The 56,125-nt window shown below is 64.1% G+C and carries 55 protein-coding genes (2 of these 55 only partly in view); 20 read left to right on the top strand and 35 right to left on the bottom strand.

Features of this window, described 5'->3' with window-relative positions:
* The 9 genes from lpdA to H0S73_RS00260 all read right to left on the bottom strand — a co-directional run.
* Window positions 1-812, bottom strand: the 5' portion of a protein-coding gene (gene lpdA, locus H0S73_RS00220) for a dihydrolipoyl dehydrogenase (protein ID WP_181050249.1). It extends 586 nt beyond the left edge of the window; only the first 812 of its 1,398 coding nucleotides appear in the window; its start codon is at window positions 810-812; the stop codon falls past the left edge of the window.
* 5 nt (window positions 813-817) lie between these two features.
* Window positions 818-2,143 (bottom strand): dihydrolipoamide acetyltransferase family protein, encoded by a 1,326-nt coding sequence (locus tag H0S73_RS00225; RefSeq protein ID WP_181050250.1) that lies wholly within the window; start codon window positions 2,141-2,143, stop codon window positions 818-820.
* 1 nt (window position 2,144) lies between these two features.
* Window positions 2,145-3,158, bottom strand: coding sequence for an alpha-ketoacid dehydrogenase subunit beta (locus H0S73_RS00230; RefSeq protein ID WP_181050251.1), 1,014 nt, complete (start codon window positions 3,156-3,158; stop codon window positions 2,145-2,147).
* Between the two features lie 4 nt (window positions 3,159-3,162).
* Window positions 3,163-4,395, bottom strand: a complete 1,233-nt coding sequence (locus tag H0S73_RS00235) for a 3-methyl-2-oxobutanoate dehydrogenase (2-methylpropanoyl-transferring) subunit alpha (protein WP_181050252.1) — start codon at window positions 4,393-4,395, stop codon at window positions 3,163-3,165.
* A 128-nt stretch (window positions 4,396-4,523) separates the two neighbouring features.
* Entirely contained in the window at window positions 4,524-4,814 is a 291-nt protein-coding gene (locus tag H0S73_RS00240; protein ID WP_181050253.1) for a hypothetical protein, read from the bottom strand.
* 90 nt (window positions 4,815-4,904) lie between these two features.
* Complete coding sequence (locus H0S73_RS00245) at window positions 4,905-5,738, bottom strand: universal stress protein (RefSeq protein ID WP_181050254.1); 834 nt, start codon at window positions 5,736-5,738, stop codon at window positions 4,905-4,907.
* Between the two features lie 92 nt (window positions 5,739-5,830).
* On the bottom strand, window positions 5,831-6,556 hold the full coding sequence (locus H0S73_RS00250) for a DUF2270 domain-containing protein (RefSeq protein WP_181050255.1): 726 nt from the start codon (window positions 6,554-6,556) through the stop codon (window positions 5,831-5,833).
* A 307-nt stretch (window positions 6,557-6,863) separates the two neighbouring features.
* Entirely contained in the window at window positions 6,864-7,784 is a 921-nt protein-coding gene (locus H0S73_RS00255; RefSeq protein WP_181050256.1) for an MBL fold metallo-hydrolase, read from the bottom strand.
* A gap of 268 nt (window positions 7,785-8,052) precedes the next feature.
* Window positions 8,053-8,769, bottom strand: coding sequence for a GntR family transcriptional regulator (locus tag H0S73_RS00260; RefSeq protein ID WP_181050257.1), 717 nt, complete (start codon window positions 8,767-8,769; stop codon window positions 8,053-8,055).
* A gap of 124 nt (window positions 8,770-8,893) precedes the next feature.
* On the opposite strand from H0S73_RS00260, the gene H0S73_RS00265 reads away from it, so the two are divergent.
* The 9 genes from H0S73_RS00265 to H0S73_RS00305 all read left to right on the top strand — a co-directional run bounded on the left by H0S73_RS00265 (window position 8,894) and on the right by H0S73_RS00305 (window position 18,504).
* Window positions 8,894-9,889 (top strand): sialic acid TRAP transporter substrate-binding protein SiaP, encoded by a 996-nt coding sequence (locus tag H0S73_RS00265; protein ID WP_181050258.1) that lies wholly within the window; start codon window positions 8,894-8,896, stop codon window positions 9,887-9,889.
* 115 nt (window positions 9,890-10,004) lie between these two features.
* On the top strand, window positions 10,005-10,589 hold the full coding sequence (locus H0S73_RS00270; RefSeq protein WP_181050259.1) for a TRAP transporter small permease: 585 nt from the start codon (window positions 10,005-10,007) through the stop codon (window positions 10,587-10,589).
* Entirely contained in the window at window positions 10,589-11,995 is a 1,407-nt protein-coding gene (locus tag H0S73_RS00275; protein WP_181050260.1) for a TRAP transporter large permease, read from the top strand. Before H0S73_RS00270 ends, H0S73_RS00275 begins: the two co-directional genes overlap by 1 nt.
* A 127-nt stretch (window positions 11,996-12,122) precedes the next feature.
* Complete coding sequence (locus H0S73_RS00280) at window positions 12,123-13,640, top strand: UxaA family hydrolase (protein ID WP_181050261.1); 1,518 nt, start codon at window positions 12,123-12,125, stop codon at window positions 13,638-13,640.
* 831 nt (window positions 13,641-14,471) lie between these two features.
* Entirely contained in the window at window positions 14,472-15,125 is a 654-nt protein-coding gene (locus H0S73_RS00285) for a MotA/TolQ/ExbB proton channel family protein (RefSeq protein ID WP_181054185.1), read from the top strand.
* Entirely contained in the window at window positions 15,125-15,571 is a 447-nt protein-coding gene (locus H0S73_RS00290) for an ExbD/TolR family protein (RefSeq protein ID WP_181050262.1), read from the top strand. Before H0S73_RS00285 ends, H0S73_RS00290 begins: the two co-directional genes overlap by 1 nt.
* A gap of 32 nt (window positions 15,572-15,603) precedes the next feature.
* Window positions 15,604-16,458, top strand: a complete 855-nt coding sequence (locus H0S73_RS00295; RefSeq protein ID WP_181050263.1) for an energy transducer TonB family protein — start codon at window positions 15,604-15,606, stop codon at window positions 16,456-16,458.
* Window positions 16,459-16,684: 226 nt separating this feature from the next.
* Window positions 16,685-18,289 carry an FAD-dependent oxidoreductase gene (locus H0S73_RS00300; protein ID WP_181050264.1) on the top strand — a complete coding sequence of 535 codons (1,605 nt, stop codon included), beginning with the start codon at window positions 16,685-16,687 and terminating at the stop codon, window positions 18,287-18,289.
* Window positions 18,286-18,504 carry a DUF2783 domain-containing protein gene (locus H0S73_RS00305; protein ID WP_181050265.1) on the top strand — a complete coding sequence of 73 codons (219 nt, stop codon included), beginning with the start codon at window positions 18,286-18,288 and terminating at the stop codon, window positions 18,502-18,504. The genes H0S73_RS00300 and H0S73_RS00305 overlap by 4 nt, the downstream gene beginning before the upstream one ends.
* Window positions 18,505-18,513: 9 nt before the next feature.
* Here H0S73_RS00305 and H0S73_RS00310 read toward each other — a convergent pair whose 3' ends face one another.
* Window positions 18,514-19,386 carry an SIS domain-containing protein gene (locus H0S73_RS00310; RefSeq protein ID WP_181050266.1) on the bottom strand — a complete coding sequence of 291 codons (873 nt, stop codon included), beginning with the start codon at window positions 19,384-19,386 and terminating at the stop codon, window positions 18,514-18,516.
* A 103-nt stretch (window positions 19,387-19,489) separates the two neighbouring features.
* Here H0S73_RS00310 and H0S73_RS00315 point away from each other — a divergent pair, with 103 nt between their 5' ends.
* From H0S73_RS00315 to H0S73_RS00345, 7 genes are read left to right on the top strand one after another with little or no spacing between them, the layout of a single operon-like run.
* Window positions 19,490-21,100 (top strand): ABC transporter substrate-binding protein, encoded by a 1,611-nt coding sequence (locus tag H0S73_RS00315; RefSeq protein ID WP_181050267.1) that lies wholly within the window; start codon window positions 19,490-19,492, stop codon window positions 21,098-21,100.
* 42 nt (window positions 21,101-21,142) lie between these two features.
* Window positions 21,143-22,120: an ABC transporter permease gene (locus H0S73_RS00320; RefSeq protein WP_181050268.1), complete on the top strand. Its 978-nt coding sequence runs from the start codon at window positions 21,143-21,145 to the stop codon at window positions 22,118-22,120.
* The gene (locus H0S73_RS00325) at window positions 22,117-23,019 is read left to right on the top strand and encodes an ABC transporter permease (RefSeq protein ID WP_181050269.1); all 903 of its coding nucleotides are present in this window, start codon (window positions 22,117-22,119) and stop codon (window positions 23,017-23,019) included. The genes H0S73_RS00320 and H0S73_RS00325 overlap by 4 nt, the downstream gene beginning before the upstream one ends.
* On the top strand, window positions 23,016-23,999 hold the full coding sequence (locus tag H0S73_RS00330) for an ABC transporter ATP-binding protein (protein WP_181050270.1): 984 nt from the start codon (window positions 23,016-23,018) through the stop codon (window positions 23,997-23,999). The genes H0S73_RS00325 and H0S73_RS00330 overlap by 4 nt, the downstream gene beginning before the upstream one ends.
* Entirely contained in the window at window positions 23,996-25,000 is a 1,005-nt protein-coding gene (locus tag H0S73_RS00335) for an ABC transporter ATP-binding protein (RefSeq protein WP_181050271.1), read from the top strand. The genes H0S73_RS00330 and H0S73_RS00335 overlap by 4 nt, the downstream gene beginning before the upstream one ends.
* Complete coding sequence (locus H0S73_RS00340; protein ID WP_181050272.1) at window positions 24,997-25,869, top strand: alpha/beta hydrolase family protein; 873 nt, start codon at window positions 24,997-24,999, stop codon at window positions 25,867-25,869. The genes H0S73_RS00335 and H0S73_RS00340 overlap by 4 nt, the downstream gene beginning before the upstream one ends.
* Window positions 25,870-25,916: 47 nt before the next feature.
* Window positions 25,917-27,335, top strand: a complete 1,419-nt coding sequence (locus H0S73_RS00345) for a M20 family metallopeptidase (RefSeq protein ID WP_181050273.1) — start codon at window positions 25,917-25,919, stop codon at window positions 27,333-27,335.
* Between the two features lie 101 nt (window positions 27,336-27,436).
* Here the strand turns inward: H0S73_RS00345 and H0S73_RS00350 are convergent, their stop codons facing one another.
* The 5 genes from H0S73_RS00350 to H0S73_RS00370 form a co-directional block, all read right to left on the bottom strand.
* The gene (locus H0S73_RS00350) at window positions 27,437-27,901 is read right to left on the bottom strand and encodes a response regulator (RefSeq protein WP_202049754.1); all 465 of its coding nucleotides are present in this window, start codon (window positions 27,899-27,901) and stop codon (window positions 27,437-27,439) included.
* Between the two features lie 120 nt (window positions 27,902-28,021).
* Window positions 28,022-28,183, bottom strand: coding sequence for a hypothetical protein (locus tag H0S73_RS00355; protein ID WP_181050274.1), 162 nt, complete (start codon window positions 28,181-28,183; stop codon window positions 28,022-28,024).
* Between the two features lie 63 nt (window positions 28,184-28,246).
* A complete protein-coding gene (locus H0S73_RS00360) occupies window positions 28,247-28,657 on the bottom strand; it encodes a hypothetical protein (protein WP_181050275.1) in 411 nt (136 codons plus the stop codon).
* Between the two features lie 217 nt (window positions 28,658-28,874).
* Complete coding sequence (locus tag H0S73_RS00365; protein ID WP_181050276.1) at window positions 28,875-29,513, bottom strand: response regulator; 639 nt, start codon at window positions 29,511-29,513, stop codon at window positions 28,875-28,877.
* A gap of 70 nt (window positions 29,514-29,583) precedes the next feature.
* Window positions 29,584-31,362, bottom strand: a complete 1,779-nt coding sequence (locus H0S73_RS00370) for an ATP-binding protein (RefSeq protein ID WP_181050277.1) — start codon at window positions 31,360-31,362, stop codon at window positions 29,584-29,586.
* A gap of 241 nt (window positions 31,363-31,603) precedes the next feature.
* Here H0S73_RS00370 and H0S73_RS00375 point away from each other — a divergent pair, with 241 nt between their 5' ends.
* Window positions 31,604-33,964, top strand: a complete 2,361-nt coding sequence (locus H0S73_RS00375) for a putative bifunctional diguanylate cyclase/phosphodiesterase (protein WP_181050278.1) — start codon at window positions 31,604-31,606, stop codon at window positions 33,962-33,964.
* Between the two features lie 20 nt (window positions 33,965-33,984).
* Here the strand turns inward: H0S73_RS00375 and H0S73_RS00380 are convergent, their stop codons facing one another.
* From H0S73_RS00380 to H0S73_RS00420, 9 genes are all read right to left on the bottom strand, one after another.
* Window positions 33,985-35,211, bottom strand: coding sequence for a glycosyltransferase (locus H0S73_RS00380; RefSeq protein WP_181050279.1), 1,227 nt, complete (start codon window positions 35,209-35,211; stop codon window positions 33,985-33,987).
* A gap of 157 nt (window positions 35,212-35,368) precedes the next feature.
* The gene (locus H0S73_RS00385; RefSeq protein ID WP_181050280.1) at window positions 35,369-36,208 is read right to left on the bottom strand and encodes a nucleotidyltransferase domain-containing protein; all 840 of its coding nucleotides are present in this window, start codon (window positions 36,206-36,208) and stop codon (window positions 35,369-35,371) included.
* A gap of 295 nt (window positions 36,209-36,503) precedes the next feature.
* A complete protein-coding gene (locus H0S73_RS00390) occupies window positions 36,504-38,210 on the bottom strand; it encodes an FAD-dependent oxidoreductase (RefSeq protein WP_181050281.1) in 1,707 nt (568 codons plus the stop codon).
* Entirely contained in the window at window positions 38,200-38,988 is a 789-nt protein-coding gene (locus H0S73_RS00395) for an SDR family NAD(P)-dependent oxidoreductase (protein WP_181050282.1), read from the bottom strand. The genes H0S73_RS00390 and H0S73_RS00395 overlap by 11 nt, the downstream gene beginning before the upstream one ends.
* A gap of 10 nt (window positions 38,989-38,998) precedes the next feature.
* Complete coding sequence (locus H0S73_RS00400; RefSeq protein ID WP_246388668.1) at window positions 38,999-39,754, bottom strand: SDR family NAD(P)-dependent oxidoreductase; 756 nt, start codon at window positions 39,752-39,754, stop codon at window positions 38,999-39,001.
* Window positions 39,755-39,802: 48 nt separating this feature from the next.
* Complete coding sequence (locus H0S73_RS00405; protein ID WP_181050283.1) at window positions 39,803-40,921, bottom strand: C4-dicarboxylate TRAP transporter substrate-binding protein; 1,119 nt, start codon at window positions 40,919-40,921, stop codon at window positions 39,803-39,805.
* A gap of 67 nt (window positions 40,922-40,988) precedes the next feature.
* Entirely contained in the window at window positions 40,989-42,293 is a 1,305-nt protein-coding gene (locus tag H0S73_RS00410; RefSeq protein WP_181050284.1) for a TRAP transporter large permease, read from the bottom strand.
* A gap of 10 nt (window positions 42,294-42,303) precedes the next feature.
* Window positions 42,304-42,831: a TRAP transporter small permease subunit gene (locus H0S73_RS00415; protein WP_246388672.1), complete on the bottom strand. Its 528-nt coding sequence runs from the start codon at window positions 42,829-42,831 to the stop codon at window positions 42,304-42,306.
* Between the two features lie 5 nt (window positions 42,832-42,836).
* The gene (locus H0S73_RS00420) at window positions 42,837-43,595 is read right to left on the bottom strand and encodes an SDR family NAD(P)-dependent oxidoreductase (protein ID WP_181050285.1); all 759 of its coding nucleotides are present in this window, start codon (window positions 43,593-43,595) and stop codon (window positions 42,837-42,839) included.
* 158 nt (window positions 43,596-43,753) lie between these two features.
* Here H0S73_RS00420 and H0S73_RS00425 point away from each other — a divergent pair, with 158 nt between their 5' ends.
* Both H0S73_RS00425 and H0S73_RS00430 read left to right on the top strand, forming a co-directional pair.
* Window positions 43,754-44,509 (top strand): GntR family transcriptional regulator, encoded by a 756-nt coding sequence (locus H0S73_RS00425; RefSeq protein WP_181050286.1) that lies wholly within the window; start codon window positions 43,754-43,756, stop codon window positions 44,507-44,509.
* Between the two features lie 5 nt (window positions 44,510-44,514).
* Entirely contained in the window at window positions 44,515-45,138 is a 624-nt protein-coding gene (locus tag H0S73_RS00430; RefSeq protein WP_181050287.1) for a glutathione S-transferase, read from the top strand.
* Window positions 45,139-45,424: 286 nt separating this feature from the next.
* Here the strand turns inward: H0S73_RS00430 and H0S73_RS00435 are convergent, their stop codons facing one another.
* From H0S73_RS00435 to H0S73_RS00480, 10 genes are all read right to left on the bottom strand, one after another.
* On the bottom strand, window positions 45,425-45,886 hold the full coding sequence (locus H0S73_RS00435) for a RidA family protein (protein WP_181050288.1): 462 nt from the start codon (window positions 45,884-45,886) through the stop codon (window positions 45,425-45,427).
* A 46-nt stretch (window positions 45,887-45,932) separates the two neighbouring features.
* A complete protein-coding gene (locus H0S73_RS00440; protein ID WP_343058166.1) occupies window positions 45,933-46,913 on the bottom strand; it encodes a LacI family DNA-binding transcriptional regulator in 981 nt (326 codons plus the stop codon).
* A 101-nt stretch (window positions 46,914-47,014) separates the two neighbouring features.
* Entirely contained in the window at window positions 47,015-48,049 is a 1,035-nt protein-coding gene (locus tag H0S73_RS00445; protein ID WP_181050290.1) for a M14 family metallopeptidase, read from the bottom strand.
* 63 nt (window positions 48,050-48,112) lie between these two features.
* A complete protein-coding gene (locus tag H0S73_RS00450; protein WP_181050291.1) occupies window positions 48,113-48,901 on the bottom strand; it encodes a transporter substrate-binding domain-containing protein in 789 nt (262 codons plus the stop codon).
* Window positions 48,902-48,952: 51 nt separating this feature from the next.
* Window positions 48,953-49,681 (bottom strand): amino acid ABC transporter ATP-binding protein, encoded by a 729-nt coding sequence (locus H0S73_RS00455; RefSeq protein WP_181050292.1) that lies wholly within the window; start codon window positions 49,679-49,681, stop codon window positions 48,953-48,955.
* Window positions 49,668-50,318, bottom strand: a complete 651-nt coding sequence (locus tag H0S73_RS00460; protein ID WP_181050293.1) for an amino acid ABC transporter permease — start codon at window positions 50,316-50,318, stop codon at window positions 49,668-49,670. The genes H0S73_RS00455 and H0S73_RS00460 overlap by 14 nt, the downstream gene beginning before the upstream one ends.
* 11 nt (window positions 50,319-50,329) lie before the next feature.
* The gene (locus H0S73_RS00465) at window positions 50,330-50,989 is read right to left on the bottom strand and encodes an ABC transporter permease subunit (protein ID WP_181054190.1); all 660 of its coding nucleotides are present in this window, start codon (window positions 50,987-50,989) and stop codon (window positions 50,330-50,332) included.
* Window positions 50,990-51,001: 12 nt separating this feature from the next.
* Window positions 51,002-52,291, bottom strand: a complete 1,290-nt coding sequence (locus H0S73_RS00470) for an alanine racemase (RefSeq protein WP_181050294.1) — start codon at window positions 52,289-52,291, stop codon at window positions 51,002-51,004.
* Between the two features lie 259 nt (window positions 52,292-52,550).
* Entirely contained in the window at window positions 52,551-52,967 is a 417-nt protein-coding gene (locus H0S73_RS00475; RefSeq protein ID WP_181050295.1) for a hypothetical protein, read from the bottom strand.
* Between the two features lie 16 nt (window positions 52,968-52,983).
* Window positions 52,984-54,303: a tetratricopeptide repeat protein gene (locus tag H0S73_RS00480; RefSeq protein WP_181050296.1), complete on the bottom strand. Its 1,320-nt coding sequence runs from the start codon at window positions 54,301-54,303 to the stop codon at window positions 52,984-52,986.
* Between the two features lie 129 nt (window positions 54,304-54,432).
* Here H0S73_RS00480 and H0S73_RS00485 point away from each other — a divergent pair, with 129 nt between their 5' ends.
* Entirely contained in the window at window positions 54,433-55,278 is an 846-nt protein-coding gene (locus tag H0S73_RS00485) for an AraC family transcriptional regulator (protein WP_181050297.1), read from the top strand.
* Window positions 55,279-55,367: 89 nt separating this feature from the next.
* Here H0S73_RS00485 and H0S73_RS00490 read toward each other — a convergent pair whose 3' ends face one another.
* On the bottom strand, window positions 55,368-56,125 hold the 3' portion of the coding sequence (locus H0S73_RS00490) for an MBL fold metallo-hydrolase (RefSeq protein ID WP_181050298.1). 127 nt of this gene lie beyond the right edge of the window; only the last 758 of its 885 coding nucleotides appear in the window; its start codon lies off the right edge, out of view — the gene reads right to left on this strand; it ends in the stop codon at window positions 55,368-55,370.

Consider the following 56,125-nt stretch of genomic DNA (forward strand, 5'->3'; position numbering starts at 1 on the left):
ACGGTGACAAGGATCTTGTCCGTCTCAAGTGCCTTCTCCGAGCCGTCCTCCGCCTCGACCAGCAAGGATCCGCCCGCTTTCGCCAGGCCTTTCGCCTTGGCACCGGTCACCACCGCGATGCCGAGGGCCTGGAGCCTCTTGGCGACGGGACGCGTCAGTTCCGCATCGTATTGCGGAAGAATGCGCCCCTGAGCCTCGACGACCGTCACTGTCGCGCCCAGCTTCGCGAAAGCCGTGCCGAGCTCCAGGCCGATATAGCCGCCGCCGACCACGACGAGCCGCTCCGGCACGGTTGTCAATGAAAGCGCCTCGGTCGACGAGATCACGGGACCGCCGAAGGGCAGGTTCGGCAGTTCGACGGGAGTCGATCCCGTGGCGATGACGACGTTCTCGGCCCGAATGATCTGGAGGCCCGTTTCCGTCTCGACCTCGACCGTCTTGCCGTCACGGAAGCGCGCATGGCCCTGGACGGTCTTCACCTTCGCCTTCTTGAGCAGGCCCGACACGCCGCTATTGAGGCGCCCGACGATGCCGTCCTTCCAGGCGACCGTCTGGGAGAGATCGATCTCAGGCTTCGTCACGCCAATCCCGAGAGGGTTCCGGCCGTTCGCCAGATGAGCGATCCGGTCGTATTCCTCGGCCGCATGAATGAGCGCCTTGGAGGGAATGCAGCCGACATTGAGGCAGGTCCCGCCGGGCTTTCCGGAATCGACGATCACCGTATCGAGCCCGAGCTGGCCAGCGCGGATGGCGCAGACATAGCCGCCCGGCCCGGCTCCGATGACAAGGAGCTTGCAGGAAATATCCTTCATCGGGTTCAAGCCTCCACGAAGATCATGGCGGGTGTCTCCAGCAGCGTCTTGATGCGCTGCACGAAGACCGCCGCGTCCCAGCCGTCGATGATGCGGTGATCGAAGCTCGACGACAGGTTCATCATTTTGCGGGGAATGAAGGTCGATCCGTCCCAGACCGGCCGCACCATCATCTTGTTGACGCCCACGATGGCGACCTCCGGATAATTGATCACAGGCGTGGTGACGATGCCGCCCATGGCGCCGAGCGACGTGATGGTGATCGTCGAACCGCTCAGCTCATCGCGGGTGGCAAGACCGGCTTTCGCCGCCTCCGCGAGCCGGTTCAGCTCGGCTGCGCATTCCCATAAGTCACGTGCCTCCGTGTGCCTTACCACCGGCACCATGAGGCCCGATCCCGTCTGCGTCGCGATGCCGATATGGACGCCGCCATGCTGGTGCACCACACCTGCGTCATCGTCGTAGATGGAGTTGAGGTGGGGCTGCTCGGCGATGGCCCTCACCATGGCGCGCATGAGGAATGGCAGCAGCGTCAGTTTCGGCTTGTCAGCCCGCTTGTTCGCATTGAGCGCCGCCCGCAGATCCTCGAGTGCCGTTACGTCCACTTCTTCCACGTAGGTGATGTGTGGAATGTGTGACTTCGCGATCGCCATCTTCTCCGCGATCTTGCGGCGCAGGCCGACGACCTTGATGTGCTCGACGGACGTGTTCTGGCCAAGTCCTGGCGTTTTGGCGACCTGGCGCCCGTGAGTGAAGAAGGCATCCAGATCCTCATGGGTGATCCGCCCCGCGGGGCCGGAGCCCGGAACCTGCCGCAGATCGACCCCGGCTTCCCGCGCCCTCAACCGAACGGCCGGGGAGGCAACGGGCCTCTCGCCCTCGGCCCGCGTCACGGATGCGCGATGCATCCTCGCGGCAGGAGCTTTCGGCTTCTCGACCGGCTGCGGCGGCGCGCTCCTCGCCTGCCGTTCGACGATGGCGTCCGGGACCTTGACCGCGCCGTCGGCCTGGGCCTCGATCTCTGCGGCGCGGGCGGGGGGCCCGGCCACCTTCTCGGCTGAACTGCTCTCGGAAGATGCACCATCCTCCCCTTCGACCTTCAAACGGATCAGAGGCGAGCCGATGGCCACCACATCGCCGATATCGGCCCCGAGCCACAGGACCTCGCCATCGACGGGCGAGGGAATTTCCACGGTCGCCTTGTCGGTCATGACGGCGGCCAGCACCGCATCCTCGCGGACGAGGTCGCCGACCTTCACATGCCACTCGACCAGTTCGGCCTCGGCGATGCCTTCCCCGACATCGGGCATTTTGATCAGGTGCTCGCCCATGTCAGGCCTCCATCGTCTCGACAAGGGCGCGGCCGACGCGGGCCGGTCCCGGGAAGTAGTCCCATTCCTGAGCATGCGGATAGGGCGTGTCCCAGCCCGTCACGCGGGCAACAGGCGCTTCCAGGTGGAAGAAGCAGTTTTCCTGGACGAGGGTCGCGAGCTCCGCCCCGAAACCCGACGTGAGAGTGGCTTCGTGCACGACGACGCAGCGACCCGTCTTCCTGACGGAAGCGGCAATGGTCTCCAGGTCGAGGGGGATCAGGGTGCGCAGGTCGATGATCTCCGCGTCGACTCCTGTCTCAGCCGCAGCCGCCTGCGCCACGTAGACCATGGTGCCATAGGCCAGCACGGTCACGGCGGCGCCTTCCCGCACGATGGACGCCTTACCGAGCGGCAGGTTGAAATGACCGGTCGGCACTTCGCTCAGGTCATGCTTCGACCACGGCGTCACCGGGCGGTCGTGATGCCCGTCGAACGGACCATTGTAGAGGCGCTTCGGCTCCAGGAAGATCACGGGATCGGGATCCTCGATGGCTGCGATCAGGAGGCCCTTGGCGTCGCGGGGATTGGACGGCACGACCGTCTTGAGGCCCGACACGTGCGTGAACAAAGCCTCGGGACTCTGGCTGTGGGTCTGCCCGCCGAAGATGCCGCCGCCGGTCGGCATTCGAATAACCATGGGGCAGGTGAATTCGCCGTTCGAGCGATAGCGCAACCGGGCCGCCTCGGACACGATCTGGTCGTAGGCCGGGTACATGTAATCGGCGAACTGAATCTCGATGCAGGGCAGCAGGCCATAGCTTGCCATGCCGATAGCCGTGCCGACGATGCCGGCTTCGCTGATCGGCGCATCGAAACAACGCGTCTTGCCGTATTTCTGCTGGAGGCCGGCCGTGCAACGGAAGACGCCGCCGAAATAGCCCACGTCCTCGCCGAAGACCACGACGCGCTCGTCGCGGGCCATCATCACGTCCATGGCGTCGCGGATGGCTTCAATCATCGTCATGCGCGCCATGGCTTCACACTCCTGCCTGCTGGCGCTGACGGCGCAGATGCGGCGGCATCTCGGCATAGACGCCATCGAAGATTTCCCGGGCGGACGGCTTGGCGCCCGCATGGAGCGTGCCGTAGCTCTCCGCCTCCTTCTGGGCCGCGATGACCGTATCGAGGATCTCCGCCTCCGCCTGCTTGTGCCGCTCCTCCGACCAGGCGCCGCGCAGGATGAGATGGTTCTTCAGCCGCATGATGGGATCGCCCAAGGGCCAGGCATCGGATTCGGTCTTAGGGCGATAGGCCGAGGGATCATCCGACGTCGAATGCGCGCCGACCCGGTAGGTGACGTATTCGACGAGCGTCGGGCCGAGATTGCGCCGGGCCCGCTCGGCCGCCCATTTCGCCACTGCATGGACGGCGAGATAATCGTTGCCGTCGACCCGCAGCGAGGGAATGCCGAAGCCCAGGCCGCGCGCGGCGAAGGTTCCCGCCCCGCCCCGGGCGATGCCCTGGAACGTGGAGATCGCCCATTGGTTGTTGACGATGTTGAGGATGACCGGCGCCTTGTAGGTGGACGCGAAGACGAGCGCCGCGTGGAAATCCGATTCCGCCGTCGATCCGTCGCCGATCCAAGCCGCCGCGATCTTGGTGTCGTTGCGGATCGCCGAGGCCATGGCCCAGCCGACCGCCTGGACATATTGGGTCGCGAGATTGCCCGAGATGGTGAAGAAGCCATGCTCCTTGGAGGAGTACATGACGGGCAATTGCCGCCCCTTCAGGGGATCCCGGGAATTCGAATAGACCTGGCACATCATGTCGACCATGGAATAGCCGCCGGCGATCAGGAGGCCCGCCTGCCGGTAGGTCGGGAAGTTCATGTCCCCCGGCGAGAGCGCCTTTCGGAAGGCGCAGCTGATCGCCTCCTCGCCCAAATGCTGCATGTAGAAGGAGGTCTTGCCCTGCCGCTGCGCGATCAGCATGCGCGCATCGAAGGTGCGCAGGGTCATCATGTTGCGCATGCCCTCGATGAGCTCCTCGTCGCTCAGAAGCCCGGCCCAGGGACCCACCGCCTCCCCGGCACGGTTGAGCACGCGGATGATGGAGAAGGCGAGGTCGCGGATGGTTTCCGGTTCCACGTCCACGTCCGGACGCGGGATGGCTCCGGCCTTGGGGATTCTCACATTCGAGAAGTCGGGAGTTCCCCCCGGTCGAACGGCGGGTTCGGGCACATGGAGGGTCAGCGGTCCATAGTCTGTCATGGTCTTTCGTTCTCCTCCCGAGGAAACTAGGAACGAAACACCATTCGGCCATAGGCTGGGCCGTTTCTAAAGGGCCAAATGCCGGTTATCGACAGGCTCTGATAGAGCACACGAATCTGCGGGCGCCATCAAGGCTTCACTGTCGCCAGAATTTCGCCGGCGGTGATTTCCGGCTCTCCCTGAATCAGGTCGGCCAGGCTGGCGCGGATCCAGGCCAAGGCCTTCTCGTTGGCCGCGAGAGCAGCCTCGCGGCTGTCGAACAGGGTGATGGAGCCGCCGGCGCCGTTGCCGCAATCGAAGACATGATACCCCTGAAACCCGGGAGATTGCCGCAGGATCTGGCCGATTCCGCTCTCCGCCCGCCGCGCAGCCTCGGGCACCGAACGCATCTTGCTGAATTTGCGAATGACGACATACATGGATGCCTCCACCTGCTGAAGAAGCCGCAACCCGAATACTCAAAAGGCTGACGCAAGACCTCGCGGGCGCAGCGTTTGCCGTACGACGCGCTAATGAGCCATCAGGACCGGCAGGCCCGCATGGGCGATGATGTGGCTCGTGGCGCCGCCGAAGATCATCTGCCTCAGACGGCTCTGGGTATAGGCTCCCTTGACGAGAAGATCCGCATGGAACGAGGCGGCATCCTCCAGAATCGCCTCGCCCGGAGAACGCGTGTTCAGCCTGCGGACCGCCGTCTCGGCCCTGACGCCGTTTCGCTCGAGGCGAAAAGCCAGATCCACGCCGCTCGGACCGTCCCCTCCCCAGCCATCCAGCGACAGGACGACGACCCGGCCGGCCTTCCTCAGGATGGGCATCGCGAGCGCCACGGTCCGGGCCGTTTCCGTACTGCCGTTCCAGGCGATCACGACGGTCTCGCCGATCGACGCCGGAGACGCGGGCGGAACCATGAGGACGGGCCGTCCGCCCTCGAACAGGGCGGCCTCCAGGGTGGCCAGCCGCGGCGGCTCATCCTGCGCTCCGGGGCGTCCGAGCACGATCAGGTCGAACACCCGGCCGAAGCTGCCGATATAGCTGTCTGCGAACAGCTGCTGCCCGAGGAAATCGCAGGTGACCTCATTCGGCGCCTCCGTCTTCCGCGGCACCGCACAGGAGAGCATGAACTCCTCGAAGAGGCGCTGCGATCGCGACAGGTGCTCGCGCTGCTCCTTCTCGCTCAGGATGGTCCAGCCGACCGGAACGTCGAAGGCGATGACCTCCGGGATATCGGGACCCAGCGCCAGCCCTTCCACATGGCTCCCGAACCGCCCCGCGACCAGCAGGGCGGCGTCCAAGACGGAGCGGATGAAACTATGGGGCTCAACCGGAACCAGAATGGCTTTCATGGCACCCACCTCGGCCAGCATGCGGGCCGATGCCTCGAAAAGCATCATACTCCCAAAGTTGGCGTCCAGCACAGTTTATCTTCACGACCGCGTCAGACATGCACGTTGCCGAAAGCCAGCTCTCCCACGCCCTTGGGCTTGCGCAGGGTGGCGTAGAGAATCCAGCCATAGAAGACGCCCAGCCCGGCGATCACGGCCCATCCGGGGATCGGCCCGATGGCTACGTTGCGGACCCATTCCCCGACCGAGCCGACGAGGTGGGCATCGACGGCATTCTCCTGCATCCTGATGAAGGTGGTCTTCACCAGCCAGGCGAAGAGCAGGATCAGGAACATCCAGCAATAATTGCGCCTGAGCCGCCGCGTGATGGCCTCGCTGGTGCTGGTCAGGAACAGGGGGCGCCGGAGGTCCTCGCCCAGCTTCTGGACCCAATCGTCCGTCGTCCCCTCTTCGGGAGCGAAGATCTGGGCGAAGTAGTTGCGCTCCATCCGGCGAACCCGGTTGCGGTAAACGTCGAAGAAGCGGTAGCGCCGCGCCTCGATCACCAGCAGCAGGAGCACAAGAACCATGGCGAAGATCAACACGCCGTGATGGGCGGTCGAGGTGGACAGGGAGACCGACAGCATGGCGGCCACCACCGTGATGGCCCAGTTGGTCGTCCGGTCGATCCGGTCGCGCCAGCCCGCCATCCGGGCGATCTCGGCGCGGTAATAATGGGCCATGAGGTTGATGAATTCGGTGGAATTGCTGGGAAAGACCGGCGCCTTTACGGCAGGCCGCAGGGGCTGCACAAGGCCTGGCTCGTTCTTCGGCAGCATGATCCGGCTCCCTCTGCCCCGGCGGCGTCTTTGTTTTTAGGGTTTCACCGGGACAAAATCATCAGCGCCAGGGAGGTTCCGGCCCACGACGGAAGATGTGTGGAAGGAGATTCCAGACAGCCGCCCGTCGCACGGCGTCCCGCCCTGGCGGTCCGGAGCGGGATAATCCTTGAGCGCCAACGGTTCGGCGCGACGATAGGCGATTGGCAGCGCGTACCAGATGAGCTGAGAGACGGAGCCATCGGCGGATGCCGATTGGACGCGAAGGCGTCCCCGCCCGGAATGCCCCTGGGGAAGCGGAGCGCCGTCAGTCCCAGACCGCGTGGGGAAGTGCATCGAGCGGGATCTTGAGATAGCGGGTTCCGTTGCCCTCCGGTTCCGGAAGGCGACCGCCCGCCATGTTCACCTGGAGGGCGTGCAGGATCAGCTTCGGCATCGGCAGCTTGGCGTCCCGCGCTTGGCGCATGGCGACGAATTCGTCCTCGGTGCGCGCCTGGGCGAGATGCACGTTGTGGGCCTTCTGCCCGGCGACGCTGCTCTCCCAGGCCGGAGGCCGCCCGCCGGGCATGTAGTCGTGGCCGGAGAACAGGCGCGTGTCCCCGGGCAGGGCGAGGATGCGCTGGATGGTCCGCCACAGGGCCCTGGCGTCCCCGCCGGGAAAGTCGCACCGGGCCGTGCCGAAATCGGGCATGAAGAGCGTGTCGTGGATGAAGGCGGCATCGCCGACCACGTACGTAATGGAGGCGAGCGTATGGCCCGGCGAGAAGATGACCCGCGCGTCCATCTCGCCGATCCGGAATTCGTCCCCATCGGCGAACAGGCGATCCCATTGCGAGCCGTCCGGTTTGAAATCCGCGAGGTTGTAGATGTCCTTCCAGAGTCGCTGCACATCGACGACGCGCTCGCCGATGGCCGTCTTCGCGCCCGTGCGATCCTTGAGGTATGAGGCCGCCGACAGATGGTCCGCATGCGGATGCGTATCGAGGATCCACTCGACGGTCAGATCTTTGTCCTTCACGCAGGCGAGCAGGGCATCGGCCGATGCGGTCGCGACGGAGCCGGACTTCTCGTCGTAATCGAGAACCGGATCGACGAGAGCGCAGCGCCGCGTCGCGGGATCGGACACCACATACTGGACGCTGCAGGTGCGTTTGTCGAAGAACGCGTCGACGTGCGGCTTTGCGGGAGAACGGCCCGGTGCCTTTCGAGGGATCGCTTCAGTGCTCATGGCTTCTCCTCCTTCACACGCGTCCTTCACACGCGGATGCGCGAAACCGTTCATGCGTCTCGACCCGACGCGCCGATCGGGAGCGTCATCGAAACCGCCTTCCGCACGATGGGCTCTTCAAAACGTGAAGCATCGGAAACGGTCCCGAGAAGGACACATCCCTCTCAGGGCAGATGCGCGAATACGCCTCTTGGCCTGCCGCCATGTATAGACCGCGCGACGGCACCGGTGAAGGGGCGCCCGGATGTCCTGGGCCGTCCTCGCCCGCTCAGGCCTGCACGAAAACCTCGGCATGCTCGACGGAGAAGCGTTCCAGCTCCTCGACGACCGCCTCCAGGTGAGCCTCCATGGCCTGGCGGGCCGCGGCGGCGTCGTGCGTCTCGAGGGCGCGGAAGAGTTCCCGATGCTCGGCGAGGGTCACGGCATGGCGCCGGGGCGAGGACAGGAGACGGCGCACCCGGTCGATATTGGCCCGCGAGGCGTCGATCACGGCCGCGACCCGGGGCATCCCCAGCCCCTCGACCAGGATCGTGTGGAATTCCAGGTCCAGGGCGTGGAAGCCGGGACGGTCCCCGCGCGAGACGGCCTCTTCCTGCGCCTCCAGGTTGCCGCGAAGCGCCTCAATGGCCTCGGGGGGCAGGTGCTGGGCGGCCGCCTCCGCCACCATGCCCTCCAGGGCCCGCCGAATCAGCATCGATTCCCGGATCTCCGGCAGGCGGATACGGGCCGCCCGGGATCCGCGCTGAGGCAGGATCTCGACCAGCCCCTCGGCGGCCAGGCGCGTCAACGCCTCGGAAACCGGGAAACGGGAGACCCCGAGGACCGCGCAGACGGCCCCCTTGTCGATGAATTCCCCAGGGGCGAAATCGAGAGCCACGATGGCGGCCCGCAGCGACGCTTCCACCTTCTCGGTCGTATGCCCCCGCGTGCCCCGCTCCAGGGGAACGAGGAAATCGTATCTTTTTCTCTTGTCGAGCGCGTCCATTTGCCTAACATGTTAGCCGAACCGATGGGCGCACGCCATCAGCTTGTCGGATCCCATCCACGAGCAAAGCCGCTCGTGATCATCGTTCAACCGGCCGCAGAGCCGGTCTCCCGGAGGAACGCCTATGCCATTTCCGACCCGCCGCCTAGCTTTCGGACTCATCGCGGCCGCAACCGCCATCCTGCCCGCCCTTCCGGCCAGTGCCCAGACCAAGCTGAAATGGGCCCATGTCTACGAGACCTCAGAGCCCTTCCATACGCAGTCCGTCTGGGCCGCCCAGGAAATCGCCAAGCGCACCAACAACCGCTACCAGATCGACGTCTACCCGGCGTCGCAGCTCGGCAAGGAAAGCGACATCAACCAGGGCCTGTCGCTCGGCACGGTCGACATGATCATCTCCGGCCCGAGCTTTGCCGCACGCAGCTATCCGCCCATCGGCATCGGCTATTATCCTTACGTCTTCCGCGATTCCGGCCATCTGCTCGCCTTCGCCAAGAGCGACGTGTTCAAGGAGCTCAGCGCCGGCTACGCCGACAAGACGGGCCACCAGATGGTCGCCCTCACCTATTACGGGGTGCGCCACAGCTCATCGAACAAGCCCTTCAAGACCTGCGCCGAGATGAAGGGCCTCAAGATCCGCGTGCCCGACGCTCCGGCCTATCTGGCCATGCCGCGCTCCTGCGGCGCGAACACCTCGCCGATCGCCTTCGCGGAAGTCTACCTGGCGCTCCAGAACGGCACCGTCGACGCGCAGGAGAACCCGCTGACGACCATCGAGGCCAAGAAGTTCTACGAGGTCCAGAAGCACATCGTGCTCACCGGCCACATCGTCGATCACCTGGCGACGATCATCTCCAAGCAGCTCTGGGCCAAGCTCTCGGACGAGGACAAGAAGATCTTCGCCCAGGTCGCCCAGGAAGCGGCCGTCCGCGCCTCGGGAGAGATCCAGGCGAAGGAGAAGGAGCTGATCGAAACCTTCAAGCAGAAGGGCCTGACGATCACGGAGGTCAACAAGGACGAGTTCAAGGACGCGGTGATGAAGAACGTCACCCTGGAATCGCTCGGCTACCGCAAGGCGGATTACGACAAGATCCAGGCCCTGAAGTCGGAAGGCCTCTGATCCATCGGCGAGAGCCGCCTCCGGGCGGCTCCCTTTCCCCACCGTCGATCCCGCTGCCGCTCCTTTTCCGGCAGCGGGAATCCTCAAGACCTGCAAGGACAAGGCGCAGCAATAGATGACGACTGAAGTCCACACCCAGGTCAGCGCCGAGGAACTGGCGCAGACCTTCGACGAAAGCGAGCACGCCCCGGTCGATCTCTCGGGCTATGCCTTCGAGGATTGGCTGGCCCTGGCCCTGTTCTGGGCCATGGCGCTCGCCGTCTTCGTTCAATTCTTCACGCGCTACGTGCTCAACGATTCCTTTGCCTGGACGGAGGAGATCGCCACCAATCTCAACGTGGCCCTGGTCTTCGTCGGATCGGCCATGTGCGTGCGCATGAACCGTCACATACAGGTCGACTTCCTGTATCGCTATCTTTCTCCCGGCCTGGCCCGGGTGCTGGCGACATTGATCGACATCGTCCGGGTCTCTTTCTTCGTCTATGGCGCGATCCTCATCTGGCGCTTTATGAGCATCGTCGGCGACGAGCAGATGACGACCATCGCCCTGCCGAAGAACCTGGCTTATGCCTTCGCCTTCATCGGCTTTGTCCTCATGAGCTTCCGCTCGATCCAGGTTGCCGTCGCCAACTGGCGCCGCGGCTATTCCGTTCTCGAGCGCCCCGAAGCCTTCGACGCACCTCTAGTGGCGGAAACCTGATGCTCATCCTGATCGGCTCCTTCCTCATTCTGATGATCCTCGGACTGCCGGTCGCCATCTCGATGGCCGCCGCGTCCCTGCTCTACATCCTCGCCACCGGGACGGTTCCGGACGTCATCGTGGCGCAGCGGATGATCGCCGGCGTCGAGAGCTTCCCGCTCCTCGCCGTCCCGTTCTTCATCCTCGCCGGCAACCTCATGAACATCGCCGGCGTCACCGGCCGCATCTACTCCTTCGCCGTCGCCCTCGTGGGCTGGATGAAAGGCGGCCTCGGCCAGGTGAACATCGTCGGCTCAGTGGTGTTCTCGGGCATGTCCGGCACGGCCATCGCCGATGCCGCCGGCCTCGGGACCATTGAGATCAAGGCCATGAAGGACCATGGCTACTCGACCGAGTTCGCGGTGGGCGTCACGGCCGCGTCCGCGACCCTCGGGCCGATCATCCCGCCCTCCCTGCCCTTCGTGATCTACGGCATGATGGCGAATGTCTCCATTGGGGCGCTGTTCCTGGGCGGCCTGATCCCCGGCATCGTCATGACGCTGCTGATGATGGCGACGGTGGCCTATTTCGCCTACAAGAACGGCTGGGGCTCGGATACGCCCTTCTCATGGCGCCAGCTCGGCAATGCCAGCATCGAGGTCGTAATCGTCCTGATGTTTCCCGTGGCCGTGTGGCTGATGATCCAGGCGGGGCTGTCGTCGAACGTCTCCATCGGCATCGCGCTGGCCGTGCTCCTCGCCCTCGACTGGTATTTCGACTTCTCGGCCGTGATGGCCCTCATGGCCCCGGTCATCCTGATCGGCGGCATGACGCTCGGCCTCTTCACGCCGACCGAGGCGGCGGTCGCGGCGGTCATCTGGTCGCTGTTCCTCGGCCTCGTCCGTTACCGCTCCATGACGTTCAGAAGCCTCGCCAAGGCGACCTTCGACACCATCGAGACGACCGCGTCGGTCCTCTTCATCGTCACGGCGGCGTCGATCTTCGCCTGGCTCCTGACGGTCAGCCAGGCGGCGCAGATCCTTTCGGACGCGATCCTCGGATTCACGCAGAACAAGTGGGTGTTCCTGCTTCTCGCCAACATCCTGATCCTGTTCGTCGGCTGCTTCATCGACACCATCGCGGCCATCACCATCCTGGTGCCGATCCTTTTGCCCATCGTGCTCAAGCTCGGCATCGCCCCGACCCATTTCGGGCTGATCATGACGCTCACCCTGATGATCGGCCTGCTTCCCCCGCCGCTCGGCATGGTGCTCTTCGTCCTGGCGAGGGTGTCCAAACTGTCCGTCGAACGCACCACTGTGGCGATCCTGCCCTGGCTCGTCCCCTTGATGCTGGCGCTGATCGCGATCACCTATATTCCGGAGCTGACCCTTTGGCTTCCGCAGAAGATGGGATTGGGGCGGTGACGGATCGTCCCGGAGCATCGAACGCAGAACCGGCAACCGGCTTTGCGTGAAGAGATGCGAGAAACCGGCATCGGACGTGCATTCGCATTCACGTCCGATGCTTCAAAAGCCTATCGATGAGACACCTATGAGCACGCCCCGCACCATCCGCCTCTCTCCCGATGACAATGTGGTCATCGCCATCGACCTCGTGAACCAAGGCACAGACGCGGCGGGCCTCACGGCCCGCGAGCGCATCCTGCGGGGCCACAAGATGGCCGCGGAGCCGATCCGCGAGGGCGAGCCGATCCGAAAATTCGGCCAGATCATCGGTTTCGCCAAGACCCACATCGTGCCGGGCGAGTGGGTGCACGAGCACAATGTCGGCCTGCACGATTTCGAGCGCGATTATGCGTTCGGCGTCGAGGCCAGAGAGGACGATCTTCTCGCGCCCGACCTGCGCGCCACGTTCCAGGGCTATCGCCGCGCCTCGGGCAAGACGGGCACCCGCAACTATATCGGGATCCTCACCTCGGTGAACTGCTCGGCTTCCGTGGCGCGCTTCGCGGCCGGCGAGGTGGAGCGTTCCGGCATCTTAAGCGGCTATCCCGGGATCGACGGCGTCGTGGCCATCGTGCATGGGACCGGCTGCGGGCACGCGGCCTATGGCGAGGGCTTCGACATCCTGCGCCGCACGCAATGGGGCTATGCCAGCCACCCGAATTTCGCCGGCGTGATCATGGTCGGGCTCGGCTGCGAGGTATTCCAGATCGGCCGCATGAAGCAGGAATACGGCCTGACCGAAAGCGAGACCTTCCGCACTCTCACCATTCAGGAGACGGGCGGCACGCGGCGGACCGTGCAGGCCATCGTCGATGCGGTGAAGGACATGCTGCCCATCGCCGCCAGGGCCCAGCGGGAGACGCGCCCCGCATCGGAACTGGTGCTCGCGCTCCAGTGCGGCGGCTCCGACGGTTATTCCGCCTTGACGGCCAATCCGGCGCTCGGCGTCGCGTCCGACCTGCTGGTGCGCCACGGCGGAACCTCGATCCTGTCCGAGACGCCCGAAATCTACGGTGCGGAGCATCTGCTCACCCGGCGCGCCGCCACGCGGGAAATCGGCGAGAAACTCATCGCGCGGATCAAGTGGTGGGAGGATTACACGGCCCGCAACGGCGGAGAGATGAACAACAACCCCTCGCCGGGCAACAAGGCGGGCGGATTGACGACGATCCTCGAGAAGTCGCTGGGCGCGGCCGCGAAGGGCGGGCGCTCCACGCTGCGCGCCGTCTACGAATATGCCGAGCCGGTGAAGGACCGCGGCTTCGTCTACATGGATACGCCCGGCTACGATCCCGTCGCGGCAACCGGCCAGGTGGCGGGCGGCGCCAACCTGATCGCCTTCACCACGGGACGCGGCTCGGCCTTCGGCTGCAAGCCCGTGCCGTCCCTCAAGCTCGCGACGAATTCCGACATCTACCGCCGCATGCTCGACGACATGGACATCAATTGCGGCGACATCCTCGACGGCGTCTCTCTCGAAGAGAAAGGCCGGGAGATCTTCGACATCCTCCTGCGCGTCGCGTCCGGCGAGCACACGAAATCGGAGGAGCTCGGCTACGGCGATCTCGAATTCGTCCCTTGGCAGGTCGGCGCGACCATGTGATCGCGCCGACGCGTTAACGACTTGTTAACCATGTTGTCGTCATAGTCTTCGTGCCGATCCGCTTGGCGCATCGTGCGGACCCAGAGGGCCGCGTCAGCGAAAAGTGGATCCGGTTTTCCGTACTCAACGATGCGCCAGCCAAGAGTTGGAGCATCGGATGGATCCCAAAAGTGCAAGTCCACTTTTGGGTCCGATGCTCTAGCCGACAGGCTCTCTCCCAAAAGCGACCGGGGCGCGGATGTACCGCCTCGCTCGCTTTGGGATGCAGGCCGCAGCAAGCATCGCCCCTGCCCTCAGCCGAACACGTAAAAGGCCCCGCCAAGCGCCGCCAGCGCACCGACGAAGGCGTAGGGGTACCAGGTCGGGTATGGCTTGTTGTGACCGTCGTAGCTCAAGCGGAATCTCCCGGTTAAGAAGCACGACCCGTCTTCCTCACGCAAAATGGTATTTTCGTGAAAGCCGTTCGATGCGGATCGCCTTTCAACCGCGATGTCGCGATGGAACTCTCAAGAAAATTACTTTGAAGCTCTTTTAAGGAAGCGAATTCCATCCCGATCTCAAGGCCGTAGAGGGTCTTTTAGAACGCCTCTGATTTTTTCCTAAACCCTTGATCAATCTACGTTCTTTCCGATACTTCATCGGCCGCGCCGGGACACCTCCCGGTCCGCCGATGCGAAGGAGAATGCGTTCATGGGCATAAGCACCTGGAATGAGCCTGGACACGCGTCCGGCAGTATCCTCGCCTGCCTGGCCCTGCTCCTGCCTTTCGGCGGAACGGCACTCGCTCAGGACGCTCCTGTGAACGAGATCGTGCCCGCGGCCACGCACGACATGTCCTTTCTCGGCCTGTTCCTTCAGGCCGATCCCATTGTTAAGAGCGTCATGATCCTGCTCGTCCTGGCCTCGCTCGGCTGCTGGACCATCGTGTTCGAGAAGCTCCTGCGGCTCGGCGGCCTGCGCCGCCAGGCCCGCGCGTTCGAAACGGCGGCGCGCTCGGGCGACAGGCTCTCGCCGCAGATGGAAGGCGCGACCGGGCGCATCGTCAGCGCGGGCCATGAGGCATGGCGCGACCAGGACGCGTCCGAGAGCCGCGCGGAACGGCGCGAGCGCATCGAACGCGCCATGCGGGCTGCGCTTTCCGCCGACATGCGCCGGCTCCAGGTCGGCCTGCCGTTCCTCGCCACCATCGGATCGGCCGCGCCCTTCATCGGGTTGTTCGGCACGGTCTGGGGCATCATGAACGCGTTCTCCGCCATCGCGGCGAGCCAGGACACGAGCCTGTCCGTCGTGGCGCCCGGCATCGCGGAAGCGCTGTTCGCCACCGCCATCGGACTCGTGGCCGCCATTCCGGCCGTGATCGCCTACAACAAGCTCACGACCGATCTCGGCCGCCTGCAGCAATCGTTTTCTGCCGGAATCACGGCGCTCGGCGACCGCCTGGCGCGTGACCGGAAGCTTCAGGTCCGCGCGGAGGCGGCGGAATAATGGGCATGGGACCGATGCGGCCGCAGGACCAGGACGACGCGTTCGGCACCGCTCCCCTGTCGGAGATCAACGTCACGCCGCTCGTGGACGTGATGCTCGTCCTGCTCATCATCTTCATGGTGGCCGCGCCCCTCATGACCGTCGGCGTGCCCGTGCAGTTGCCGAAGACCGCCGCGCCGAAAGTCGCGCAGCCGAAGCAGCCGGTCGTGATCACCATCGACGCGCAGGGCCAGCCGTTCCTCGACAAGGAGCCGCTGGCACCGGAGATCATGATGCCCCGCCTGCGGCAGCTCGCGAACGCGGATCCGAGCCAGGTCGTGCTCGTGCGCGGCGACAGGGCCGTTCCCTATGGCCGCATCATCGAGATCATGGGGCAGATCAACGCGGCGGGGTTCAGCCGCGTCTCGCTGATCGCGCAGGCGCCCGGCGGATCGGCCGCGCCCTAGATCAAGCACGCCATCCGATGTCCGTTCAAAGCATGAGACCGCCCCAGGAGCCGAGCCGGCTCGGCCTCGCCTTCGCGACGGCGCTCGTCCTGCATGGCGCTGTGCTGACCGCCGTGACCCTGTGGCCGTCCGACAAGGCCGACGCGCCCGGCGAGCAGGAGATCACCCTCGATCTCGCTCCCGCCATGGAAGAGCTCGTGTCCGTGGCGCCGTCGTTCGAGCAATCCCAGAAGGTGCCGCCCGTCGAGACGGAGACGCCGATGGAATCGGAGACCGTCGAGGATCAGCCGCCCGAGGAGATCGTCGAAGCCCGGCCTCAGGACGTGGCCGAAGCGCTGCCGGTCGAGGCCGTTCCAGTGGAACAGGAAACGGCGCAGACGGAGGCCGTCATCCTTCCGCCGCCGGAAACGATCGTCGCCAAGCCTCTCGAAGAAAAGCCAGCCCGCAAGCCCGAGAAGAAGAAGCCGCCGAAGCCGGCCGAGCGCAAGCCGCCGCCGCGCCGGTCGGTCGCTGAACCGAAGCCGCTTCCGTCCGATGCGCGCCAGGGACAGGCATCGGCCTCGCGGGAGAACATGGGCGGCCAGGCGGCCGCGGCCGATCCGACCGCGCGCAACCGCTATCTGGCGAGCCTCGTCGCGTCCTTGCGCAACCGCCTGCGTTATCCGGACGTCGCCCGCAGCCAAGGTGTCACGGGCATCGCCACCGTGCGCTTCACCATGGACCGGTCGGGCCGCATCGTCGGCGCGTCCCTCGTGCGGAGTGCCGGCCATGCAGCCCTCGATCGGGCCGCTCTTGCGGCGGCAAGCCCCGGATCCTCCCTGCCGCCGATCCCGGACTTCATTCCGCAAACGACCTTCACCGTGCCGCTGCGCTTCAACCTGCGTTGAGCGCGAGCTCGGCCTTCGCGGCGAACTTGACGGTTACATTCTCAGGACTACCCTGTCCGTCCGCAGCTCCAACCTCCATCGGCGGCAGAAGGCCGATGGTATGGGTTGCGCGGAACGTCAGGGAGAGGCGTCATGGCCGAAAGGCCAATGCCTTGACCCGTCCTCCCTGTGTTACGGCCACGGGCAAGTCTCATTCCGGCATGATCGTCGACGCACAGGCCACGTCATGAACACCCGCAAGATTCTCTACCAGTTCGGCTACCGCCGCTGCCCGGACCAGGATCGCCCCTCCCCCGCCCGACATCCCGTCATCGTCGTCGGCGCGGGCCCCGTCGGGCTGTGCACCGCCATCGACCTGGCGCAGCGCGGCGTTCCGGTCGTGCTCCTCGACGATGCTGACCGGATCGGCGAAGGCTCGCGCGGCATCTGCTACGCCAAGCGCACCCTCGAGATCCTCGACCGGCTCGGCGTCGCCGCGCCCTGCCTGGAAAAAGGCGTCACCTGGAAGCTCGGCAAGGTGTTCCAGCGCGACGAGCAGCTCTACGCCTTCGACCTGCTGCCTGAGGACGGACACAAGATGCCGGCCTTCATCAACCTGCAGCAATATTATCTCGAACACGCGCTCGTGGCGCGCGCCGCCGAACTGCCCCAGCTCGACATCCGCTGGCGCAACAGGGTGAGCGCGCTCAAGCGCCGCAACGACGGCGTGACGCTCACCGTCGAGACCCCCGAAGGATCCTACGATATCGATGCCGATTGGGTGGTGGCGGCCGACGGCGCGCGTTCGGCCCTGCGCGGAATGCTCGGGCTCGAGTTCAAGGGCGAAGTCTTCGAGGATCGCTTCCTCATCGCCGACGTGAAGATGAAGGGCGACTTTCCGCCCGAGCGCTGGTTCTGGTTCGACCCGCCCTTCCACGACGGCCGCTCCGCCCTTCTGCACAAGCAGCCCGACGATGTGTGGCGCATCGACCTGCAGCTCGGCCCCGATGCCGACGCGAAGGCCGAGCAGGCGCCCGAGCGCGTGATCCCGCGCATCCGCCAGATGCTGGGGCACGACGCGTTCACGCTCGAATGGGTGTCGGTCTATACGTTCCAGTGCCGGCGTCTGGAGCGCTTCGCGCATGGCCGCGTGGTCTTCGCGGGCGACGCCGCCCATCAGGTCTCGCCCTTCGGCGCGCGCGGCGCCAATTCCGGCATCCAGGATGCGGAGAACCTCGCCTGGAAGCTCGCGCTCGTGATCAAGGGCGAAGCGCCCGAGAGCCTGATCGACACCTACGATGCCGAACGATCAGTGGCCGCCGACGAGAATATCGGCCATTCCACCCGCTCGACGGATTTCATCGCGCCGCGCTCGGCGCAGGAACTGCGCTTCCGCGATGCGGTGCTCGCTCTCGCGCGCCACGCGCCCTTCGCCAAGCGCATGGTGAATTCCGGCAGGCTGTCGATGGCGTCCACCTATGAGACATCCCTGTCGACGGTGGATGAGGATGTATGGTCGGGGTCCGCCCACCTCGGCGCGCCTTTGCCCGATGCCCCCATGCGCAAGGGCAGCGGCGAGCCGGTCTGGCTGCTCGAGGCACTGGGCGGCGAGGAGACGCTGATCCACGTGCCCAACGGAACCGCTCCACCCGCAGGCAAGCGCGTCCTCGTCATCGGCCATGACCTGATCGACGCGGACGGCTTCTTCGAACGGCGTTTCGACGCGACGCCCGGCAGCACCTATCTCGTGCGCCCGGACCAGCACCTCGCGGCGCGCTGGCGCCACGCGACAGCGAAAGCGATCGCGCGTGCATCGCGCCGCATGAAGAATATGGATGGAGAGCCCGCATGAGCGCCCTCGTGACCGAAAGCCGCTTCGCCGATCCGGATCGCGCCTACCGGGCGCTGATCGAGGCGCATCGCGGATTGTCGGACGAGCAGAGCGCCGCGCTCAACTCGTCCCTCGTGCTGATCCTCGCCAATCACATCGGCGACCAGGCCGTCCTGAAGGAAGCGCTCGCACTCGCAAAACAGAGTCTCGAGCAGACCGGATCGGCGCGTGAATAGGTCGACGTTTCACTGATAGAACGTCCAGAGAAGATTCTCGCTGAGTTCCTTCAGGGCCTCGACGGCATCGGGCCGTTCGCGGGCCACCGCGGCCACGATGGCGTCGGCGAGCGCGAAGGCGGCGGTCGGCGAGTTCGGCAGCAGCCGGTTCCGCGCCGGTGCGAAGAGGGTGATGTCGGCGATGGGGACGAGCGGAGAGCTCGGCCCGTCCGTCAAGGCCATGACCATGGCCCCACGGTTCTTGGCGAGTTTCGCCAGATCGACCGTGCCGCGCGAGTAACGCGGAAGGGAGATGGCCAGCACGAGATCGTCCGCCCCCACGTTCATCAGGTGCCTGACCGCTTTCTCGGCTCCGCCGCGGGACGACGCGAAGATCACGTTCGCATCGAGATAGAGCGTCAATCCTTCATCAAGATGGGCCGCCACATGATGGCTCGCCCCAGATCCGACGATGAAGATCCGGCGCGCGCGCAGCAGGACGTCCATGGCCCGGGAGCAGGTTTCCTCGTCGACGGCCGCGAGCGTCTCGTCCAGATTGGCCGCCTGATCCTTGAGGGCCGTCACGAAGGTCGAGAAGGCGGAGCTTTTCGTGCTGTGGGCATCGGCGAAGCTGTCGACGGGAGCCATCGCCAGCCGCAGCGCCTCGGAGAGCGCGGCCCGGAATTCGCTGTAGCCGGCGTAACCCAGAGAACGGACGAACCGGGTCACCGTCGCCGTGGAGGCGCCGCTGCGCTCTGCGAAGCCCTCGATCGTCATCGTCGCCGTCTCGAGAGGGTTCTGCAGCACGAAATCCGCCGCGCGTCGATGCGCTTCGCTGAGCGAGGCGTAACCGAGCGCGATGCGGTGGGCCAGATCCGTCGTCGGCTTCAGGACTTGAGACACGGACACTCCAGACTGATTGACGTCAGGATATTTTCATGATTTTTAATCTGAGAAAATAAATCTGTCAAAAGACAGCCGCCAAGGGAACCAGGAGAGAGATTCAATGCGCCGTCCACTCATATTCGCTTTCGTCGCCAGCACCTGCCTGCTCAGTGCTCCCGCCTGGGCTCAGTCGCTCAAGATCGCGCTCAGCTCGGAGCCGACCGCGATCGACCCACATTATCACGATCTGACGCCGAACAACGCCCTCGCGGCTCATATCTTCGACGGATTGACCAAGCAGGATGAGAAGCAGAAGGTCCTGCCCAGCCTTGCGACGTCCTGGGAGAACGACGGCCAGAACCGCTGGACCTTCAAGCTCCGCCAAGGCGTGACCTTCTCCAACGGCCAGCCCTTCACGGCCGACGACGTGATCTTCAGCTTCTGCCGCACCCTGAAGAACGAGACGGCGATCGCGGGCTCGTTCGCCGACATCACGGGCAACTTCACGGCCGTCGAGGCGCCCGATCCGCAAACCATCGTCATCACCACGAAGGCGCCGGACCCGCTGCTGCCGAACTTCCTCTCCAGCATCGCCATCCTGAGCGCGTCCGTTCTCCCGCATGACAAGCTCTCCTTCGACGTCGCCAAGAACTGCGGCGTCACAGGCGCATGGCCCGTCGTCGGCGACTTCAACGACGGCAAGCTCGCCATCGGCACCGGCCCCTACAAGTTCAAGAGCTACACGAAGGGCACGAGCGTCGAGCTCGAGCGCAACGACAAGTATTGGGGCCCGGCTGAGCCCTGGGCCAACGTGACCTTCGTACCGGTTCCCAATGCCGGTCCGCGCCTGGCGGGCCTGCTCGCCGGCGATTACGATGTGATCGAGAACCCGGCTGCGCGCGACGTCTCCCGCATCAAGGACGACAAGCGCTTCGGCCACGTGATCACGCCCTCGACCCGCGTGATCTATTTCCAGCTCGACGTCGAGCGCGAGCCGAGCCCGCTCGTGAAGGCCGAGAACGGCAAGAACCCGCTGAAGGATCCGCGCGTGCGCAAGGCGATGTCGCTCGCCATCGACCGCGACGCCATCATCAAGCGCATCATGGACGGCGCGGCCGAGCCGGCCTACCAGTTCCTGCCCAACGGCATGTTCGGCGCGCTGGAGAACCCGCCGAAGCTCGCTTACGATCCGGCCGCGGCGAAGAAGCTCCTGGCCGAGGCCGGCTATCCCAACGGCTTCCAGGTCACGCTCTCGACGACCAACGACCGCTACATCAACGACAGCCAGATCACGCAGGCCGTCGCGCAGTACCTGACGCAGGTCGGAATCCGCTCGGAAGTGGACGCCATGGCCCGCGCCATCTACTTCCCGCGCCGCGCCAAGAAGGAATTCAGCGTCGCCATCGGCGGCTGGGGCTCCACGAGCGGCGAGGCCTCGTCCTTCCTGAAGCAGTGGGCCGCGACGCCGGACGAAGCGAAGACCATCGGCGGCTCGAATTACGGTGGCTATGCCGATCCGGAATTCGACAAGCTGATCCGCGCGGCGATCACCACCCTCGATGATGCCAAGCGTGCGGAGATGCTCAAGCAGGCGGGTGTGAAGGTCATCGAAGGCGGCGCGTTCATTCCGCTGCATTTCGAGAGCACCATCTGGGCCTACAAGGCGAACCTGAACTACGTCGGCCGCGCCGACCAGTTCACGATGGCCATGCAGGTCAAGCCCGCGAAGTAAGCAAGCCATGAACGAAGCCGCGAGCAGATCGGAACGCCTGACATGACGGCCTACATCCTGCAACGTCTGATTCAGAGCGTCCTGGTTCTGCTCGCGGTTTCCGTCGTGGTCTTCCTCGCCGTCTACGGCATCGGAGACCCGATCGAACTCCTCGTTCCGCCGCAGGTCAGCGCCGCCGAACGCACGGCGATGATCCAGCGCCTCGGACTCGATCTGCCCGTCTGGCAGCAATATCTCGGCTTCCTGGGCAAGGCCCTGAAAGGCGATCTCGGATTCTCCTTCGTCCACGGCGTTCCGGCGGTCGACCTGATCCTGGCGCGGCTGCCGGCCACGTTCGAACTCGTTCTCCTCGCCATGAGCCTTGCCGCCATCATCGGCATTCCGCTCGGTCTCCTGGCCGGCCTCAATCCCGAAAGCCGTCCGAGCCGCGCCATCATGGCCGGAACGATCCTCGGCTTCTCCCTCCCGAGCTTCTGGAAGGGCATGATGCTCATCCTGCTCTTCAGCGTGTTCCTCGGCTGGCTGCCGACGGCGGGACGCGGGGAGACGGTTTCCGTCTTCGGCATTCCGACGAGCCTGCTGACGCTCGACGGATTGAAGCATCTCGCCCTGCCCGCCCTGAACCTCGCCATCCCGAACATGGCCCTGATGATTCGCCTCGTGGCGGCGGGCACCACGGAGGCGATGACGCAGGACTACGTCAAGTATGCCCGCGCCAAGGGCGTGCGCCGCAAGCGCATCGTCGGACGGCACGTGCTGCGCAACATCCTGATCCCCGTCGTGACGGTCGCCGGCATGGAGTTCGGCAGTCTCGTGGCCTTCTCGACCATCACCGAGACCGTGTTCGCCTGGCCGGGCATGGGCAAGCTCCTCATCGACAGCATCTACCAGCTCGACCGCCCCGTCGTGGTCGCCTATGTGATGCTCGCAACGCTCCTTTTCGTCGCCGTGAACTTCCTCGTCGACATTCTCTACGCGGCGCTCGATCCCCGCGTGAAGCTGACGGGAGAAATGGCATGACCGCTTCGAGAATGGTGGCGGCCGGCGCCGACACGGCGCTGCGCCACAAGGTCCTGCGCCGGATCAGGAGCCGCCCGACGACGCGCGGCGCGGTCGTCCTGCTCGGGATCCTCCTGCTGCTCGCGCTGCTCGCGCCCTTCATCGCGCCGCAGAACCCGCACGACCTCGCGTCGCTGAGCGTGATGGACAACCGCCTGGAGCCCGGCGCGCAGGGCATGACCGGCATCACCTACTGGCTCGGCACCGACGCGCAGGGCCGCGACATGCTCAGCGCCATCCTGTACGGCCTGCGGACCAGCCTGCTGGTCGGTCTGGCATCCACCGCGGGGGCCCTCGCCATCGGGGTCATCGCCGGGCTCGTCGCGGCCCAGTTCGGCGGCGCCATCGACGCGGCGATCATGCGCGTCGTCGATTTCATGCTCGGATTCCCGTCGATCCTGATCGCCCTCGTGCTTCTCGCCTCCATCGGGCGCGGCGTCGACAAGGTGATCATCGCCATCATCCTGGTGCAATGGGCGCAATATGCCCGCCTGATGCGCGCGGCCGCCCTCGTCGAGCGGCGCAAGGAATATATCGAGGCTGCGGTCAATTTCGGCCTGCCGACGCGCCACATCATGCTGGCGCATCTCCTGCCGAACTCCATCAGTTCCGTTCTCGTCGTCTCGACGATCAGCATCGCGAATGCGATCACGCTGGAAGCCACGCTGTCGTTTCTCGGGGTCGGCGTTCCGGTGACGCAGCCCTCCCTCGGGCTCCTGATCGCCAACGGGTTCGAGTTCCTGCTCTCGGGCGAGTACTGGATCGCGGCCTTCCCGGGCATCGCCCTCGTGCTCCTGATCATGTCTCTCAACCTCGTGGGCGAGCGCCTGCGCCGCAGCTTCAACGTGAGGGGCCAATGACCTCCCCGCTGCTCGACGTTCGCGGCCTGCGAACCGTCTTCCACGACCTCGCCGGTGCGTGGCCCGCCGTCGACGGCGTCGATCTTGTCGTGCAGCCCGGTGAGATCGTCGGCCTCGTCGGCGAGTCCGGCTCCGGAAAATCCGTGACCGGCTTCTCCCTGGTCCAGCTCATCGACGCGCCCGGCGAGATCGTCGACGGCGACGTCCTGTTCAAGGGCGAAGACCTGCGGCGCGCGACCGAGGAGCGCCTGCGCCGGCTGCGCGGCGACCGCATCGCGATGATCTTCCAGGATCCGCTGATGACGCTCAACCCGGTCCTCACCATCGGCGAGCAGATGTGCGAGGCCATCCAGGAACACCGCTCCTGCAGCCCGCAGGAGGCCCTTGAGGAGGCATCGCGGGCTTTGTCACGGGTCGGCATCTCGTCTCCGCAAACGCGCCTGAAGCAGTATCCGCACGAATTCTCCGGCGGCATGCGCCAGCGCGTCGCCATCGCGACGGCCCTTCTCAACAAGCCCGACCTGATCATCGCCGACGAGCCGACGACGGCACTCGACGTGACGATCCAGAGCCAGATCCTGTTCGAGGTCCAGAAGCTCAGCCGGGAGACCGGCACGGCGGTGCTCTGGATCACGCACGACCTCGCCGTCGTCGCCGAGCTCGCCGACCGGGTCGCCGTCATGTATGCCGGGCGGATCGTCGAGACGGGAACCGTCGACGACGTTCTCGATCGCCCCCGCCATCCCTACACGCTTGGCCTGCTCGGCTCCTCGGCCGCGACGGTCGCTCCCGGCGAGCGCCTGCGGCAGATCAACGGCGCGGCCCCCAGCATCGATGCGCGCCCGAGCGGATGCCCGTTCCGTCCGCGATGCGAGCGCGCCCTGCCCGTCTGCGCGCAGATCGATCCTCCGCCGCAGGTCATGAGCAACGGGCAGAGCTATCGCTGCCACAACCCCGTGCCCGAAGGCTCCGCCCCATGACCGAACCCTTCTTCGAGCTGCGCGGCGTCAAGAAGTACTTCCGCGGCAAGTCGACCTTCGCGCAGCGCCTTCTCGCGACAATCGGGAGCGCGCCACCACCACCCGTGCTGAAGGCGGTCGACGGTGTCGATCTCACCGTGAAGCGCGGCGAGGTTCTCGGCCTCGTCGGCGAATCCGGTTGCGGCAAGTCCACGCTGGCACGGGCCGCGACCGGGATCACCAAGCCCAGCGCCGGAGACATCGTTTACGAGGGACGGCGCGTTGCCGAACTGCGCGGCAAGGACCGGCTGGATTATCTCCTCAAGGTCCAGATGGTGTTCCAGGACCCCTATGCCTCGCTCGATCCGCGCATGCAGGTGCGCACCATCGTGGGAGAGGCCCTGCGGGTGCATGGGCTGCTGCCGAAGAGCGAGATCGACGCGGCGGTCGACAGGGCCTTGACCGAAGTCGGCCTCGATGTCGCCTACCGCAACCGCTATCCGCACCAGTTCTCCGGAGGACAGCGCCAGCGCATCGGCATCGCCCGCGCGCTGGCGGTGAAGCCCGACTTCCTGGTCTGCGACGAGCCCGTCTCCGCGCTGGACGTCTCGATCCAGGCGCAGGTCATCAACCTGTTCATGGACATCCGCGAGAAGCACGGCCTGACCTATCTCTTCGTCAGCCACGACCTCGGAGTGGTCCGGCACATCAGCGACCGCGTGGCGATCATGTATCTCGGGCGCATCGTGGAGATCGGCCCGGCCTCCGCGGTCTTCGCCGAACCGGCCCATCCCTACAGCGCGGCCCTCATCGCGGCGAGCCCCTCCACGGAACGGCGCAAGCGCGCGTTCCAGCCGCTCAAGGGCGAGCTGCCCTCCCCTCTGGCGCCGCCCGGCGGCTGCCCGTTCCACCCGCGCTGCGAGCACGCGATGGCGAAATGCCGTGACGTTCGCCCTGCCTTGAAAGAGATCGCTCCAGGACGCAGCGCAGCCTGCCATCTGCACAATTCGGACAACACATGACGACAATCACGCTTAGCCCCGAGATCGGCCGCAGCACGCTCCCCTTCGTCGACCCGCACCACCCCGACCGGCCGATTGAGGTGAACGTCTATCGCCCGGCCGATCACGGCCCTGACGATCCGGTCGTCATCGTCCAGCACGGCATGCTTCGCAACGGCGACGAGTATCGGGACTTCTGGATTCCCGCCGCCGAGAAGCACCGCATCCTGATTGCCGCGCCGACCTTCTCCGACGCGCATTTTCCAGGCGCGGAATCGTACAACAACGGCCTGGTGGTCGAGGACGGCGGAAGCATCCGCCCCATCGCCAAGTGGCTCTACGCGGTCCCGGCCCGCGTCTTCGCGGCCCTGCAGAAAGGCGGCGCGACGCGCCGCCCGAAGGCACGTCTTTTCGGACACTCCGCCGGGGGGCAGTTCGCGCACCGGATGCTCGCGACCCAGGATCACGGGTCCTTCGAGGCCGTCATCGCGGGCAATCCGGGCTGGTACACCTTGCCGACCCTGGAACGCAGCTTCCCCGAGGGGCTCGGCGGCCTCGGCCTCGATGAAGCCGCCATTGCGCGCTGGCTCGCCTATCCCATGCACGTCTTCGCGGGCGATCAGGATATCAGCACCGACGACCCGAACCTGCCGGCCCAGGCGGAAGCCCTGCGGCAGGGACCGCATCGCTATGGGCGCGCGCAGTTCGTCTACGATTTCGCTCGACGCGAAGCCGAGCGCCTTGGCCTTCCCTTCCATTGGAAGCTGATCCGCGTCGAAGGCGTGGGCCATGACGGGGCCGCCATGTCGCGCGCGGCGGCCGCCTATTGGTTCGAGGGGCGCATTCCTCCGGCCGAAGAACTGATCACGGCCGATGCAGGCGCTTTGTAAAGCGGCACCGCTTCTGTAAGCGCCCACAACCGACTCTGGAGCAAGACATGAACGTCCGAAACGAGATCTGGCAGCATGTGGATGCTGCGAAGAGCCGCCTCATCGACTTGAGCGATCGCATCTGGGGGATGCCGGAGGTCTGCTATACGGAAGTGCGCTCATCCGCCGAGCACGCCGCGGAACTGCGCCACCAGGGCTTTCGCGTCACCGAGGGTGTCGCCGGCATTCCGACGGCCGTCATCGGCGAAGCCGGTGAAGACGGCCCGGTCATTGCCTTCCTGGGCGAGTACGACGCCCTTCCGGGGCTCAGCCAGGAATCCGGTGTCGCGGAGCATCGCCCCATCGAGTCCGGCGGCCACGGGCATGGATGCGGGCACAACCTCCTCGGCTCGGGCGCCATGCTGGCTGCCATCGCCTTGAAGAACTGGCTCGCGGAGAAAGGCATTCCGGGCCGCGTCCGTTACTATGGCTGCCCGGCCGAGGAAGGTGGCGCGGCCAAGGCCTTCATGGTGCGTGCCGGCGCCTTCGACGATGTCGATATCGCGATCTCATGGCATCCCTACAGCTTCTGGGAGGTCGCGCCGGCCCTGTCGCTGGCCAATACGCGCGCTGATTTCGCCTTCACGGGCCGCGCGGCTCACGCGGCCGCCTCGCCCCATCTAGGACGCAGCGCGCTCGATGCCGTCGAACTGATGAATGTGGGCGTGAACTACATGCGCGAGCACATGCCGTCCGATGCGCGCGTGCATTACGCGCTGCTCGATACGGGCGGCATCGCGCCGAACGTGGTGCAGGCCTATGCCCGCGTGCGCTATTCGATCCGCGCCATGGACCTCCAGGGTATGCTCGACCTCGTCGAACGCGTGCACAAGATCGCCCAGGGTGCGGCTCTCATGACGGAGACCAGCGTCGAGATGCGCATCGTCAGCGCCGTCTCGAACACCATCGGAAACACGCCGCTGGAACAGGCCCTGCACAATGCCATGGAGGAACTCGGGGCACCGCCTTTCGACGATGCCGACCGCGACTTCGCGCGCAAGATCCGCGCGACGCTGTCGGACCAGGAGATCGCCTCCGTCTACCGCGCCATCGGGCAACCGAGAACCGATGCGCCTCTCGCGGATTTCCTGACGCCGCTCGACTCGCCGCGCAAGCCCATGATCGGCTCGACCGATATCGGCGACGTGAGCTGGGTGGTGCCCACCGTTCAGGCGCATGCGCCGACGGTCGCGATCGGCACGCCGTTCCATACATGGCAGGTCGTGGCCCAGGGCAAGATGCCGGCCGCGCACAAGGCGATGGTGCATGTCGCCAAGGCCATGGCCGCAACCGGCATGGCGGCGATCACTGATCCGTCCCTGATGGCCGCCGCCAAGGCCGATCTTGCGCAGAGGACACGGGAAACACCCTATGTGAGCCCGCTGCGCGAGGGCGTCGAGCCGCCCCTGGACATGTCGCGCAATTAGAGCTGCTTCCACTTACGTGGAACTAACTCTTGGCACTGCTGAGCTGCATTCCCGGCGAAACGGATCCGTCTCACCGGGAATGCGCGGCCGCCTGGCGATGGTCACTCGTCAGGCTTTTTTGCAGCCACCCATTGCTCCTCGAAGTTCGGAGCGAGAGACAGGCTCGCCGGTGGGACAGCTTTCGGCGGGGGGCTGTGAACAGCCGACACGAGGTAGTGCAGCGCGGCCTTGAGACCCGCATTCGTGTAAGGCTTCGCAATGACCCCGATCGCGCCGGAGAAGTCGTCCGGGATGCGCTTCACATTGGCGGTCATGAACACCACGGCCGTGCCCGTATTTTGCGTGATGAAGCGGCCAAGCTCGACCCCGACCGGACCGTCGGTGAGATGGATATCGACGAGCGCGAGGTCGGCGTGGACCTCCTTGGAAACGTCTACGGCCTCGGGGTACGATGTGGCCGTGCCCACCACCTGATGGCCCTCGCCTTCAAGGAACATCTCAAGCTCCATCAGGAGCAACGCCTCGTCTTCGACGATCATGATGCGGAGGGGGCGATCGATGCTCATTCTGCCCGCGTGAGCTCCTCAATGGCGCAGGCCGAAGGCCTGCAGGCTGGTTCCGGCGCCGAGCGGCACGGTTCACCGAGGGAAAAGTGGCACGACTCTATCAGTTCCATCCGGTGCGGGTTACTTCTGCTTGTCATGCGGATCCGGCTTCTTCAGGTTCGGGGGAGACGCGGGGGATGGTCCCTTGAAGAGGAAGTCCTGCCGAGCCTGCAGAATACTTTCGGCCCTCGACACGACATCGTCCACGCGCTTGGCAAATCCATGCATCGGAAGCTTCAACATCGCTTTGCTCCTGTCTAAACGGCCTTAGCCCCCGCAAGCCCGGTCACCGCCCCGAAAGGCCGGTCAGTGATCGACTCGAATCCGCTCTCCTGCCCTGGCGATCAGCTCTACGGCCGCGGCGAGCTCGTCCTCGTCGAACTCGGAGCAACCGCGGCTGGCGACAACGGAACGGCTGGCGTGAGAATAGATTTCCAGCCAGAAAGACGGCATCCCGACAAGGCAGGTTTCCGACGGCGCCTCGGTCAGTCGCGCCTCCATGGCACCGGCCCGGATCACGGTCACGGTGCGCGATCCGTTTCGTTCGTTCGATGTGCCCGCAAGCCGGAAATACGCGCGGATGATCCCCTGCTCAATCTCGTCGGCGTCGGTCCTGGTCCAGCGTATCGCCGCCGGTGCGGGATAGGGCTGACCTCCATTCCGGCCGCTCATGCGATGAAATTCTGGTGCCCGCAGGACTTTCAGTTTTTGTCGCATCCTTCGCCGCCTCTTTGAGGATCGCTTGGTCGATCCGTGCCGACGCGGTTCGCCAGGCATGAAACACGCGACGGCAGATCCGACCCAAACCCATTCCCTGCACTGCCATCCTGTCTTCGCCTGCACGCACCTTCAGCAAACAGCGCCTGACGCCGAATTGAAATCGGGTCATGACCCGAGGGAGGGCCAGGATTGACCGGAGGAACGATGGGGACGATCAGGGCTCGATGAGCTTGTTGCGCACGGCATAAAGGGCGAGTTCCACGCCCGAACGCAGGTTCAGCTTGCGCATCGCGGCGGTTCTGTGGGTCTCGACCGTCTTGATGCTCACGGCCCAGCGATCCGCAATGGCCTTGTTGGTCTGCCCCTCGGCCACGAGTTGGATCACCTCGCGCTCGCGCGGGCTCAGCGTGTCCGATGCCGTGACCTTGCCGCAGCTGAGGAAGTCGTCGAGCAGGGTCTCGGCAACCTGCGGCGAGAAATACGGCTTCTTGCGCGACAGGGCCCTGACCGCACTGACGACCTCGTCGTCGTCCTCGGTCTTCAGCACGTATCCTCTGGCGCCCGCCTTCAGGACGTCCCGAATGACGGCCTCGTTGTTGTGCATCGTGTAGACCAGCACCTCGGTCTCCGGGCTCGCCAGGCGGATCTGCCGGGTGGCCTCGAGGCCGTTGAGAACCGGCAGGGAAAAGTCGAGGATGGCCACGTCCGGACGCTGCTCGACGGCAAGCTCGACCGCAGTCTGGCCGTTGTCGGCCCCGCCGCAGACCTCCCAGCCGGACTGCGCCTGCACCAGCGCCTGCAGGCCCCGGCGCACGATCGCATGGTCGTCGGCGATCAGGATCTTGATGCTCATGGTCGCTCCCCGGTGACGGATGATCATACCGGGCTGGGATGCCTTGTGGATCGGGTCTTCACCTGAGAGATCAATCAGGTTTTGCCTGAGCACCGCTTCGGGATGCGCCTGGCGGGCGATCCGCTTCGGCGACATGAGAAGCTACGACAGGTTTGATCTCTCCTCGTTCACCGGAAATCGTCGGGAACACGAGACGGATGCGCGTTCCGTGCCCCTCCTCGCTCTCCAGCCGCACCTCGCCGGCACTCTGCTGGGCGAAGCCCAGCACTTGGCTGAGGCCGAGACCGCTGCCCTGTCCCGGCCCCTTTGTGGTGAAGAACGGATCGAAGGCCTGTTCCAGCACCGTACGGGACATGCCGATGCCTGAATCGATCACGGAAATCCGAACCCATGTCTGCTCCGGATGGGAGGACCGGCGCAGTCCCGCCCGCGATCGGGGCGACGCGATCATGGCGGTCTCGACCGTGATCGTGCCGCCATAGGGCATCGCGTCGCGGGCATTGAGAACGAGATTCAGCAAGGCGGCTTCGAACTGCACCGGATCGAGGAGACAGACAGCGCCGTCGGCGTTCAACCTGAGCTCCACCGCCGCACGCGGACCTGCGGCTTGGTTCAAGATAGTCGCGAAGCCTGCGATCCGCTCGTCGATCCTCGTCGCCCGCTCCTTGAGCTCCTGGCGGCGCGCGAAGGCCAGGAGCCGTTCGGTCATGTCCTTTGCGCCTTTGAGGAAACGTTCCGTGTCGTCGATCAAGGCACGGGCCTCGGGGTCGTCCTTCACCGAAGGCTTGAGGAGCGCGCAGGTGGATTGCACGATGCGGATCGTGTTGCCGAAATCGTGCGCGATGCCCCCGGCAATGTGCCCGAGGGCCTCCAGGCGCTGGGCGCGACCGAGCCGCTCCTGCTCGGCCCGCTTGCGCTCGCGGCCCCTGCGGACGAGCAGCGACAGGACGCCGACCAGTCCCAGGAGCACCGCCACCGTGGCGACGACGACGGTGGCATACTCGTACCAGGGCTGATAGACGGAGGAGCTGGCCAATCCCACGAGAACGAGCGCCGGAACGTCACCGAGAGACTTGTACCCGACGACCCGCGAGATGCCGTCGACGGGACTGACGGACCAGTAAACGCCGTGGGGATGCTCGACCAGATGGCGGAAGGCCGCGGAGGCTGTCATGAACGATTTGCCGATCGCCTGCTCGGACGCAGGACTGCGAGCCAGCATGGTGCCGTCGCGGAGCAGGAGAGCGATGAAACCGTCCCGTCCGACCGCCAAGCCGCGAAAGAAGCTTTCGAATTGGAAAGGATCGACAACGGCCACCACCACGCCGCCGAAGCTGCCATCCGGACGATCGATCCGGCGGCTGATGCTGATGACCCACGTATTATCCGCACGGCTCTGGATGGGATGTCCGATGTCGAGGCCCAGTTCGGGGTCCTTCTGGTGGATCTTGAAGTAGTTCCGGTCGGCGACGTTCACCCGCGGCGTCTTGGGATAGCCCGTGTCATGAATGAGGAACCCATCAGGTCCGACGACGATCAAGCCGCGAACGTACGGCAGAGCCTTCACGCGCCCTTTCAGGTCGGCTTGGAAATGGGGATCGTTGGGCGGAAGATCCGGCTTGGCCGCCAGGGTCTCGCGGATTCCGAGAAGGGTGAAATCGATCGCCTGGAAGGTCCGTTGCGACTGTTCCGCGAGAACGTGGACGAGGTTGCCGGCGATTTCCTCGCCCCGCCGGGTCGCGTCCTGGTAGCCGCGCCACAGGACGAAGGCGCTCAGGATCACGATCCCCGCAACGAGAACGAGAGCGGGCGCCAGAGCGGTGACGAGAGGGGACGATTTGAGCCTCACACCGATATTTCTCCCACTCCGGGAACCGAGTGCACGCCTCTTCGATATAGTTCCGACGGCGCAATCATCTACCGGACGCAGACGCATGAAAAGGGTCGGCGCTTCCAAGGCGTTCTAAAGTCTGAGAGCGTTCGGTCTAGCTTCTGTCCGTCAGGCACGCATAAGCGTTAAGGTTCACGTCCCCATAATCCGGACTGACGGGCACCTGCGGATCCGGCCCTTTCACATTGAAACTGATTCTATGACCCTCGACGCCCGTACGCTGGCACTCGTCTACATCCTGCTCTCGGCCCTGCTGAGCATCCTGCTCCTCTTCGCCTGGGCTCACAACCGGCGGATCCGCGCGCTGGCGTGGTGGAGCGCCGCGTTCGGCATGGTGCCCGTCGGCATCGGCATGGCCAACCTCGGCCGGACGCCGCCGAGCCTGCCCGTCCTGCTGATCGCCAATATGATGGTCGCCGGCGCCTATGCGGCCTTGTATGCCGGATGCCGCGCCTTCAATGATCGGCCCAGCAGGCTCCCGGCCCTTCTGGCAGGGCCCGCTCTTTGGGCAGCGGCGTTCCCGTTCCTCAGCGAAAGCCCCGGTGCGAGATTGGCCCTTCTGTCGCTGATCTCGAGCGTCTATGCCGCAATGGCGGCCTGGGAGTTGTGGAAGCATTCCGGCCTGCGTCTGACGGCGCGGCGCGCCGCGATCCTCTTGCTGCTGGCGCTCGCGGCGTTCAACGGCATTCGGCTCACCCTGGGCCTGTCGCTGAGGCTGATCTTCTGGGCCGACGCCTTCGCCAGCCGATGGTCCGGGGAAATGGCGCTGTTCCTGGCGATCTACACCCCCACCCTCGCGTTCGTGCTGCTCGCCATGGCCAAGGAACGGACGGAGTTGGCCCTTCGGGAAAGCGAGGAGCATTACCGGTATTCGGTGGAGCTCAGTCCACAGATCCCCTGGATCGCCGACCCTCAGGGCAACCTCCTCGATGTTCCGCCGCGCTGGGAGGCTCTCACCGGATTGCCGGTGAAAGAGTCGCGGGGAACCGGGTGGACGCAAGCCATGCATCCTGACGATCTGCCTCTGATCGTCGGTCGCTGGTCGCACTCCCTTTCGACCGGGAAGCCCTTCAATGCCGAGTTCCGGGTGCGCCTGGCCGACGGCAGCTACCGCTGGTGTCGCGGGCGCGCCGCCGCCCGTCGGACGGCGAGCGGAACCGTCATTCGATGGTACGGCAACATCGAGGACATCCATGATCGCATGCTCGCGCAGGAGCAGCTGCGTTGGGCAGCCTACCACGACGATCTCACCGGGCTCCCCAACCGGCGGCGCTTTCAGCAGAGGCTCCAGGAGGCCATCGACCGGACTGCCGAGGGTTCATCCATGGTCGGCCTTTTGGTGATAGACCTCGATAACCTCAAGCTGGTCAACGATCGCTTCGGCCATGCGGCCGGCGATGCCCTGCTGAAGGAATTCGCCAAGCGGCTGCGCAGCCTCGCCGGCGGCCCGGAGAGCATCGCCCGCCTGGGCGGCGACGAGTTCGCCCTGATCCTCCCGGCCGTGTCGGGCGAGGCCGAGGCCCTGGAGGCCGCCAGGACCGTGCTCTCTCGCATGCAGCACCCTGTGCCCGGCGATGACGCGGGGCTCGACTGCCGAGGCAGCATCGGCATCGCGCTTGCCGTCGACCCCGGCACGAAGGCGGAAACCTTGCAAAAGCATGCGGACCTGGCGCTCTACCGCGCCAAGGCGAGCGGTCGGGGAGCCTTCCGCTTGTTCCAGCCCTCGATGCGGGACGAAGCGGAAAGGACGGCCTCCGCCCTGGAGCTCGCCGGGATGGCTTTGGCCGAGGACTGGATCGTGCCCTTCTACCAGCCCAAGGTCGCCCTGGGGACGAACGGACGGGGCGGCTTCGAGGCGCTGCTGCGCTGGCATCATCCGCGCCTCGGCCTTCAGACGCCCGACACGATCTGGCCTGCCTTCGACGACACGGAACTCGGGAGCGCCATCGGCGAGCGCATGCGCAGGCGCGTCTTTCGCGACATGCGCCGCTGGCTCGATGCGGGCCTTCCCCTTGGCCGGGTCGCGATCAACATCTCGGCAGCCGAGTTCCGTCACGACGATTACGCCGAGCGGATCCTGGCGGAGCTGCACCAGTCCGGCGTGCCCACGCATTGCCTCGAAGTAGAAGTGACAGAGACCGTGTTTCTCGGCCGCCATGCCGACAATGTGGAGCGGGCGCTGCGAATGCTCAGTGAGGCTGGCGTGACGATCGCACTCGACGATTTCGGCACCGGCTACGCCTCACTGACCCATCTCAAGCGCTTCCCTGTCGATGCCATCAAGATCGACCGCTCATTCGTTCGCGACATCGAGACGGATTCCGGCGATGCGGCAATCGTACGGGCTCTGCTGAGCCTGGGCCAGAGTCTCAACATCGTGGTTGTGGCCGAAGGCGTCGAAACAGCCGCTCAGGCAGCTTTTCTGGAAGCTCACGGCTGCAACTTGGCACAAGGCCACTTCTTCGGACGCCCGATGCCCGCAGAGCATGTGCCGGCAGCGATTGCGGCAGGGTTCGACCAGCGCGACGCGCTGGCCGGCTTTCAGGCGCCGCCGACCTGATCGGATCGGCGGCCAGAACGCTACAAGCTTCTCCCGCTGATCATGGCAACGAGCCCTTCCGCAGCCGCCATTGCCCCGTCGCTGCGGATCGTCGTCGCGATGGCGGCCGCACGCTCGCGTGTCCGCGCATCCAACGCCGTCCCGAGCGGGGCCAGGAGCGTCTCGGTTGTCGGCATCGGGCCGTCATGCGCCGCGCCGATGCCCAATGCGGCGACACGGCTGGCCCAATAGGGCTGGTCGGCTCCCTGAGGCACCAACACCTGAGGCGCACCGGCGCATGCGGCCGCCGTGGTCGTTCCAGCGCCGCCATGATGCACGACGGCCGCGACCCGGGCGAACAGCGCCTGATGGTTGACATCGCCGACAGCGAAGCAGTCGCCCCGATCGTCGATGGGTGCGAGATCGGCCCAACCCTTTGCGAGGACCACGCGGCGACCGTGCATGCGGATGGCCTCGATAGCGGCGCGGGCGGGATCATCTGCGGCATGCATGGCCATGCTGCCGAAGCCGACATAAACCGGGGGAGCGCCCTCATTGAGGAAATCCTCCAGCCCGTCCGGAAGCGGACGCATGTCCGGCAGGATCCAGGCACCGCTCTGGACGACGTCGAGAAGGTCGGTCGGAAGCCATGGGCTGAGGATCGGGTCCGATGCCAGCCACGGACAGGGCGTGAGGACATGGTCGCGAATATTCGCGTACGTTGGCAGGCCGACCGAAGCGCGTTGCGTGTTCACCGCCGCGCCGAAGAGCGCGTCCATGGCCTGGACGTTGAACTCCCACAGCGCCAGGGTGCCGGTTATTGCCGCCGGATGCGGCCAGCCCGGATACTCCATGGGCGGATGGTGAGGTGACGGCAGGATGATCGGATAAAAGACCGCACAGATGAAGCGCAGACCGAGCTTTTCGGCCACGGCCTGCGCGGCCGCTACGGACGGGAACAGGCCGGTTGCGACGATGACATCGCAGCCTTCGGCCGCTTCCGCGATCGCATCGAACTGGGCTCGAACCATCTTGGCCGCGAGCTGGGGCAGGCTTAAGCCTGACTGTCTCGCCGTGGCTATCCAGCGGCGCACCGGCATGAAGGCCGGCGCCAGCGGCAGGCCCGCCCGATCCAGCAGCTCCGCGAATTCCGCATCGGATGGAGCGCAGACCAGCGCCTCCGCTCCGAGTTCCCGCAACGCCAGACCCAATCCCGCCAGCGGCTGAACGTCTCCGCGCGACCCATAGGTCGACAATAGCACACGCATCTTCACGGCTCCCTCAGGTTCGAATCGAGGGAAGTGTTTATGGGATATGACCGGGGACTTGCCGCAAGCCGGGGGGACGCTACAAAACACCTATGGAGGGGAGCTGTCGCGCTCCCATTCTCTCGAGGGCGCGAACGAAGGATCGCCACCGGGCGTTTCAAGGCCTCGCCCGAACCAGGCTCCCCAACTCTCCGTCGAGCGCCCTCAGGACGTCCAAGGCAGCCGCAAAATCGGATCGCCCAAGCGCCTCCCAAACCGTGTCGATCCGTTCCGCCAATCCATCGATGGTGTCCGGGAATCCGGCGGCCTCAATCAACGCTCCCTTCTCGTTGATCAGGTAGCGCCGGTTGAGCGCGAACAGCACCTGCCCGACACAGCCCAAGGCGCGATAGCAACACCCGGCGATATATGTCCGGTCGCGCCGCGGAAGCGCGAGCTGCGCGTTCTCGATGCTGAACGAAACCTCCCACAGGAAGGTCCGTATCAAGGCGGAGCGGAGCTTGTCGGGATAAGGAGAGGCTGCGGCTTTCAGCGCGGCGATCATGCCCGCAGGGTCATGGAGCAACCGGCCCAGGGCGACCTCGCCCATCCAGATGGCCGAACAGAAGCCGTGAGGATGACCCGGCTGGTACGCCATCGAGATCCGCCCTTCGCGGCATTCGGCGATCACGGCGCGGACATCATCGACGCAGCGGTACAGCAGGTCGACTTTGTTTCCTTGGATCCGCAGCCATCCTCCGCCGACGATATTCGGACCCCATTCTCCGACAGGCGTGACGGCTGCCGAAGCCGGATCGTCGACTAGGTCCCGTACCGTGGCAAGCAAGTGCTCCGTGTCCAGTGCATTGGCGGAGCCGAAGTAAAGCCCGAGATCGTAGTCGGACGTCCCGATTGCCGTCCCCCTGGCCCGGGAACCGCCAAGCACGATTCCCACCACACCCGGCACCTCGGACAAGCGTGGAACGATGCTCAAAAGCAATGGTTCGAGGTGGGGCATCCCCTGTAGTCCCTCATCCAGAATAGATCTTACCTCTTAGATAAGGCCGCTGAGATCAAGTCTTGCGATGCTCTCTCGAACAATCGCGTAAGCCGGCAAGAGAGGCAGCTCGGGAGGCGAAGGCTCGCACCATGGCACGGGAAAGGCTCGAGGCGGAATGCCTTTCGATCAACCTGCTTCTCACTGTGAACCGCTTTGTTGAATCAGGCTCCTTTGAAGAGCGTCCCATTTATCGGTTCGAATGCGGATGTGCCGTCAGTTCCACGGAAGGGCAGAACGTACGGCTCCGAAGCCTTTATCGCGATGCGGCGTGGCGCCCGATCACGTAGCCGAACGTCAACGCTGGCCCGAGAGTGATGCCGGCACCCGGGTACGATCCGCTCATGATCGAGTTGATGTCGTTGCCGCAAGCGTACAGACCTTCGATAACTTGGCCATGGACATCCTTCACTTGGCCGTTGGCATTGACGTCCAGCCCCATCGTGGTGCCGATGTCGCCGGGGAAAATCTCAACCGCGTAAAGAACGCCTTCGAGCGGCTTCAGGCACTGGTTCGGCTTATGATCCGGGTCGCCGAGAGCGGTCTGGTACGGGGTCGATCCCTTGCCGAAATCAGGATCCATCCCTTGGGCGGCGAACCCGTTATAGCGGTCGATCGTTTCCTGAAGAGTTTCCGTGTCGATCCCGCAGACCCTGGCCAATTCCTCCACGCTCCGGCCGTGCTTGAGATAGCCCGATCTCAAGTAGGGGCCGATCCGTCCCGGGAAGCAGGGAACCGCTCCCAGCCCATAGCGGCGCAGGGCTGCGTGATCGCAGATCAGGAAGGCCGACTTCCTGTTCCCGTCCAGCAGCTTTTCCACCATCCCCTGCACGAAATCGTGGTAGCTGGCGGCCTCGTTGGTGAAGCGTCGACCATCATGGCCTACGGCGATGATGCCAGGCTTCGCGCGATCCATGAACAGGTGCGGGAAAGGTCGCTTCGAGCCATCAGGCTGCGGAATCAATGAGATCGGCGCCCAGGAAGCGGCATCCGAGTTCGTGGATACGAAGGCCGCGCCGACCGCCTCGGCGGCAGCGATCGCTCCTCCCGTGTTCGGCGAAGGTGCCATGCTGTAGTGAGGCAAGCCACGGCGAACATGCTCAAAGCTCTCGGAGCGGCGCTTGGCATCGTGGGGAAATCCGCCGCTGGCGAGGACGACGCCCTTCCTGGAGGTGACCGTCTTGTCGCCGTGTCTCGTGCGCAAGACCGCGCCTGTCACGCGGCCTGCCCCGTCCCGCTGGAGCGAGACGAGCTCGTGCTCGGTCAGAAGCGGTATCTTCAAGGCAAAGACCGTCTCGGCCAGTCGGCCCGCGACCGCCGCTCCCAAGCTCAACCGCGTATTGCGGCCGACGCTCACCCGGTCCTTGACATAGCGCAGAACCTGCTTTGTCGCATGCACGAAGGAAGGCCACTCGCGCGTCATGCGCACGAAATGGAAGAGGTCAGCACGGCCGAGCTGCATCCCGCCGAGGATTGTGAACTCTTTGATCGGAGGGCGCAGCCGGTTCAGGTTTTCTCCCAAGGCCCTTCCATCGTATTCCAGCGCATCCAGTACGCGCCCCCCGAGCGCAGCGCCTTTCTTGTCAGGGTGATAGTCCGGCGCATAAGGGCGATGTGTCATCTTCAACGCCGTCTTGGTGTTGAAGAAGTCGATGGCCGCAGGACCATTGTCGAGGAAGGCGTCGACGAGTTCCGCATTGAAGCGGTTTCCGGTTTCCAACTCGATATAGCGGCGCGCGGCCCTGCGATCGTCCTCCATACCGGCCGCTCGCATGATCGGATTGTCCGGGACCCAGATCGCGCCACCGGATACTGCCGTCGAGCCGCCGAAATACTCGGATTTCTCGACAATGACGGGTTTCAGGCCGGCATGAGCGGCGCTGATGGCCGCAGCTAGCCCCGCCGCGCCGGATCCGACAACCAGAAGGTCGCAGTCGGCTGGAAGCACTTCTTCAGTCGACATGCACGGGCTCCTGCCTGGGGAAGCGACCGATGGTCCAGCCGCCGTCGACGGCAAGAACCTGGCCCGTGACGAAGGATGCCTCGTCCGAGGCGAGGAACCGCACGGCCCGGGCGATGTCGAGCGGCGTGCCCGCCCGGACAAGCGGAGTCTGCTCGATCATGATCTGGCGGCGCCAGGGCTCCGACCGAATGCGCTCGGCGGTCAGCGGGGTTTCGACAAGGCCTGGAGCGACAGCGTTGACGCGGATACCGGACGGTCCGAAATCCGTAGCCATCTGGCGCGTCATGCCCACGACCGCAGCCTTCGACACCGAATAGGCTGCCGAGTTATAGGCCCCGACCAGGCCGAAGACCGAGGCCGTGTTCACAATCGCTCCACGGCCCGCACGGATCATCAGCGGCACTCCCCAGCGGGACAATGCAAAGGCGCCTTTGACGTTGATGTCGAAATAGCGCTGCAAGTCCTCATCCGTGGTCTCGACTGCGTGAGAACCACGGCCGATGCCAGCGTTGTTGACCAGAATGGAAAGCGTGAGGCCGTTCTTGGAGAGTTCGGCATCGATCTTGGCGCCGAGCTCCGGATCGGTAACGTCGCCTTGCAGAGCAATCACGCGTGGTCTGCGGGCTGAGAGCGCATCGATGCCGGCCACTTCGCGATCGACCGCAATGACGGTCGCGCCGGCAGCCAGGAGAGCCTCGGCGATGGCCTCGCCGATTCCTTGGCCCGCGCCCGTCACAACAGCGGTGCGGCCCTCGAGAGTTGTGATGTCGAAACTCATGACGGACGCCTCAGAATGCCGCAGTGCCGCCGACCGATCGGCCGCCGTCGACGATCAGGACCTGCCCGGTGACGAAATTGGCGCGCTTATCGGCGAAGAACGCAACCGCATGGGCGATGTCTTCCGGGATCCCCAGTTCGCCGGTGGGCTGCTGGTCGCGCAGCAAGTGGACATCCGGGCGAGACAGTAGCATGTCCGTCTGGATGACGCCCGGTGCCACGGCATTCACCGTGATCTGCCTGTCGCCCAACTCGAGCGCCAATGCTTTCGTGAAGCCGGCTACAGCGGCCTTCGACGAAACATAATGTGCATAGTTGCGCGCGCCGAATGCCGCGCGTGAGCAAAGGTTGATGATCCGGCCCCATCTCGGCAACCTGCGCGCTGCCTGCTGGCAAAGATGGAACATGCCGACCAGGTTGACTTCGTACATCCTGCGGAAGTCGTCGGCCGTCAGCTCATCGAAGGCCTTCACATTGAAGATGCCGGCATTGTTCACCAGAACCTGAAGGTTATCAGCACCGTCGATCAACGCCTGTGTGGCGCTCGGATCGGTGATATCGAGAATTTCGGCGCGCGCTTCGAAACCACGGGACAGGATCTGGCCCACGGTCTCAACCGCGGGTCCTTCGGCGCGGTCGGCTACGATCACGGAGAAACCGTCTTCCGCCAGACGATGCGCGATGGCGCGGCCGATTCCGGACCCGGCACCAGTGACAATGGCAGCTTGAAGACTGCGTTCCGACATATTCTCTTCCTCGGATTTCATCTTGCCGTCGGGGAGCGGCGATCGCGATCGCCGCTCCAGGCTCAGGGTCTAGAGGCCGAAGCTCTTCTCGTCGACCTTTGAAAAGATCTCATCGGCGACGAGCTTGGCGACGGCATCCTCGTTGTTGGCGTCGATTCCTTCCAGGAGCTTGGTCCACTTGGCCTGGAGGTCGAGAAACTGTTTCGCGACATCGGTCGGATCCTGCACGCGGCGCTCCTTGGCGGTGCGGCCGGGATAAGTGTCGACCACGTTGGCGCGAAATTTGGCCAGGGCCTCTACCAGAGACGCATCGGGTTCGTTGATCTTCAGTCCGCGCTCCTGCGAGCCCTTCAGTGCCTTGCTGACGGCCTGCGAATAGGCGATCTGCACGCGAGCGACGCTGCGGGCAGTGACATCGAGCAACTTGCGGCGGTTCTCGGGGCCGATGTTGGACCAGAAGTCCTTGTTATAGACATAGGTAACCCCGAGCGAAGTCCCCTGCTCGAGCATGGTGATTGTCTTGACCACCTCCCAGAGCTTGAGGCCCGTTTCGAGGCTGGTCGGGTCGGTCAGCGTGCAGTCGATCGAACCACGCTCGAGGCCGGAATAGACGTCTGCGGCCGTGACGGCCACCGGGATGGCGCCGAGAGAAGCGACCCATTCGTTCTGAGCGGTGCCGGCCGTGCGAATCTTGAGGCCCTTGACGGCATTCAGATCACGCACGTCGCGCATGCACAACATCAGGTAGGTCGGCGTGGAGTATCCAGCCAGGGCGACCGTGCCGTGCTTGGCGAACTCGTCCTTTATCCTTTTGTTCGTGAGGACGGTCTCCGTCAGAGCGAAGGCGGTCGCCATGTCGTTCTTTGCCACGAAGGCAAGATCGTTGATCAGGCCCGAGAGCGGCAGCTCCGAAGGAGTGTAGGAAGTGGCGACGAGCCCGAGCTGAGCCACATTATCGCCAAGAGCGCCCAGCGTCGTCTGCGCCGGAACCAGCGAACCCGACGAGTAGAGCTCAAAATCGATCTTCCCGTTGGTGGCGGCTTTCACGTCAGCCAGAAAAGGCACGTAACCAACGCTCGTCAGGATGTGGCTCGGTGCCAGCCAAGTCGTCGCCTGATACTTATCGGCACGAGCCGCACCGGTCATCAGGGCCAGCGAAACGGCGGTTGCGGTCAGAATCTTTCTCATTGTCTCTCTCCCTAGAAAATTTCGTGCGGGCGGCGGGCGCATGGATCCCGTCGCGCCACGCGGTATTTTACTTCGCCATGAGTTCCGGCAGCGACAGGCTGAGAGCCGGGAAGGCGATCAGCGCCGCGAGCACGAACAGGTCGACGACGATGAACCAAGTGACACCACCGAAGATCTGATTGAGCGAAACGCGACCGCCCAGCGAAGATTTTATGACGAAGACGTTCATACCGACCGGCGGGCTGATCAATCCAATCGTCATCAGCTTGATGACCAGGATGCCGAACCAGGTGAGATCCACACTATGGCTGGACAGGACCGGCGCCAGGACCGGCATGGTGAGCAGCATGATGGAAACCTCCTCCATGAAAGTACCCATCAATGCAAGAATGACGCAGACGAGGATGATCATGGTCATCGTGTCGTAGCCGTCGAAGAAGCCCATTACCCAGGTCGGTATCGTGGCGAGCGCCACGAAGCGGGCAAACAGCGCCGCACCGAGCACGATCATGAAGATGGCCGAAGTTCCCGAAGCCGTATCGATCAGCGCACGGCGCAGCATGCGGTAGTTGAGGCGACCGCGCATGACCGCGACCGCGCAGGCCAGAAACGCCCCTACGGCCCCGGATTCCGTCGCGGTGAAGACGCCGGTGAAGATGCCTCCCATCACGATGAAGGTGATCACCGGCAAGGGCCAGGCGTCCCGCAGGAGAGCCCATTTCTCGGCCCTCGTCGTCTTGTCGACATAGCGCGGCGCGAGATCCGGATTGATCGTGCAGCGCACGGTGATCATCATGATGAACGCCGCCGCTGTGAGAACTCCAGGAACGAAGCCGGCCATGAAGAGCGTATTGATGGATGTATCGACCAGCAGGCAATAGATGATCATCAATACCGACGGCGGGATCAAGGCTGCCAGTGTTCCGGAAGCCGCGACGGAGCCTGTCGCGAGACCCGCATCATACTTGCTGTCCAGCATCTCAGGAACCGCTATGCGCGAGAAGGCGGCGGATGTCGCCACACTCGAGCCACTTGCAGCGCCGAAGAGCGCGGATGCGAAGACCGTCGAGGAGGCAAGACCGCCCGGAATCCGGGCGAGGAAGATCCGCGCCGCGCCGAACAGGCTACGTGTCAGGCCCGCCTCAACCGCCACGAACCCCATGAAGAGGAACATCGGGACGGCAGAGAGATTCCAGTCGCCGATGAGGTTGAACGGGATCGCTTTCGATATTCCGATCGCCGCGCTGAGGCCCATCATTGCCCAGATGCCGAAGAAGGCAGTAACGCCCATGGCGACGCCAATCGGTACGCGGATGCCAATCAGAGCAAGGATGGCGATAATACCGATCAAGCCGATTTCGAGACGTTCCATCCCAGCTTCCTTAGATTTCTACCGTCGAATTAGGATCTGCCTCGCGTCCGTGCTCTCCCCTGACCACACGCATCAACAGCACCACCACAGCAAGACAGAACCCGAACGGCAGCAGGAATTTCGCCGGCCATGTCGTGATGCGCCATATGCCGTCCACGGTCTCGTTGACCCTCCAGGCGCGGACAGCGAGGTCCCAGGAAAACCAAGCCAGCACGCTGTAATAGATTGCCGAAATGAGATCGGCCGTCACCAGCATGAGCTTCTGAGCACGCTCGGGAACCTTTTCGTAGATCACCTCCACGACGATCGAGCCACCCGCCGCCTCCACATAGGCAATCGGAAGGAAAACGGCGCCGATCATGTAATAGGCGGCGACGACTTCAGCCGTGCCGGGTAGAGGGGCGTTGAAGAGGTACTTGCCCAGCACGTCGATCATGACGTGGATCATCATCAGCAGGATCACGAGCCCCGCAACCCACGCCAACATTTGGGGCAATCTTTCGGCAAGCCTTACCATGGTTTCCTCCGTGGCGCTCATCCGCCCTATTGCATCCGGTAGCCGCCATTGACGTCGATCACAGAGCCCGTGATGTAGGACGCATCCTTGCTCATCAGGAAGGCAACGGCGCCAGCGACGTCTTCGGGACTGCCAACCCGCTGGAGAGGAATGTTTCCGGTGACGGAAGCATAGTTCTCGGGGTCCAGCGATTGATGCAGCATGGGCGCATCGATCAGGCCGGGAGCGACCGCATTGATTGTGATGCCCATAGGGGCAGCTTCACGGGCAGCGGCCTTGACGAGACCGAGAACGGCACTCTTGCTGGCGATATAGGCGGAACTCGAACGATACCCGCCGAGCTGCGCAGCGACCGATGAGAACGCCACGAAGCGCCCGCCTTCGACTGGCTCTCGCGTGCGAGCACGGAGATACTCGCGCAGGAGCAGGAAGGTGCCGGTGCTATTGACTCGTTGCGTCAGGTCCCACTCATCCAAGGAGATCTCGGTCAGCGGCGGGCGCTGCCCGCCATTCCTCAGCAGCAGGATGCCCGCCGCGGCCACCACGATGCCGATCTTTGCCTCGGAGGCCTCAACATCGTTGAAAAGCTTCTGGACCTTCGCTTCATCCGTCACGTCGAGGACGAGAGCCTTGTGTCCAGAGCCTGGCAGGGATGCCACGACCTCTGCGACGCCGGCCTCATTGGAATCAGTGGCGATGACAGGAATGCCATCATTGGCGAGCCGCTGCACGATGGCTCGGCCGATTCCGCCTGCAGCCCCGGTCACGAGGGCATAGATCGTCATGGGTTCTTCCTGAATATTTTCTTGCGATGCTAAGGTTTCGATAAATTGGATCCAAAGTTAGCGATTAACAACCATACTTTGGTCTCATTGGCTTAAATTGGATCCATTATAGGATCGGCGCCACTTGCGCTTGCCGACGTACGCGGTATTTTCGAAGCATGAGCACTTCGAGCACATTCCCCTCTTCTGAGATCACAAGCGCCGATCAAGTCGCGAAAACGATCCGCGAGAAGATCCTGGAGGGCGAGCTGGAGCCCGGGCGACGGCTCCAGCAGGATCATCTATCGGATATGCTCGGCGTTTCCCGGACGCCCCTTCGGACGGCGTTGGCCATGATCGCCCAGGAGGGGCTCATCGATTACGAGGCCAACCGAGGCTATCGCGTCCGGGCGTTTTCCATCTCCGAGGTGCGGGATGCCTTCGCCGTGCGCGCGCAACTGGAGGGTTTCGCCTGCCGCTGCGCAGCAGCGCGAAAAGTTTCGGACGCAGTCATCGCAAAATTCGAGTCTCTGGTGACCGAGGGCGACCGCCTTCTCTCCGGTGGAATGCTGGATCCCTCCCTGCTGCCCGCCTACCGACGCATGAATGTGGAATTCCATCAGCTGATCATATCCCTGGCCGGTAATTCCTGGATCGAAAGCTTCGTGCGGCAAACGCACAATGTCCCCCTGGTGTCCGACCGCATCATCCTCTGGGACAACTATGACATCATCTACCGCTCCCATGACGATCATCATCGGATTGCAAAGGCTATTGCTCAAGGAGAGGGCATCCGAGCCGAGAACCTGATGATCGAGCACGTTACATTCGCAGGAAATCTCTTGGCGGAGAGGCTCGAAATGGATCCACGGGGGGTCCTGACGTCGCAGAGCAAGCCATCGAACGGTTTATCAAAGTCTCGTAAGAACGGATAGTTTTCATGACCGCCCTTAAGCTCTTTCATTCGCCAGCCTCTCCCTATGTCCGCAAGGTCCTGGTCAGCGCACATGAGAAAGGCGTCGAGAACCAGATCGAACTGCTGCCGTCGGCGGCAGGCCCGGTTAAACGCGATCAAGCGATCGTTTCTCACAATCCATCAGGCAAGGTGCCGACCGCGATACTACCGGATGGACAGTCACTTTTCGACAGCCGTGTAATCTGTGCTTATGTGGATACGTTGAGTGACACGCCGCGTCTCGTGCCAGCCTCGCATGAGGAGCGATTCCGTGCGCTGACGCTCGAGGCGCTTGCAGACTCCATTCTCGATGCTGCTCTGCTCTGCCGCTACGAGACGGTTTTGCGCCCCGAAGAGAAGCGCTGGACCGATTGGTACAACGGCCAGATGGAAAAGGTCGACAGCGGCCTCGACGATCTGTCCCGCAATTGGCTCACCGCATTGCAGGGCCCGATTTCCGCCGGCACCATCGCCGTTGCCTGCGCGCTCGGTTACTTGGACTTCCGTTTCTCCGACAAGGATTGGCGTACAGGCCGCGATGCGCTGGCCAGTTGGTACGGAGAGTTCGCCAAGCGCGACTCGATGAAGGCGACTTGGCCACAAGGGTAAGCCGATCGTGTGGCGGGGCTCGTCTGCCTGCGCCCGGCGAACGGCGCGCGGGGTCGAGAGGCGCACATCTACCCGCCTGGTATCCCGGGCATCTGGCGCGGCTTTGCGCGGGAAGATGCGACACAACAAAGGCTGAGAGCATCGGACGTGAGTTCGTATGGACGCCCGATGCTCAAAGTCTAAGGGCACAATGGCCAGCTCTGATCCAGCGTCGCCTCTGGATCGGGGGGCGGAGCAGACCAACGCCTGTTATATGGCGCCTTGATGGGAAAGCCCACCTGCCGGCTTAAGGCTTGACGAGGAGGATAGCCTCGATTTCGACTGCCATTCGATTAGGCAGCGACCCCATGCCGACAGCGGAACGCGCATGGCGGCCGGCGTCTCCCAGAACATCGACGAGGAGGTCCGAGCATCCGTTAATCACCTTCGGATGATCGAAGAAATCATCCTCGGCATTCACCATGCCAAGCAGCTTGACGACGGCCTCGACCCGGCTGAGCTCACCGAGGGCCGATTTCGCGACGGCCAAGAGGTTGAGCCCCGTAAGCCGCGCCTCCTCATAAGCCTCTTCGATTGAAATATCTCGTCCAAGGCGCCCCTGTCGATAGGATCCGTCCGAGCGCTTGGGCCCCTGTCCGGAGAGGTACAGCATATTGCCCGCCCAGCGATACGGCACATAGTTCGCGACTGGAACGGGTGCGTCAGGCAGGATGAGACCAAGGGCTTTCAGCTTCTCTTCAGGCGTCATGGCATTTTATCCGTCAGGTTTGGTGAGGTGAGTGTTATCGCGGAATTTATGTGCTTCCGCGTTTAACGAGCTCCAATGCGACAGTCTCGCTGGACGACCCGTCCGTTTCTCCGTTCAGGCGGGCAAGCAGCATTTCGCCGGCTCGCCTGCCGATCTGGCGGCAATCCATCCGAATGGTCGTCAGGCCTGGCGGGATTTCGGCAGCCAGATCGCTATCGCCGAAACCGGCGATAGCAATGTCGCCCGGCATATTCAATCCGCGCCTGGAAGCCTCGAGGAGTGCGCCCATCGCAATGAGATCATTGGCGCAGAAGACAGCATCGATCTTCTCATGACTGTCAAGGAGCTGATTGAGAGCCCGCTGTCCATCCGAGAGGCCGGAAACCGTATCCAAGCTCAACTCTGCCACCAGCTTGAGTCCCGCGCTGCGCACACCGTCGCGAAAGCCGGCCAAGCGCAGCAGACCGCGACCGCCGCTTCGGCCAATGAAGGCGACGCGGCGGTATCCTTGCGCGGCGAAGTGCTGGGCGACCATTCGACCGCCATCGGTGTTGGAAAACCCGACCAGCATATCGATCGGATCCGGCGGGAAAGCCCATGTCTCTATGACGGGGACACCGAGCTCGCGCAGGAACGAGCGGTTCTCTTCGAGCTCTACCACTCCCGTGAACAAGACAGCCGCCGGGCGCAAGGCCAGGAGCGACTGGATCATCGATGTCTCCCTCGCGTAGGAATACGAGGTCTGCCCGATCATGAGCTGAAAGCCGCGCGGCTCCAGCACCTCGGCGCAACCTTGAACGGCCAGCCCGAATTGTTGACTGACGATGTTCGAAACGAAAGCCGCAACGATGTTCGAGCGCCCGGACCTCAGCGCTCGCGCGTGGGGATTGGATGCATAGCCCGTCACCTCGACGGCCTGTTGGACCTTGAGGCGCTTCTCCTCTGACACCCGGCCCGGTTGGTGCAGGGCCCGGGAAACCGTGATCGGCGACACCCCGGCGATGCGAGCCACTTCCTCGATGCGCACGGGTTTTCGCTCCCCTCCGTTCTCGGGAGTGACCGGCCTTCCGATACGGATCACTTGGTCGAAGGTTGGTGACACGAATCCCCCGCCTGGGTCCCCAATCATCACAATGCCTGGGTCAAAACCGTCCGATCGTCAACCGGCCGCGCGACTTGGATCAGACAGTCGCCTGCCTGGCTATCGGCAGGGAGCCTGCGCGCAATGACAATCCCCGCTTCGTGGAACCGAAGCGTTTCCTCGGTCGCATCGACCCGGCTGAGATCGTGATACCACCCCGCGACGTCACCTTTCTGCACTCGGACTCCAAGAGCGACAGCAGGTTCGAACCAACCCCGACGGGTAGCGAAGATCGATTGCTCATGGCTGTCCAGGGCGAGCAGCTGCATGGGAGCAGCATCAACGCTCGGTGCGCCAAGAACGGGCTCGTCGACGGCGCCGAGCGCCAGCAGAACGTTGTCGATCGCCCGGCTTGTCGCGGCCATGGTTGCGGGGGTGACCGTCCCTCCGCCGCCGAACTCGCCGCTGAGCCCGATGGCGCCGGCCCTTGCGGCGGCGGCCATGGATGTCGGCGCCGTTGCGCCATTCTCGGCAATAAAGCCGTGACCGAGGCCCGTCGCCTTCATGAGGTCCAGGGCCCGTGCGAACCGATCCGGCGGTCCTTGCCTCTCAATGAGGGCACAAGGCAGGTGGGCCATTGTCGTTCCTCCGGAGTGGAGGTCGAAGATCACATCGTGGCGGGGGAACAGCTCCCGCTCCAGGAAATAGGCGATGCGAAAGGTCGGCGACCCAGCGAGGTCTCCCGGGAAGGCCCTGTTGAGATTGCCGTCGTCGAGAGGCGAGCGTCGCCGCGCGGCCATCACGGCTGGGGTATTGGCGAGGGGCAGGATTGTGATCTCGCCCTTGACCATGTCCGGCTCAAGACGACGGATGAGGCGCATCAGCGAGAACTCACCTTCATATTCGTCGCCATGATTGCCTGCCATCAGCAGGACGCGCGGGCCGGTCCCTCGCTTGATCCGCACCATCGGCACTTTGACCTGGAAGTAAGGTGAGCGATCGACAGAAAAGGGAATGCTAAGAAAGTCGGTCGACTTTCCTTCTGCCGCGAAATCAAGCGAATGGTATACGCCGGTATGCATGAAGAATAACCTTGGAAAAGGCGGCGGCAATATCTCACCGCCGCTATATTTCGGCCGTTGGGCTTACATCTGCGGCAGAGTCTGGGCTTCCTTGAAGTGCTTGAGCTGAAGCTCACCCAGTTTTCCGTTCAGACGATTGTAGAACAGGAAAGTGTTGACCCAGTTGAGAAGGTTCTGCTCTCCTTGGGCGACGCCGACATGGGCCGGAGACTGACGGATCAGGAACTTCAGCTCGACTTCCTTGCCGGCGTTGTCCTCGGCGACCTTCAGGGCGATCGCGCTGTTCTCGGCGAATGTCTCCGCCTGCCCCGACAAGTATGCCGCTATCGCAGAAGGCGTATCTTCAAAGCGTACGAGCTTCGTGTCCTTGGCATTGTCCGTAAGCCACACGTCGAGCGTGCTGCCCTTTGCGACCGCAATCGAGCGCCCCTTCAGATCGGCGGGGTTCTTGGTGACGGGCAGGCTCTTCGGACCGAAGACACCCAGGTTCACAGCGGCATAAGGCTGGGAGAACATCACCTGCTGAGCGCGCTCCGGTGTGGCGCCCATCGCGGCAACCAGCACGTCGACCTTGCCGGCGAGGAGGCTCGGAATACGGCTGGCGCCCGTCAGCGGCACGATTTCGAGCTTCACGCCCATGTCGGACGCCATGAGCTTGGCGAGATCGACGTCCAGGCCTGCGGCTTCACCCTTGGCGTCCTTGAAACCCCACGGGGCAGCGTCCAGGAGCAGGCCGACCCTCAGCTTTCCTGCACTGAGAACGTCCTCAAGCTTGTCGGCCTTGGCCAATGTCGGAACAGCGACGAGAACGGCCGCCGCCGCGGCCGCAATCAGATTACGCAGACTTTTCATGTGAGATCCTCTCCTTGTGGTAGCCTCGTCGTAGATTGCCCCTCTGGCATGCTACTTGATCGAGCTGATGAAACTCTTGAGTTCCGGCGTCTGAGGGTTTGCGAACAGTTCAGCAGGCTTACCCTGCTCCCAGACCTTGCCCTGATGCATGAACACGATCTTGGAGGCCACGTTGCGGGCAAACCCCATCTCGTGCGTGACGAGAACCATCGTCATGCCCTGCTTGGCCATGTCCTCCATCACCTTGAGAACCTCGCCGACGAGTTCGGGATCGAGTGCAGAGGTCACTTCGTCGAAGAGCATGAGATGGGGCGCCATGGCCAAACACCGGGCAATCGCCACGCGCTGCTGCTGACCGCCCGAGAGCTGCTCCGGATAGGCATCGACCTTCTCGGCCAGTCCGACCCGTTCAAGCACGTCAAGCGCCAACTGACGCGCTTTCGACTTGCTGGCCTTTCCCGTGAGAACGGGCGCCAAGGTAATGTTTTTCTCGACGGTGAGATGCGGAAAGAGATTGAACGCCTGAAACACGATTCCGACGCGTTGCCGGAACTGCCGCAGATCCCGCATATCCGTCCGGACGGTCTTACCCTCCACTCGGATTTCTCCGGCATCGACCCGCTCAAGCGCGTTGATGCATCGAAGCAACGTGCTCTTGCCCGACCCGCTCCGCCCGATGATGGTCACGATTTCCCCTTCGTCGATGTCGAGGGAAACGCCCTTCAGGACTTCATTCGTGCCAAAGCTCTTGCGCACATCACGGATTTCAACGAGCGCCATTGAGACGAACCTCCAGGGAGCGGGACCAAACGGTGAGAGGGAAGCACATTGCAAAGTAGATCGCGGCGACGATCGAGTAGATCAGCAGGGGCTGAAAAGTCGCTGCGCTTGCCAGCTGGCCTGCGCGGGCCAGCTCAACGAACCCGACGACGGACGCCAATGACGTTCCCTTGATGAGCTGCACCAGAAACCCGACCGTGGACGGTAGAGCGATGCGCAGCGCCTGCGGGGCGATGACATAGCGGAACTGCTGCCACCGCGTTATGCCGAGACAGGCGGCGGCCTCCCATTGGGCCTGCTTCACCGCCTGGATCCCACCGCGCCAGATCTCGCCGAGGAAGGCGCTACTGTAAGCTGCAAATGCTATTCCCACAGCCACGATGGCAGGAACCTCGACGTTCAGGAAAACAGGCACGCCGAAGTAGAAGAACATCAGCAGCCCGAGAAGAGGAATGCCCTGAACCAATTGGAGATATGCGGCTGCGACCCAGCGCAGCGGCGCGAACTTGCTGATCCTCATCAGAGCCAGCGCCAGGGCCAGAGGGGCACCCAGTCCGATCGCCAATGTGACGAGAACGATGGTCCACTGGAGAGCGGCGAAGAGAGAGAACAGGTCGGACGTTGTGAAGACGCGCATATGTGCCCCTATCAGCGCCGGGTCGGCCAGCGGAACGCCAGCCGGCCGACAATCGCGAACGCAACTTTGAACGCTATGACGAGTGCGAAGTAGATCGCGCAAACGACGGCATAGACCTCAAAGCTGCGATAGGTGCGGCTTTCGATGAAGCTGGCGGTATGGAACAGCTCCTCGGCTGAAATCTGAGATGCTATGGATGTTCCGAGCAGCAGCAGCACGAACTGGCTTGTGAAGGCAGGGTAGATATTGCGCAGGGCAGGTGCGAGCACGATGTGCCGGAAGACCTCCCAGCGGGATAGTCCCAGGCAGGCCCCCGCTTCAATCTGGCTCCGAGGAATGGTGTCGAGGCCGGAACGGATGATCTCGATCGCATATGCACCGAAGTAGATGCTCAGGGCGACACTTGCAGCCTCGAACGGGGGCAGCTTTATACCGAAAGCCGGCAGGACGAAGAAGATGAGAAAGATCTGGATCAGCGAAGGTGTGTTCCGAATGATCTCGATATAGCTGCGAATGAGCCATCGCACGGGACGTGGGCCGCTGCGAATGAGCATGGCTCCCAGAAGGCCGATGAGAGTGCCCGCAACGGCCGAAATCCCCGTCAGGGTAATCGTGAGAACGACGCCCTCGGCGAAGCGATCCTGGTAGCGCCAGAGCTGTTGAAAGTTCAGGCTCATGGCCGCCTACCTGAAATAGGTCTGATAGGCAGAACAGACCTGACCGCTCTCGTCCAACCCATAGAAGATCCGCCAGCGGTCAAGGCACGTGCAAGGATGAGAGATTCCGAACTCCACGACGTCTCCAACGACGAGGTCGGTCCCCGGCGACACCCTGAGAAATGCATGCTGATCGTTCAGCTTGCTGACCGTTAGGGGCTCAGTGGCGTTTACGGAGAGCAGGCAACCATCCCGGTAGATATTGAGCGGAATGGGAAGATCTTGATCGGACGAGACGTCCCGCATCCCCATGCCGCAAATGGCAAGGCCCGGTTCCGGACGCGAAAGCACCTCCGCCCAGAGCCGCAGCGCTGGAGTAAAGGCCGCGGCCGCGGAACGAATCGCACCGTCGACCTCGAAGCCCTTGCGCTCGTCCATGGCGCGCAGTGCGCGCTCATAGACGCCATGATCATGGAAGAAGATGGCGCCGCTGCGCAGAACGAGTGTCGCATTCCCGTCCGCGGTCGCAACCGGCTGCAAAGCCGAGACGATCAGATCGAAGAAGGCGGATCCTCCTGCGCTCAGCATCAGGGGAGCGTCTGGAGCGCACTCACGCACCAAATGGAAGGTCCGTATGGCGAGTTCGGAAAGAGCCTCGATCGCTATCCGGGTCGCCACCGGGTCGGCGCTGGCCACCGCCCCTTCATAGGCTGCCACTCCGGCGAAGCACACATGGCCGGGCGCCGACGCAATACTGCTGATCACGTCCTTCGCCGCGTCAATACCCCGGGCACCTGCGCGACCGCGCCCGACTTCGACAAGGACCGGGACAGGTCGACCGGCGTATTGTCCGGCGACCGCAAGAGCTCTGACGGACTGAGGCGAATCCGCGAAAACCCGCACATCGGCATCCGGATGCTCCTTAAGCAGCTCACCCAGCCGTCTCCCGCTGGCCTCCCCTCCGATCTGGTTCGCGAGCAGGAGCCGTCGGCAGCCGGCTTTCAAAAGAACGGCCGTCTGCTGAAGGTTGGCAGTTGTCGCACCCCAAGCGCCCTGCCCGAGCAGCCGTTTGACGATATCGGGAGACATCGGCGTCTTGGCATGGGGCGCGAGGGCCGCACCATGGCTCCTCGCATAGGCAAACATCTGCCTGCAATTCTCGCGAAAGGCGGCCTCGTCCAAGCTCAACACAGGCAACGGCATCGAGTTGTCGGCCGGGCGCCACTTTTGAGAAGCCACGGTTTCGAGGGAAACTGGGCTTGATCCCGGGGGTATGCCACGGAACGTCTCGTCGAGGGTTAGTCTAGGACCCGCCATATCTCATCCATCAAATGACAACGTTACCATAGCTTCGCCGGATACAAAGACAACGTTGTCATTGCCCATACGGCAATCGCCTTTAGTCTAATTGACGTGCAACTGCGTAAGTCTCCGATACGGCTTCGCGACGCGTTCACCGCAGGTCCGGATGCGGGTGCTGTTGCGGAAGAACAAAATGAAGACATTACGCCGTCAAATGCGAGCGGCTCCCGTTTGACTCTCGATGCGGCGTCGAGAGGAATCCCCCACAGGTTCCTTACTGGGTCAGGACTTGAAGCGCCTCACCTGAATCCACGCCCGAGACAGTCGAAAGGGCGGAGCAACGAGCATCCAGTCCTCCAAAGATTTCCTCTTCGCAGACCCGCCGATCACCGCAAAATAGTTTTATTAGTTCCGAGGGATCGACGCTGTCGCGGTTCCAGCTCCGCCTTCCCAGCGCAGACCAAATACGTGAGAGGATGGTCAGGACTTGACCAACAGGGAGAGCTTCGAACACATCGAGGGGTGCAGCGCTGGAGTACGCCTCATCGGCTTTGAGGACGATATTTCCGTAATGGCCGGTCTCCATCACAATCGTCAGAGTGTCGCCGTCAGGCTCCTCATCAGACCCAATAATGGATGCACTGTTGGGATCCATTCCGGTGCGCTTCTTGCCTGCAGCATCGGCGTTCATCCGTGAAAGAGGTTCTTCAAGCTACCAGCATGCCGTGCCAGCGCGTGTCGCGTGCAGACGGGCGGCGGTGCAGGCGACGGTCGAGCAGCTCACCGGCTTTCGCCACTTCGCCGCTGCGCATGAACGCCAGCAGCAGCATGTCCTCCATCATCTCGCGCTGGGCTCCGCTGCCGCCGATGCGCACGACCTCGGCCGCAACCGGTTCAAGGATGCGCACGCAGCCCGCGTAATCCTCTTCCGCGAAGGCAAGCGCCGCGCGGCAGATTGCCGGCACTACCGGACCGGCGGTCAGCGCGCCCGCCTCAATCAGGTCCATCTGGGTCTTCACGCGCTCCTCGACGGCAGCCTTGTCGCCGGTCGCTGCCGCGATGAGCGCCCTGTGGACATCGGCGAAGGCCAAGCCGGCCTTCTGGAAGAAGCCTTCCGAGTAGGCCGCTGCGTCCTGCCACAGCCCCGCCGGCACCGTATGGCCATAGGCCTCGAGCCGCCACAGGAACGAAGCGGTATCGCTGACCACGTTGACCGGCATCCCGGACGTCACCGAGGGCTGGATGTAATCGGCGTAGATCGTCAGCGCCTGTTCCGGATCGCCCCGCTCCAGGGCCCCGAGGGCCGAGTGCCAGGCAATGTGGCCATGAAGGATTCCGCTGCGGTCGTAGCCCGGCAGCCAATCGGCGATCAGCCGCTCCGCCTCGTCGTGTGCCCCGCCTTCGTACATGGCATGCGAGAGCGCGTGCGCCGCGTTGGCGTTGTTCCGGCGCAGGTCGAAGCCCCGCTGGGTGAGGGCCCGGCCGTGCGCGACGTTGCCGTTCTCGGCATGGGACCAGCCCCGGTAGGTGAGAAACCACCAATCGTCGGCGTCGAAATGCCGGGCATGACGCTCGCAGAGATCGACGCGCGCCTGGTCGTGGTCCGCCATGCCGGAGAAGGCGAAGAGCCCGAAGGCGCCGAGCGGCAGCGACAGGATCAGGACATCGCGCGGCCAGGTGTCGGCGTGCGCGAGCGCCCGCTCCAGCGCCTTGGCCGATTGGCCGCTGATGGCCAGCGACAGGACCGCCACATGGCTCCGCTCCCGGTCGGTCCCCCGGCGAGCGACGATCTCCTCCGCCGTCGCGATCCGCGCCCTGGCTTTGGCCGCCTCATTGCGGATAGCGTGCAGGCGGGCGCGGGCCGCATGAGCGAGAGCAAAGTCCGGATCGGCCGCGATGGCGCCCTCCAGAACCTCCGCTGCGCTGGGCCAAGCCGAAAGCAGCAGGTCGATCCCCTGCCGGTAGCGTCCGGCGGCAAGATCGGACGTGGTCGAGAGGGGCAGACCCCGGCTGTCGAAGCGGGTCATGACAGGTTCCTCGTTTCTTGGGATCAGGCACGCATCGGCGCATTCCAGCCATCTATAAGACATCACGTCCTGTCCGTATTTTGACAATCTGTCAAATGATGTAGACTAACAGCCAAACAGGAGCTGGATATGGCATGGGAGACTCTTCAGGCGCCATCCGGCCTGGCGACGCCGCAGCCGATCACCGTACGGGCACAGGCGATCCCGGCGCGCCATTCCTTCCCTGAACATGCACATGGCTGGCACCAGATGGTCTATGCGATCTCCGGCGTGCTCACGGTGGCCAGCGAGGGGCACTCCTTTGCGATCTCGCCGGAGCAGGCCGTCTGGCTGCCGACGGGTGTACGGCACCGGGTCGGATCGCTGCTCGGTGCGGAGTTCCGCTCTCTCTGGATCGCCGACGAGGCCGGGCGCGGCCTGCCGGCGGCCCCGACCGTCTTCGCCGTCACGCCTCTGCTGAAGGCGCTGATCGTCGAGGCCGCCGAGATCGCAGGAGCGGAGGATCGTGACGGCTATGCGGGCCGGGTCACAGACCTGATCATCGATCAGCTCCGGCGGGCGCAGCCCCTCCCGGGTGCGCTTGCGTGGCCCCGCGCGGGCTCCTCCCTGATGGCGCTATGCGAGGCTCTCTATGCGGATCCGACCGATCCGCGCGGGCCAAGGATGTGGGGCGCGGAACTCGGGATGTCGGAGCGGACCCTGGCACGTCGCGTCGAAGCCGAGCTGGGCATGAGCCTGCGTTCGTGGCGTCGGCGCCTGCGGCTGTTCAAGGCCATCGAACTCATGGGCGGCGGCCTGGACGTGACCCGGACGGCCCTGGAGCTCGGCTACGGCTCGACCTCGGCCTTCGTCTATGCGTTCCGCACCGAGATGGGGTGCAGCCCCCAGGCCTATATGCGCGGACGTTCGGCATTCTCGTCCGTGCCCCTGAGGCGGGAAGCGCCGGCCCGGCAGGCCGGCGCGCAGTCCGCTTAGAGCTGTTTCCACTGACGTGAAATCACCTCTCTTCTTTGTATGACCGCATTTTTTGACGGTGAACCGGATCCACTTCACCGAACAATGCTCTAGACGACCTCCTCGGCGCCGCCTTTCAGCTTCACCGGGATCATGAGATAGCGCACGCCGTTGGCCTCGGCGGGCGGAAACTTGCCGGCGCGGATATTGGTCTGGATGGAAGGCAGGAGGAGGCGTGGTGCCGCGAGCGTGGAATCTCGCGCCTGGCGCATCGCCACGAATTCATCCTCTGTGACGCCATCCTTCAGGTGCACGTTGTTCCGCTCCTCGGCAACCGTGGTTTCCCATGCATAGGTGTCGCGCCCAGGCGCCTTGTAGTCGTGGCACATGAACAGGCGCGTCTCGGGGGGAAGAGACAGAAGGCGCTTCATCGAGCGATAGAGCTTGTGCGCATCGCCGCCCGGGAAATCGGCTCGCGCGGTGCCGTAATCCGGCATGAACATCGTGTCGCCGACGAACACCGCGTCCTCGATCTTGTAGGAGATGTCGGCCGGCGTATGACCCGGCGTATGCAGCACCTCCACGTCGAGCTCACCGATCCTGAAACGCTCGCCGTCCTTGAACAGATGGTCGAAGTCGCGGCCGCTGGTGTCCAGATCGGTGGCGTTGAAGATCGGGCGGAAGATCCGCTGAACCTCCGTGATGTGTTCGCCGATGCCGATCTTCGCTCCCGTCTTCGCCTTGATGTAAGGCGCACCCGACAGGTGATCGGCGTGGGCGTGGGTCTCGAGCACCCATTCGATCGCATAGCCCGCCTCCTCGGCGACTTTGAGCATCGCCTCGACGGAGCGCGTGTCGACCGTGCCGG

Origin of the sequence: Microvirga mediterraneensis (genome assembly GCF_013520865.1) — a bacterium.
In the GTDB taxonomy this organism is placed as follows: domain Bacteria; phylum Pseudomonadota; class Alphaproteobacteria; order Rhizobiales; family Beijerinckiaceae; genus Microvirga; species Microvirga mediterraneensis.

What these genes read in the sequence shown, in the direction of transcription:
- H0S73_RS00285 (WP_181054185.1), top strand. Translation starts at nt 14,472, where the DNA reads ATGTCCTTTCTCGGCCTGTTCCTTCAGGCCGATCCCATTGTTAAGAGC.
- H0S73_RS00355 (WP_181050274.1), bottom strand. Translation starts at nt 28,183, where the DNA reads ATGTTGAAGCTTCCGATGCATGGATTTGCCAAGCGCGTGGACGATGTC.
- H0S73_RS00335 (WP_181050271.1), top strand. Translation starts at nt 23,996, where the DNA reads ATGACCGAACCCTTCTTCGAGCTGCGCGGCGTCAAGAAGTACTTCCGC.
- H0S73_RS00475 (WP_181050295.1), bottom strand. Translation starts at nt 52,967, where the DNA reads ATGAACGCCGATGCTGCAGGCAAGAAGCGCACCGGAATGGATCCCAAC.
- H0S73_RS00415 (WP_246388672.1), bottom strand. Translation starts at nt 42,831, where the DNA reads ATGAGCGCCACGGAGGAAACCATGGTAAGGCTTGCCGAAAGATTGCCC.
- H0S73_RS00280 (WP_181050261.1), top strand. Translation starts at nt 12,123, where the DNA reads ATGAGCACGCCCCGCACCATCCGCCTCTCTCCCGATGACAATGTGGTC.
- H0S73_RS00225 (WP_181050250.1), bottom strand. Translation starts at nt 2,143, where the DNA reads ATGGGCGAGCACCTGATCAAAATGCCCGATGTCGGGGAAGGCATCGCC.
- H0S73_RS00245 (WP_181050254.1), bottom strand. Translation starts at nt 5,738, where the DNA reads ATGAAAGCCATTCTGGTTCCGGTTGAGCCCCATAGTTTCATCCGCTCC.
- H0S73_RS00385 (WP_181050280.1), bottom strand. Translation starts at nt 36,208, where the DNA reads ATGCCCCACCTCGAACCATTGCTTTTGAGCATCGTTCCACGCTTGTCC.
- H0S73_RS00315 (WP_181050267.1), top strand. Translation starts at nt 19,490, where the DNA reads ATGCGCCGTCCACTCATATTCGCTTTCGTCGCCAGCACCTGCCTGCTC.
- H0S73_RS00380 (WP_181050279.1), bottom strand. Translation starts at nt 35,211, where the DNA reads ATGCGTGTGCTATTGTCGACCTATGGGTCGCGCGGAGACGTTCAGCCG.
- H0S73_RS00450 (WP_181050291.1), bottom strand. Translation starts at nt 48,901, where the DNA reads ATGAAAAGTCTGCGTAATCTGATTGCGGCCGCGGCGGCGGCCGTTCTC.
- H0S73_RS00240 (WP_181050253.1), bottom strand. Translation starts at nt 4,814, where the DNA reads ATGTATGTCGTCATTCGCAAATTCAGCAAGATGCGTTCGGTGCCCGAG.
- H0S73_RS00430 (WP_181050287.1), top strand. Translation starts at nt 44,515, where the DNA reads ATGACCGCCCTTAAGCTCTTTCATTCGCCAGCCTCTCCCTATGTCCGC.
- H0S73_RS00395 (WP_181050282.1), bottom strand. Translation starts at nt 38,988, where the DNA reads ATGAGTTTCGACATCACAACTCTCGAGGGCCGCACCGCTGTTGTGACG.
- H0S73_RS00230 (WP_181050251.1), bottom strand. Translation starts at nt 3,158, where the DNA reads ATGGCGCGCATGACGATGATTGAAGCCATCCGCGACGCCATGGACGTG.
- H0S73_RS00455 (WP_181050292.1), bottom strand. Translation starts at nt 49,681, where the DNA reads ATGGCGCTCGTTGAAATCCGTGATGTGCGCAAGAGCTTTGGCACGAAT.
- H0S73_RS00420 (WP_181050285.1), bottom strand. Translation starts at nt 43,595, where the DNA reads ATGACGATCTATGCCCTCGTGACCGGGGCTGCAGGCGGAATCGGCCGA.
- H0S73_RS00375 (WP_181050278.1), top strand. Translation starts at nt 31,604, where the DNA reads ATGACCCTCGACGCCCGTACGCTGGCACTCGTCTACATCCTGCTCTCG.
- H0S73_RS00260 (WP_181050257.1), bottom strand. Translation starts at nt 8,769, where the DNA reads ATGGACGCGCTCGACAAGAGAAAAAGATACGATTTCCTCGTTCCCCTG.
- H0S73_RS00480 (WP_181050296.1), bottom strand. Translation starts at nt 54,303, where the DNA reads ATGACCCGCTTCGACAGCCGGGGTCTGCCCCTCTCGACCACGTCCGAT.
- H0S73_RS00470 (WP_181050294.1), bottom strand. Translation starts at nt 52,291, where the DNA reads ATGGCGGGTCCTAGACTAACCCTCGACGAGACGTTCCGTGGCATACCC.
- H0S73_RS00255 (WP_181050256.1), bottom strand. Translation starts at nt 7,784, where the DNA reads ATGAGCACTGAAGCGATCCCTCGAAAGGCACCGGGCCGTTCTCCCGCA.
- H0S73_RS00275 (WP_181050260.1), top strand. Translation starts at nt 10,589, where the DNA reads ATGCTCATCCTGATCGGCTCCTTCCTCATTCTGATGATCCTCGGACTG.
- H0S73_RS00350 (WP_202049754.1), bottom strand. Translation starts at nt 27,901, where the DNA reads ATGAGCATCGATCGCCCCCTCCGCATCATGATCGTCGAAGACGAGGCG.
- H0S73_RS00250 (WP_181050255.1), bottom strand. Translation starts at nt 6,556, where the DNA reads ATGCTGCCGAAGAACGAGCCAGGCCTTGTGCAGCCCCTGCGGCCTGCC.
- H0S73_RS00365 (WP_181050276.1), bottom strand. Translation starts at nt 29,513, where the DNA reads ATGAGCATCAAGATCCTGATCGCCGACGACCATGCGATCGTGCGCCGG.
- H0S73_RS00460 (WP_181050293.1), bottom strand. Translation starts at nt 50,318, where the DNA reads ATGCGCGTCTTCACAACGTCCGACCTGTTCTCTCTCTTCGCCGCTCTC.
- H0S73_RS00435 (WP_181050288.1), bottom strand. Translation starts at nt 45,886, where the DNA reads ATGACGCCTGAAGAGAAGCTGAAAGCCCTTGGTCTCATCCTGCCTGAC.
- H0S73_RS00340 (WP_181050272.1), top strand. Translation starts at nt 24,997, where the DNA reads ATGACGACAATCACGCTTAGCCCCGAGATCGGCCGCAGCACGCTCCCC.
- H0S73_RS00325 (WP_181050269.1), top strand. Translation starts at nt 22,117, where the DNA reads ATGACCGCTTCGAGAATGGTGGCGGCCGGCGCCGACACGGCGCTGCGC.
- H0S73_RS00400 (WP_246388668.1), bottom strand. Translation starts at nt 39,754, where the DNA reads ATGAAATCCGAGGAAGAGAATATGTCGGAACGCAGTCTTCAAGCTGCC.
- H0S73_RS00425 (WP_181050286.1), top strand. Translation starts at nt 43,754, where the DNA reads ATGAGCACTTCGAGCACATTCCCCTCTTCTGAGATCACAAGCGCCGAT.
- H0S73_RS00330 (WP_181050270.1), top strand. Translation starts at nt 23,016, where the DNA reads ATGACCTCCCCGCTGCTCGACGTTCGCGGCCTGCGAACCGTCTTCCAC.
- H0S73_RS00360 (WP_181050275.1), bottom strand. Translation starts at nt 28,657, where the DNA reads ATGCGACAAAAACTGAAAGTCCTGCGGGCACCAGAATTTCATCGCATG.
- H0S73_RS00320 (WP_181050268.1), top strand. Translation starts at nt 21,143, where the DNA reads ATGACGGCCTACATCCTGCAACGTCTGATTCAGAGCGTCCTGGTTCTG.
- H0S73_RS00265 (WP_181050258.1), top strand. Translation starts at nt 8,894, where the DNA reads ATGCCATTTCCGACCCGCCGCCTAGCTTTCGGACTCATCGCGGCCGCA.
- H0S73_RS00485 (WP_181050297.1), top strand. Translation starts at nt 54,433, where the DNA reads ATGGCATGGGAGACTCTTCAGGCGCCATCCGGCCTGGCGACGCCGCAG.
- H0S73_RS00410 (WP_181050284.1), bottom strand. Translation starts at nt 42,293, where the DNA reads ATGGAACGTCTCGAAATCGGCTTGATCGGTATTATCGCCATCCTTGCT.
- H0S73_RS00235 (WP_181050252.1), bottom strand. Translation starts at nt 4,395, where the DNA reads ATGACAGACTATGGACCGCTGACCCTCCATGTGCCCGAACCCGCCGTT.
- H0S73_RS00300 (WP_181050264.1), top strand. Translation starts at nt 16,685, where the DNA reads ATGAACACCCGCAAGATTCTCTACCAGTTCGGCTACCGCCGCTGCCCG.
- H0S73_RS00295 (WP_181050263.1), top strand. Translation starts at nt 15,604, where the DNA reads ATGAGACCGCCCCAGGAGCCGAGCCGGCTCGGCCTCGCCTTCGCGACG.
- H0S73_RS00290 (WP_181050262.1), top strand. Translation starts at nt 15,125, where the DNA reads ATGGGCATGGGACCGATGCGGCCGCAGGACCAGGACGACGCGTTCGGC.
- H0S73_RS00345 (WP_181050273.1), top strand. Translation starts at nt 25,917, where the DNA reads ATGAACGTCCGAAACGAGATCTGGCAGCATGTGGATGCTGCGAAGAGC.
- H0S73_RS00270 (WP_181050259.1), top strand. Translation starts at nt 10,005, where the DNA reads ATGACGACTGAAGTCCACACCCAGGTCAGCGCCGAGGAACTGGCGCAG.
- H0S73_RS00445 (WP_181050290.1), bottom strand. Translation starts at nt 48,049, where the DNA reads ATGCATACCGGCGTATACCATTCGCTTGATTTCGCGGCAGAAGGAAAG.
- H0S73_RS00305 (WP_181050265.1), top strand. Translation starts at nt 18,286, where the DNA reads ATGAGCGCCCTCGTGACCGAAAGCCGCTTCGCCGATCCGGATCGCGCC.
- H0S73_RS00405 (WP_181050283.1), bottom strand. Translation starts at nt 40,921, where the DNA reads ATGAGAAAGATTCTGACCGCAACCGCCGTTTCGCTGGCCCTGATGACC.
- H0S73_RS00390 (WP_181050281.1), bottom strand. Translation starts at nt 38,210, where the DNA reads ATGTCGACTGAAGAAGTGCTTCCAGCCGACTGCGACCTTCTGGTTGTC.